Consider the following 56,976-nt stretch of genomic DNA (forward strand, 5'->3'; position numbering starts at 1 on the left):
CCCCCACGGACGCCGCCCTGGCCGCCGACCTCGCGCTGCCGATCGAGGAGCTGGAGCTCACGGTCCGCTCCTACAACTGCCTCAAGCGTGAGGGCGTCCACTCGGTGGGTGAGCTCATGGCGCGCTCCGAGGCGGACCTCCTCGACATCCGTAACTTCGGTGCGAAGTCGATCGACGAGGTCAAGGCGAAGCTGGCCGGCATGGGCCTGGGCCTCAAGGACAGCCCGCCCGGATTCGACCCGACCGCCGCCGCCTTCGACGCGGACGACAACGGGAACACGGGTTTCATGGAGACCGAGCAGTACTGAACGGGCACGGAACAGCCCCCTCGGAGATCACTCCGAGGGGGCTGTCCGCTACGGCCGTCCGGCCAGTGCCTCGATCAGGCGGCGCCGTACCCCCCGCCCGAGGGGTCGCTCAGTCCGGCGACGCCGTCGGGGGTGCCGATGCCGGTGGGGGCGTCGTATCCCGGGGTCGCGGAGAAGCTGCCGGCGCTGCCGGTGGTGATGTCGAAGAAGTCCTGCGGGTGGGCGTAGGGGTAGGTGTTGGGGAAGGTGCCGGGGGCGGGGTTGCCGGCCAGGGCGTACATCCCGGCGACCAGCGGGGAGGCCACGCTGGTGCCGCCCGCGACCACCCAGCCGATGGAACCGTCGGGGATGGGGGATGAGGTGTACACCGCCACGCCGGTGGCGATGTCCGCGACCGCGGAGACGTCGGCGATGGTGCGGTTGGTACAGATGGTGTCGTGCTGGAAGGCGGGCTTGGGTTCGAAGAGGGAGCAGCCGCATCCGGTGCCGTTCCAGGCTCTTTCCGTCCAGCCGCGACTGTTGTTCGCACGGAACAGTGAGGTACCGCCCACGGCGGTGACATAGGGGGAAGCGGGCGGATACTGCGTTACGCCTCCGTTGTCACCCGAGCTGAAGGTGAAGGCCACGCCGGGGTGGTTGAAGTGGAAGTCGAAGGCGCCCTCGAACGGGGCCTCCGGCAGGTCCCAGCTGTTGGAGATGAACTTCGCGCCCTGAGCGACGGCCTGGTCGACTCCGGCGAACAGATCGCCGGGGGCGGCGCTGACGTCTTCGACGACCAGGATGTGGCAGTTCGGGCAGGAGGCGCTCACCATCTCCACGTCGATGGCCTCCTCCAACGTCCATTCCGGGACGACGGTGGTCGGCAGGGTGCTGCCGCCGTTCTGGTTGATCACACGGAAGCAGCCGCTGGCCGTGTGCACGTCGGGAGGTGGAACTGGCGGCGGTAGACGGCCAGGTCGCTCTCCATGTTGGGGTGGTGGTAGGCGACGTTGATGGCCACGGTCCGGTGCTGGCCGTTGGTGCCGGCCAGCTTGTAGGCACTGCGGATGTCGGATGGGCTGAGGCCTGCCGGCTGCGCACCCGGCGGGAGGGACGCGACGGGTCTGAAGTGGGGATTGAGCATGGCCAGACAGGCCGCACGCTGCCAATTGGACGTCGGCTGGCAAACCCGCATGGGAGGCAGCGGTTGGGGCTGGCCGGCAGCCGAACCGTGGGTCTGGACGGCTGCTGGACGGTGGCCGGCGGGCGAGCCCTGGGGCTGGGCGGTCGCCGAAGCCGCCGCCAAGCCCACCAGCACGAAGACCGCGGCCAGCAGCGACCGGATCGGACGGGCGCGGAACATGACACTCCTCCGGCGCCGGAGGGGCGGCACCGTGCTCGGGCGGGCTGTCGCCGCCTGACCTTCGGGTTCGCGTCCTTGACCCGTCCCTCCCGGCATTTTCCGCCGGTCCGCGCAACCCGTGGCGGCGTCTGCCGCGGCGCCCACTGTCGGCCCCCGACTACGGCACCGAACCCGAGCAGCGCCTGATCACCCGTCGGACGGCGTACGGAAACCACCCGTACAGCAGTACGCCCGCGTTCCGGAGAAGCCGCTTGGGGCGGCCACCTCCGTGACGCTCGCCACACCGCTGGGAGCAGCGCGCGACTGAGGCGGAAACCGGGGCGGACAACGTCGAAGGGCCCCACTGCGAACAGTGGGGCCCTTCGACATCGTGCCCGGTGAGGCACTGGCGGAGGATACGAGATTCGAACTCGTGAGGGGTTGCCCCCAACACGCTTTCCAAGCGTGCGCCCTAGGCCTCTAGGCGAATCCTCCGCCGGAAACATTACATGACCGAGGGGAGTGCTCGCGAACCCGTTCCCGCAGGCCCGGATCGGGTGGGGCCGCGGTCGGTGATCGGGTACTGAGCGCGGGCCGGGATCGGGTAGTGTGGGGCGCAGCCCCTCACGTGGCGCTATCTGACTGAACTCCCCCAGGGCCGGAAGGCAGCAAGGGTAGGTCGGCTCTGGCGGGTGCGTGGGGGGCCCTTGTTTTTCCCGGGTTGTCAGTGGGCGCCTATAACCTCGTATGCGTGTCGTCTCTCGCGCTGTACCGCCGCTATCGCCCGGAGACCTTTGCCGAGGTCATCGGGCAGGAGCATGTCACCGACCCGCTGCAGCAGGCGCTGCGGAACAACCGGGTCAATCACGCGTACCTGTTCAGCGGTCCGCGCGGCTGTGGCAAGACGACCAGCGCGCGCATCCTCGCCCGCTGTCTGAACTGTGAGCAGGGTCCCACGCCGACCCCGTGCGGCGAGTGCCAGTCCTGCCGGGACCTCGCCCGCAACGGGCCGGGCTCGATCGACGTCATCGAGATCGACGCGGCCTCTCACGGTGGTGTGGACGACGCCCGTGAGCTGCGCGAGAAGGCGTTCTTCGGCCCCGCCGGCAGCCGCTACAAGATCTACATCATCGACGAGGCCCACATGGTCACGTCGGCCGGTTTCAACGCGCTGCTGAAGGTCGTCGAGGAGCCGCCGGAGCACCTCAAGTTCATCTTCGCCACCACCGAGCCCGAGAAGGTCATCGGCACCATCCGGTCGCGGACCCACCACTACCCCTTCCGGCTCGTGCCGCCGGGCACCCTGCGCGACTACCTCGCCGAGGTGTGCGGGCGGGAGGACATCCCCGTCGAGGAGGGCGTACTGCCGCTCGTCGTCCGCGCGGGCGCCGGTTCCGTGCGTGACTCCATGTCCGTCATGGACCAGCTCCTCGCCGGTGCCGGCGCGGAGGGTGTGACGTATGCCATGGCCACCTCCCTCCTCGGCTACACCGACGGCTCGCTGCTCGACTCCGTCGTCGAGGCCTTCGCCACCGGTGACGGCGCCGCCGCCTTCGAGGTCGTGGACCGCGTCATCGAGGGCGGCAACGACCCGCGTCGCTTCGTCGCCGACCTGCTGGAGCGGCTGCGCGACCTGGTGATCCTCGCCGCCGTTCCGGACGCGGCGGAGAAGGGGCTTTTCGACGCCCCGGCCGACGTCCTGGAGCGCATGCAGGCCCAGGCGTCCACGTTCGGCGCCGCCGAGCTGAGCCGCGCCGCCGACATGGTCAACCAGGGCCTGACGGAGATGCGCGGCGCCACCTCGCCCCGCCTCCAGCTGGAACTGATCTGCGCACGCGTGCTGCTCCCCGCCGCCTACGGCGACGAGCGCTCCGTGATGGCCCGCCTCGACCGCCTCGAGCGCGGCGTCAACTTCGCCGGCGGGGCCGGCGCGCCCGCCATGGGGTACGTCCCCGGCCCCGAGGCCCACGGCGCACCGGTTCCCCCCGGCGGCGGCCCCGCCGCGGCCCGGGCAGCCGTCCGCGTGACGGGCGCTCCGGCGCACACCCCTGCTCCGTCCGGCTCCGGTGCGCCGTACGGCGGTTCCGGTGCTCCGGCGGGCGGGGGCGACGGTGCTCCGGCCCACGGAGGTGGCGGCGCTCCGGTAGCGCCGGTTCACGGTGGAGATGGCGCTCCGGTCGCTCCGCAACCCGCCCCGGCTCCCGCGCCCACCCCCGCGCCCACCCCTGCTCCCGCCCCGGCCCCCGCTGCCCCGGCCCCGGCCGCTCCTGCCGTGCCCGGCACCCCCGCCGCTCCCGGAGCCTGGCCCACCGCCGCGCCCGCAGGCGGCGGCCGACGCCCCGGTGGCTGGCCCACGGCAGCCGCTCCGGCGGGCGGCCAGCAGGGTCAGGCCCCGGCCCGCGGCCCCGCTCAGCCGCAGCACCAAGCGGGCCCGGCACCCGCACCGACGGCCCCGGTCGCCACCGCCGCCCCCACCGCCGCCCCCACCGCTCCCACCGGCGGCCTCGACCCCCGCGTGCTCTGGCCGAACATCCTGGAGGCGGTCAAGAACCGCCGCCGCTTCACCTGGATCCTGCTCAGCCAGAACGCCCAGGTGACCGGCTTCGACGGCACGACGCTCCAGCTCGGCTTCGTCAACGCCGGCGCCCGTGACAACTTCGCCGGCAGCGGCAGTGAGGACGTGCTGCGGGCGGCGCTGGCCGAGCAGTTCAACGTGCAGTGGAAGATCGAGGCGGTCGTCGACCCGTCCGGCGGCTCCCAGGGCTTCGGCGGCGCTTCCGCCGGAGGCGGCGGTGGCTACGGCGCCCCGGCCGCACCCCGCCCCGCGGCACCCCAGTCCGCCGCCCCGCAGGCACCCACGCCGACCCCGGCCGCCCCTGCCACGTCGGCGGCACCCACCCCGGCCCCCCGGCCCACGCCCGCCCCCGAGCCGCCCCCCGTCGCCCCCGAGGACGACATCCCCGAGGACGACGACCCCGACCTGGACGAATCGGCCCTCTCCGGACACGAACTGATCGTGCGGGAGCTGGGTGCGACGGTGGTGGAGGAGTTCTCGAACGAGTAGCCGGCCGAGGGGTCCGGGAGCGGAGCACCGGCACCCTTGGAGGAAAGCCCAACAAGCCCGCCCCCCAACCTTCGGCAACCTTGCCATTAGGCTGACCCCCGTGAAGGTCCTCGTCATCGGCAGCGGCGCCCGCGAACACGCCCTGTGCCGCTCCCTGTCCCTCGACCCCGACGTCACGGCGCTGCACTGCGCCCCCGGCAACGCCGGCATCGCCGAGGTCGCCGAGCTGCACCCGGTCGACGCGCTCGACGGCAAGGCGGTGGCCGAGCTGGCCGCAGGCCTCGGCGCCGAGCTGGTCGTCGTCGGCCCGGAGGCCCCGCTGGTCGCCGGGGTCGCCGACGCCGTCCGCGACGCGGGCATCCCCGTCTTCGGCCCGTCCCGGGAGGCCGCGCAGCTGGAGGGGTCCAAGGCCTTCGCCAAGGACGTCATGGCGGCGGCCGGGGTGCCGACCGCCCGCTCCTACGTCTGCACGACCGCGGAGGAGGCCGCCGAGGCCCTCGACGCCTTCGGCGCGCCGTACGTCGTCAAGGACGACGGTCTCGCCGCCGGCAAGGGCGTCGTCGTCACGGAAGACCTCGACCGGGCCACGGCGCACGCGGCCGGCTGCGAGCAGGTGGTGATCGAGGAGTTCCTCGACGGCCCCGAGGTGTCCCTCTTCGCCATCACCGACGGCGAGACGGTCGTCCCGCTTCAGCCCGCCCAGGACTTCAAGCGCGCCCTGGACGGCGACGAGGGTCCGAACACCGGCGGCATGGGCGCGTACTCGCCGCTGCCGTGGGCCGACCCGAAGCTGGTCGACGAGGTGTTCGAGACGGTCCTCCAGCCGACGGTGGACGAACTGCACCGCCGGGGCACGCCGTTCTCCGGCCTGCTCTACGCGGGCCTCGCGATCACCAGCCGCGGGGTCCGGGTCATCGAGTTCAACGCCCGCTTCGGCGACCCCGAGACCCAGGTCGTGCTGGCCCGGCTGCGGACCCCGCTGGCCGGGCTCCTGATGGCCGCCGCCACCGGAAACCTCGCCGATCTGCCGCCCCTGCGCTGGAGCGAGGACGCGGCCGTCACGGTCGTCGTCGCCTCGCACAACTACCCCGACACCCCCCGCACCGGCGACCCGATCACCGGTCTGGACGAGGTGGCCGCCGAGGACGCCCCGCACGCGTACGTGCTGCACGCCGGGACCAGGCGGGACGGCGACGCCGTCGTCAGCGCGGGCGGGCGGGTGCTGTCCGTCACGGCCACCGGCACGGATCTGACCGAGGCGCGCGAGCGGGCGTACCGGGCGGTGGACCGGATCCGGCTGGACGGCTCCCAGCACCGCACGGACATCGCCGCGAAGGCGGCCCAGGAGGCCCAGGACGCCCCGGCGGCGGGCGCCTGACCTGCCCTCCTGCCACCCGAACCGCTCCCAGGCCCCGGACCCGCAATCCGGGGCCTGATCTTTGCTGTCTGTCACCCACCTCTGACCAGAGCCATTCCATCGAGTGAGCAATCGTCCATACGGCTGACGGGGGCCGGGGCCCCAACTAGGGTGCCGCGCAAGCCTTCCGGACGTTCCGGCACTTGGCCCACCGGCATTGCGATGTCAGTGGCGGGTGCCACAGTGGGGGAGTGAGCACCACCAGGCAAGCACGGCAACGGCAGCGAGGGGGTGAGGTCGGCACGTGAGCGGAATCGGTGTGGAGGTGGGCGCGCAGGCCGCGCGCTCCCGGGCCCTCGCCGTCCTGCGGGTCCGGGGCCGGGCGCTGGGTGTGGCCCTGCTGCCCGCGGGCGCCGCGGTGATCCTGCTGGTCGGCGGCTCCACCGGCCACCTCGTCGGCCCGGGCTGGGACACCGCCCGGGTGGCGGTGAGCGCGCTCGCCCTGCTGGTGCTGGCGGCCGCCGCCGGCATCGCCCTGGTCGTGGCCCGGGCCCGCCCCGCCACGACGCCCACGGTCCCGATCGCGGAGGCGTCCGCCCCGGATCTGTACCGGATGGTGCGCGACCTCGCCGACCGGCTCGACGTGCCGGCCCCGTCGGCCATAGCGCTCACCCCGGACTGCGACAGCTGGCTGGAGGACCGTACGCACGCGGCCCACGGCCCCCCGGCCCGCTCGGCGCCCGACGAGATAGCCGGACCCCATGGCGCCCCAGCCCACCGTCGTACGCCGGTCGCGCCGGTCCTGGTGATCGGCTCCCCGTTCCTGTGGTGGATGCGGGTCGGCGAGCTGCGTGCGGTCCTCGCCCCGGTCGTCGCCGGTACGGGCCCTTCGGCGCACCCCGACATAGCGGCCGCCCGCCGCTTCGTGCGCGGTCTGGACGCGGCGCTCGCGGTCGCCTCGGCGCCCGGCCGCGGCCCGCTGGCCCGGGTGGCGTGCGCGGCGCTCGGCTGGGTGGCCCGACTGCTGCTGCACGGCTGCCGGGAGCACGCGACACAGATGGAGCGCGGGGTCGCGGCGGCCGCGGCCGAGCGCGCCCAGGCGGTCGACTACGGCCTCAGGATCGTCGCCCAGGAGCAGGTCGGCCTCGCCTACGCCGGCTGGGACCGGCTGCTGACCCGGGTCGCGCTGCCCGCCTGGCGCATGGGCCGATGGCCGTCCCGGCTGGACGCGGGCGTGGTCGCGGCGCTCACCGAGCTGTCCCGGCGCGACCGGCTGGCCGAGGGCTTCGCCTCCCGGCTCGGCGAGCGTCCCGCCTGCGATCTGCTGGAGGAGCCCGGCGCGATGGACGAGGCCGCCTCGCTGCTGGCCGCGCGCCTCTTCCACGGCGGCCCCGCCGAGCCCGGCCCCGACTGGGCGCCGGTGGACTGGCAGGCGTATCCGGAGGAGGTCGTGGACCGCACCTGGCGCGCGGAGGCGGCCCGGCTGCACCGCGTCCTGGACGCCCTGGGCGTGCGCCCCGCCGTCGACCCCGCGGCCCCCGACCCCGGCGGCCCCACCCTGGCCCGGGTCCTGGACCACCTCACCGAGCCGGCCGCCGTCATGCCGCACCAGGCCCCGTACGCGGCCGAAGAACTCCCTGAGGACCCCGACGAGGACATCGAGGCCGGTACGGAGCGCAGCGCGGCCCTCGCCGCCGGTCTGAGCGCCGAGCTGGTCCGGGAGGAGGCCTGCGCCCCGAGAGGCGCGAGCACCGCGGGCCACGGCCCCGAGAGCGTCCTGTGGGACGACGGCTCCCTGCCCCTCTTCCCGCTGCAGCCCCCGCGCACCGGCCGCGATCTGCTCGCCGACCACGTCACGGCGATGGTGTGCTGCGCGGCCGTCGACACCGCCGACGCGGTCCCCGCCCTGGACTGGCTGGACGGCCCCTCCCTGCTGCTGGACGGCGAGCGTGCCGCCGACCTCACCCCCAGAGTGCTCAGCCTGATCGAGGAGGGGGACCCGGGCCCGCTGCGCGACTGGCTGGCCGCGACCGGGATACGCCCCGAGAAGCCCGTACGACTGGTCTGACGGAAGTCGTCCAACGGAACCCCTGACTTCCACTTCAGGTCAATTCGCAACGACTAGTGACCGGGCGCGTGCGTTATGTGATGTGCTGGGTGCGACCACGCACCTGGCAAAGGCGTGCGACATACGACAGCACGGCCGAGCAGAGCGAGCACCACCGAGCACGGCGAGTACGGCGAGCACCACCGAGACAGGGACGACACGGGGGACCTGAGGGAGGGGAGCGATCATGGCCTCGGACCACATCCGCCGCTGGGAATCCGGAGCACTCGCGCACGCCGTCACGGACCCCTTCGGCCAGGGCCCGGTGCCCTGGCTGCGCGGCAGTGAGACCTACTTCGACGACACCGGCCACGTCGTGCCCTGGTACGTCGACCCGAGCCCGCAGCAGCCCACCGCCGTCGGCCCCACCCCGGGCCCCGCCCCGCGCGTGCCCGGCCCCCGCTCGGCCGACGACGTGCGCCGCCAGATCAAGGGCTTCACCTCCACCGGCGCGGTCGCCCCCGGCGAGGCGATCGACTTCCGCATCACGGTCGACCCGCCCCAGGAGTTCAGCGTCGACATCTACCGGATCGGCCACTACGGCGGTGACGGCGCCGCCAAGATCACCACCAGCCCCCGGCTGTCCGGCATCGTCCAGCCCGGCCCGCTGGCCGCCGACCGCACGGTCTCCTGCCACCACTGGTGGCTCTCCTGGCGCCTCCAGGTGCCCGTCCACTGGCACATCGGCGCCTATGTGGCCGTCCTCACCACCGTCGACGGCTACCGCTCCCACGTGCCGTTCACCGTCCGCGACGACCACCCCGCCGACCTGCTCCTGCTGCTGCCGGACGTCACCTGGCAGGCGTACAACCTCTACCCGGAGGACGGCCACACCGGCGCCAGCCTCTACCACGCCTGGGACGAGCGGGGCCGGCTGCTCGGCGAGGCCGACGCGGCGACCACGGTCTCCTTCGACCGGCCGTACGCGGGCGCGGGCCTCCCCCTGCACGTCGGCCACGCCTACGACTTCATCCGCTGGGCCGAGCGCTACGGCTACGACCTCGCCTACGCCGACGCCCGCGATCTGCACGCCGGCCGCGTCGATCCCACCCGCTACCGGGGCCTGGTCTTCCCCGGCCACGACGAGTACTGGTCGGTGCCGATGCGCCGGGCCGTCGAGGACGCCCGCGACCGGGGCACCTCGCTGGTGTTCCTGTCCGCCAACACCATGTACTGGCAGGTCGAGTTGGGTCCCTCCCCGTCCGGCGACCCGGACCGGCTGCTGACCTGCCGCAAGCGCAAGGGCCCCGGGAAGCCGGTGCTGTGGCGGGAGATCGACCGGCCCGAGCAGCAGCTCGTCGGCATCCAGTACGCGGGCCGGGTGCCCGAGCCGGCCCCGCTGATCGTCCGCAACGCCGGCCACTGGCTGTGGGAGGCGACCGGCGCGCACGAGGGCGACGCGATCGACGGCCTGGTCGCCGGCGAGGCCGACCGCTACTTCCCGCGCACCCCGCTGCCCGAGCACGACGAGCGCATCCTGCTCGCCCACTCCCCCTACACCGACAACGACGGCGTTCTGCGCCACCAGGAGACCTCCCTGTACCGGGCCCCCTCCGGCGCCTGGGTCTTCGCCTCCGGCACCTTCGCCTGGTCCCCGGCCCTGGACCGCCCCGAGCATGTGGACCCCCGCATCCAGCGCGCCACGGCCAACCTCCTGGACCGCATCTGCAAACGCGACTGACCCCCGGCGATCCACCCACCCGACACCCGCCACCGCCCCCTGGCCGAAACCGATCGTCCCCATAAGGGAGAATCGAGGTCATTGGACAGAACCACGGGGAGGAACCGTGTCCGGATTCGTAGAAAAGCCCGAGCCGATTCAGGTTCCGGGCCTGGTGCACCTGCACACCGGAAAGGTGCGCGAGCTGTACCAGAACGAGGCGGGCGACCTCGTGATGGTCGCCAGCGACCGCATGTCCGCCTATGACTGGGTGCTGCCCACGGAGATCCCCGACAAGGGCCGCGTCCTCACCCAGCTCTCCCTGTGGTGGTTCGACCAGCTGCGCGACCTCGCCCCGAACCACGTGATCAGCACCGAGCTGCCCGAGGGCGCCCCGGCCGACTGGGCGGGCCGCACGCTGGTCTGCAAGTCCCTGAAGATGGTCCCGGTCGAGTGCGTGGCCCGCGGCTATCTCACCGGCTCCGGCCTGCTGGAGTACGACGAGTCCCGTACGGTCTGCGGCCTCGCCCTTCCCGAAGGCCTCGTCGACGGATCCGAGCTGCCCGCCCCGATCTTCACCCCGGCCACCAAGGCCGAGGTCGGCGAGCACGACGAGAACGTCTCCTACGAGGAGGTCGCCCGCCAGGTCGGCGCCGAGACCGCCGCCCAGCTGCGCCAGGCCACCCTCGCCGTGTACGCGCGGGCCCGGGACATCGCCCGGGACCGGGGGATCATCCTGGCGGACACCAAGTTCGAGTTCGGCTTCGACGGCGAGACCCTCGTCCTCGCCGACGAGGTCCTCACCCCGGACTCCTCCCGCTTCTGGCCGGCCGACCAGTGGCAGCCGGGCCGCGCCCAGCCGTCGTACGACAAGCAGTTCGTCCGGGACTGGCTGACCTCGGCCGCCTCCGGCTGGGACAGGAAGAGCGAGCAGCCCCCGCCGCCGCTGCCGGACGCGGTCGTCCAGCAGACCCGGCAGAAGTACGTGGAGGCGTACGAGCGGCTGACGGGCCTGAGCTGGGCGTAACGCGAAAGGCCCCCGGAGGACCGGGGGCCTTTTCTGGAGCGGACGACGAGGCTCGAACTCGCGACCTCAACCTTGGCAAGGTTGCGCTCTACCAACTGAGCTACGTCCGCACTGCGCTACTGCGCGAGAGCAACTATACCCAACCTCGCTCGCGTGCGAGACGCACCGCCGCATGACGGTTCTCGGCGCCGAGCTTCGTGACGGCCGAGGAGAGGTAGTTCCGCACGGTCCCCGGCGACAGCGCGGCCCGCTCGGCGATCTCCGCGACCGGCGCTCCGTCGGCGGCCAGCTCCAGCACCTCGGCCTCCCGCGCGGTCAGCGGCGAGTCCCCGGCGGAGATCGCGTCGGCCGCCAACTCCGGGTCCACATAGCGGCTTCCGGCGTGCACGGTACGGATGATCTCGGCGAGCCGCTGGGCGCTGACGGTCTTCGGGACGAACCCGCGCACACCGGCCGCGAGCGCCCGTTTCAGGTGGCCGGGCCGCCCGTGCCCGGTGACGATCAGCACCTGGCAGCCGGGCAGTTCGGCGCGCAGGGATGTGGCGACCTTCACACCGTCGGCGCCCGGCATCTGAAGATCGAGCACGGCCACGTCGGGCGCGTGGGCCCGCGCCATCGCCAGCGCCTCGGGCCCGTCGGCCGCCTCCGCGACGACGAGGAGATCGTCCTCCAGCGACAGCAGCGCGGCCAGGGCGCCCCGGATCAGATGCTCGTCGTCGGCGAGCAACAGCCGTACCGGCCCGCTCATGATGTGACTCCTCTCACAGTCTCCAGGGGTACTTCGGCCACCACCCGGAACCGGTCCCGGTCGCCGACGAGCCCCGCCTGAAGCGTCCCGCCCACGGCGGCGAGCCGTTCCTTCAGACCCGCGAGCCCCGAGCCGCCGCTGTCGCGCGGGCCGGCCGCACCGTCGTTCTCCACCGTCAGCACCACCCGCCCCTCCCGCACCCGCAGCCCCACCTCACACCGTCCGGCGTCACCGTGCCGCAGCACGTTGGTGGTCGCCTCACGCACCACCCAGCCGAGCGCGGACTGCACCTCGGTGGGCAGCCCGGCCGTCTCCGCACGGACCTCACAGTCGATCCCGGCGGCCGCCAACACGCCCTGCGCGCCCGCGAGTTCGACCCCGAGGTCGGCCTCCCGGTAGCCGCGTACGACGGCCCGCACCTCGCGCTGGGACTCCTGCGCGATGCGCTGCACCTCGATCATCTGCTCCACCGCCTCCGGCCGCCCGCGCCGGGCCAGTTGGACGGCCAGCTCGCTCTTCAGCGAGATCACGGACAGGTTCCGCCCCAGCACGTCGTGCAGATCCCGGCCGAACCGCAGCCGCTCCTCGGCGACGGCGAGCCGGGCCTCGACCTCGCGGGCGCGTTCCGCCTCCCACAGCACGGACAGGGTCCAGGCGCCGCAGCGGCCGGTGATCAGGGAGAAGCCCGCGGCGAAGGCGGTCACCAGCCCGGTGGCGAATACCCCGGGACCGGTGGGGCGCGGAACCACGACGGCGGCCGTGACCAGCACCGACAGCCCTCCGAACCGGACCAGGAAGCGCCGGATCGGCACGGTCAGCGCGTACAGCATCCCGAACGTGATGAGCACGGCTCCGAGAGCGAGCGGGGTGGTGCCCGGGTCGGCCCCGCCGACCGCGCGCAGCGCCGCCGTCACCGCGACCCCGGACCCCAGCAGGACGGCGGCGCCCCGCTGGGCGCGCGGCGCCAGGGCGGCGCGCCCGAGGTAGTGGTCGAGCGCGGGCCGTAGCAGCCGGGCGGCGGCCGCGCACTGCAACAGGTTCACGGCGACGAGCAGCCCGGCGAGGACCATCGGCACGGGCCGCCGGTGCAGCCCGCCGACGAGCGGGAACAGCAGCCAGGTGAGCGAGAACACCCAGATGCTGGCATGCCAGGTGATCAGGCTCTGCAGCTCGACGCGCTCGGCCTTGCTCCGGTCCCGCCAGTGCCGCTGCTGCCACCGCCGTATCCGACCCACCATGGACGTTCCCCCGTACGTCAGCGCCGTGGTTCCCAGCGGAACCACCGTCGTACAGCAAACACCGCCACGATGATCCAGGCCAGCGCGGTCGCCACCGTGCCGAGCGCCTCGTACGCACTCAACTGGCCTGTCCAGCCCGCGCCGACCAGCCGGACGGCGGGGGACAGCGGGAGGAGTTCGCAGACGGAGGCGAGCTTCTCCGGCATGACCTGGGTGGGGAACATGATCCCCGAGCCGCTCATCGAGACGAACACCAGCGGCACCGCGGTGACTTGGCCGCTCTCGACGCTCCGGGTGAAGGACGAGGTGAGCGCGGCCAGCGCGGCGCTCAGCACGAGCCCCGCCACCAGCCCCAGCAGGGTCAGGTACGGCGCCTTGGGCGCGCCGGTGTGCAGCAGCACCGCGCAGCCCGTGCACAGCAGCAGGGCCTGGGCGAGGCCGAGGGCGACGGCCGGCAGGGCCGTGCCGGTGAGGATCTCGGCGTCGGAGAGTTCGCCGGTGCGCAGCCGCTTGAGGACGAGTTCCTCGCGGCGGGCGACGTAGACGTTGACCAGGGAGGTGTAGACGGCGAAGAGGAAGGAGAAGCCGATCGCGGCCGTCATCATCACCGCGCCGATGCTCAGCCCGTGCTTCTCCAGGTCCAGCTGCGCGACGGCCGGCCGCACGCTGAACGGCAGCAGCAGCGGCACGGCCAGCGCGGTGAACACGACACTGCGGTTGCGCCCCAGGAGGGCGAGTTCGGCGCGGGCCAGCGCCCGGAGCCGCCGGCCCGCCGGCGCCCATGCGATCCCGCTCATGCCGCCACCCCCTCCCGCGCGATCCCCAGAAAGGCCTCTTCCAGCGAGGCCGACCGCACATCGAGCCCACGCAGCTCCACCCCGGCCCGCTCGGCCCAGATCAGCACGCCGGTCGCGGTCCGCTGGAGTTCCGTCGTCCGCAGCCGTACGACCCTCCCCTCGGTCTCGTGCCCGCAGACGCCGAGGGCGGCCAGCGGCGGCAGATCGCCGAGGAAGTAGCCGTCGGGCAGTTCGAAGGACATCCGGGAGGGCCGGCCGGCGGTCACCTCGGCCGGGGTGCCGGAGACGGCGATACGGCCCTCGTGCAGGATGGCGAGCCGGTCGGCGAGGCCCTCGGCCTCCTCCAGGTAGTGCGTGGTGAGCAGCACGGTCGTCCCCGCGTCGCGCAGTGCCCGCACCAACTCCCAGGTGTCCCGGCGGCCTTCGGCGTCGAGCCCGGTCGTCGGCTCGTCGAGGAAGAGCACCTCGGGGTCGCCGAGCAGGGCGAGCGCGAGGTCCAGCCGCCTGCGCTCACCACCGGAGAGCTGCTTGACCCGCACCCCGGTCCTGCCGCTCAGCCCCACCAGCGTGAGCACGTCGGCCTCCGGCCGCGCCCCGCTCGTGCACCCGGCCCACATCCGGGCGGTCTCGGCGACGGTCAGCTCGGCCGGGAAGCCGCCCTCCTGGAGCATCACCCCGGTGCGCGGCCGTACGGCGGCCCGCTCGCGGTAGGGATCGTGACCGAGGACCCGGACCCGGCCCCCGGCGGGGGCGGCCAGCCCCTCCAGCAGTTCGACCGTCGAGGTCTTGCCCGCGCCATTGGTACCCAGCAGGGCGAAGATCTCTCCGCGCACGACGGAGAAGGAGATTCCGCGTACAGCCTCGAACCCGCCCCCGTAGACGCGTTTGAGATCAGTGACCTCAATCACGTGATCGTGTTCGTCGTAGTCCATGACGCCAGCGTCCCGGCGGCCGGAGCGGTTCGGCAGTGCGCGATGTCATCACCCGGCATGACAAATGTCAGAGGAACATCGGGCGGCAACGAAAAGACCCCGGTCCAGAAGGACCGGGGTCTCATTCCCGAGCGGACGACGAGGCTCGAACTCGCGACCTCAACCTTGGCAAGGTTGCGCTCTACCAACTGAGCTACGTCCGCACTGCTCCCGACCGGCTCCCACCGATCGGTGCGAGCACCAGCCTACCTGATCCACAAGGGTGGTTGTGACCGGTGCCAGAGCGGGTGACAGGAATCGCACACTGCGCCTTCCCCCTGGAAGGGGGATGTTCTGCTACTGAACTACACCCGCACGATCCTCGGGGTTCCGGCCTTTCGGCCTCGCCCCTCGGCGTGTCCCAGACATTAGCTGATCAGCAGGGGGGTTGCGCAAGTCGGCTCCCCAGAAGCCCCCCTTCAGGCCCCTCCGGGCCCCGGCCGGCGGCCAAGTGCACGGTCCCCAGGGCCCGCTGACGGGCCCTGGGGACTGCCCCTTCGCGGGCTCGGACCGGCGCGGCGAGCGGACTCGGCGCCGGGGCTCACTGCGCTGCGCTGAAGGCTTCGTAGACCTTCTTGGGGATGCGCCCACGGGCCGGTACGTCCATCTTGTTGGCCTGGGCCCAGGCGCGGACGGCCGCCGGGTCGGGGGCGACCTCCGTCTGCTTGTACGCCCTGCCGGACCGCGACCGCTTGCGGCCGGCCTCGACGTAGGGCGCGAGCGCCTTGCGCAGTTTCTTGGCGTTGGATGTGTTGAGGTCGATCTCGTACGACTTGCCGTCGAGTCCGAAGGCGATCGTTTCCGCCGCTTCCGAGCCGTCGATGTCGTCAAAGAGAGTGACCACGACCTTTTGCGCCACGAATATCGGTCCCTTCGTGCGGCACGTCGATACAGCTCAACGCGATGACGTGCCGAGTATCGGCTATTGCCAATTCATTTGTACAGTGCCCGGCAATGCAAAGTGAAGCCCGACTAAATCCGTCTGCGTGTCCCAGTGCAATAGGCGGACCGGGCGGACTGTGGAACTTTCCCAGAACTTTTCGTGAGGACGCGGCTTCGACACCCGATCGTGATGCGGCTCACGTAGTTTCCTCCAACTCTACTCGCGTAGAAATTTTGTGCGGGTAGTCTGAAGGAACCTGCTCAGCACCACACACCGGGAGTGCCAGTGGCACGCGTCGTAGTCGACGTCATGCTCAAGCCGGAGATCCTCGACCCCCAGGGCCAGGCGGTCCAGCGTGCGCTGCCGCGCCTGGGTTTCGACGGGATCTCGGACGTCCGTCAGGGAAAGCGTTTCGAACTGGAAGTTGACGGGCCGGTCGACGAGGCCGCGCTCGCCCGCATCCACGATCTTGCGGAATCCTTCCTCGCCAACACCGTGATCGAGGACTTCACCGTCAAGGTGGAAGAGGCCGCGGAAGTCGCGGAGGCGGCGAAGTGACCGCTCGTATTGGCGTCGTCACTTTCCCCGGAAGCCTCGACGACCGGGACACCCAGCGCGCGATCCGTCTCGCGGGCGCCGAGCCGGTCGCCCTGTGGCACAAGGACAAGGACCTCAAGCAGGTCGACGCGGTCGTCCTCCCCGGCGGTTTCTCCTACGGCGACTATCTGCGGGCCGGTGCCATCTCCCGGTTCTCGCCGGTGATGGAGTCCGTGATCGAGCAGGCGAAGGCCGGCCTGCCGGTCCTCGGCATCTGCAACGGCTTCCAGGTCCTCACCGAGGCCCACCTCCTCCCGGGCGGGATGCTCGGCAACGACCACCTCCACTTCATCTGCCGCGACCAGAAGCTGCGGGTGGAGAACGCGGAGACCGCCTGGACCGGTGACTACCGCGCCGGCCAGGAGATCCACATCCCGCTGAAGAACATGGACGGCCGGTACGTCGCCGACGAGTACACCCTCGACAAGCTCGAGGCGGAGGGCCGGGTCGTCTTCCGCTACCTGGACTTCAACCCGAACGGCTCGCTGCGGGACATCGCCGGCATCACCAACGAGGCGGGCAACGTCGTGGGCCTGATGCCGCACCCCGAGCACGCCGTCGAGCCGCTCATCGGCACGGGCCGCACCGACGGCCTCCCCTTCTTCACCTCGATCCTCAAGAAGCTGGTCAACGCATGAGCCGGACGCCTCTGGACACGGTCGAGCACGCGGCCGCGACCCCCGACGTCGAGCTGCCCTGGGCCGAACTCGGCCTGAAGAAGGACGAGTACGAGCGGGTGGTGGAGATCCTCGGCCGCCGCCCGACCGGCGCCGAACTCGCCATGTACTCGGTCATGTGGTCCGAGCACTGCTCGTACAAGTCCTCCAAGGTCCACCTGCGTCAGTTCGGCGAGAAGGCCCCGCAGAGCGACGCGCTGCTGGTGGGCATCGGCGAGAACGCGGGTGTCGTCGACGTCGGCCAGGGTTACGCCGTGACCTTCAAGGTCGAGTCGCACAACCACCCCTCCTACGTCGAGCCCTACCAGGGCGCGGCCACGGGTGTCGGCGGCATCGTCCGCGACATCATCGCGATGGGCGCCCGCCCGGTCGCCGTCGTGGACCCCCTGCGCTTCGGCGCGGCGGACCACCCCGACACCAAGCGCGTCCTGCCGGGCGTGGTCGCGGGCATCGGCGGCTACGGCAACTGCCTCGGCCTGCCCAACATCGGCGGCGAGGTCGTCTTCGACGCCTGCTACCAGGGCAATCCGCTGGTCAACGCCGGTGCCATCGGCGTGATGCGGCACGAGGACATCCACCTCGCCAAGGCCTCCGGCGCGGGCAACAAGGTCATCCTGTACGGCGCCCGGACCGGCGGCGACGGCATCGGCGGCGCCTCGATCCTGGCCTCGGAGACCTTCGACGACGCCAAGCCGTCGAAGCGTCCCGCCGTCCAGGTCGGCGACCCCTTCCAGGAGAAGCTCCTCATCGAGTGCACCCTGGAGGCCTTCCAGGAGAAGCTGGTCGTCGGCATCCAGGACCTGGGCGCGGCGGGCCTGTCCTGCGCCACGTCCGAGCTGGCCTCCAACGGCTCCGGCGGCATGCGCGTGACCCTGGACGACGTACCCCTGCGCGACTCGACGCTCTCGCCCGAGGAGATCCTCATGAGCGAGTCGCAGGAGCGCATGTGCGCCGTGGTCGAGCCGGAGAAGGTCGACCGCTTCCTGGAGATCTGCGAGAAGTGGGACGTCATCGCCACCGTCATCGGTGAGGTGACCGACGGCGACCGCCTGGAGATCTTCTGGCACGGCGAGAAGATCGTGGAAGTCGACCCGCGCACGGTGGCCCACGAGGGCCCGACGTACGAGCGCCCGTACGCCCGCCCGGACTGGCAGGACACCCTGCAGGCCGACGACGCGAACAAGCTGCCGCGCCCGGAGTCGTCGGAGGAGCTTCGGGCCCAGGTCCTGAAGCTGGTCGGGTCTCCCAACCAGGCCTCCAAGAAGTGGATCACGCAGCAGTACGACCACTTCGTGCAGGGCAACACGGTGCTGGCCCAGCCCGAGGACTCGGGCATGATCCGCATCGACGAGGCGAGTGGCCTCGGTGTCGCCATCGCGACCGACGGCAACGGCCGCTACGCCAAGCTCGACCCGTACACGGGCGCGCAGCTGGCGCTGGCGGAGGCGTACCGGAACGTGGCGACGACGGGTGCGAAGCCCCTCGCGGTCTCCGACTGCCTGAACTTCGGCTCGCCCGAGGACCCGGCGGTGATGTGGCAGTTCGCGGAGGCCGTGCGCGGTCTGGCGGACGCCTGCCAGCAGCTCGGCACCCCGGTGACGGGCGGCAATGTCTCGCTCTACAACCAGACGGGTGAGGCGGCCATCCACCCGACGCCGGTCGTGGCGGTCCTGGGCGTCATCGACGACGTGGCCCGTCGCACCCCGGTCGCCTTCCAGGAGGAGGGCCAGCTGATCTACCTCCTCGGCGACACCCGCGAGGAGTTCGGCGGCTCGGCCTGGTCCCAGGTGGTCCACGACCACCTCGGCGGCCTGCCCCCGAAGGTCGACCTGGAGCGTGAGCGCCTGCTGGGCGAGATCCTGATCTCCGCCTCCCGCGACGGCATGATCGACTCCGCGCACGACCTGTCCGACGGCGGTCTGATCCAGGCCGTGGTCGAGTCGGCCCTGCTCGGCGGCAAGGGCGCCCGTCTGGTCGTGCCCGACGGCCTGGACGCCTTCACCTTCCTGTTCTCCGAGTCGGCCGGCCGCGCCATCGTCGCCGTACCGCGCTCGGAGGAGGTCCGCTTCAACGACATGTGCGGCGCGAGGGGCCTTCCGGCCACCCGTGTCGGCGTCGTGGACGGCGAGTCGGTGGAGATCCAGGGCGAGTTCGAGGTGCCCCTGGCCGAGCTGCGTACGGCGCACGAGGGGACGATCCCGGCGCTGCTGGCGTAGCCCGTACGGCGATGAAGCCCCCACCCGGATTCGCGTTTCCGGGCGGGGGCTTCTCGGCTCAGCGGACGTAGTTCTTGAGGATCTCCGTGTCCAGCTCGATGTTCATCGGGCCGGGGACGCCCACCTTCTCGCCGAACTTCGCGGTGTGGATGTCGCGGTAGCCGCCGACCTGCCGGTCCGGGTTGCTGTGCACCGTGACCGTGCAGGAGTCCCGGTCGATCAAGAGGTACAGGGGGATTCCGGCCTGGCCGTACGCGGTCGGCTTCTCGTGCCGGTCCCGTCGGTCCGTGTCCGAGTCGTACGAGGTGACTTCGACGACCATGAGCGCCCCGTCCGGGTCGGCCCACTCCCCGTGTCCCGCGAAGTGGGCCTCGGGCGCGAGCACCGCATCCGGTTTCACCCTGCCTTCCCTGTACGCGTCGACTCGAAGCCCTCGACCGTGGTACAGGTCCAGGTCAGGCCTGACCTGCATACAGCGCCGAGCCAGCCAGGACACGATGGTGCTGCGGTCCCCGTCCGCCCCCTTTTTTTGACTTCGATCCGTCCGTTGATGAACTCCAGCGTGACGGTCTCGGGAGCGGCGGAGGCGATCGTTTCGAACTCATCCACCGTCATCTGGTCAGTGTTGCCCGGTCCCGGCGGTGCGGGGCGGGTTTCGCCGTTGATCACTCAGACGGGTGATCGCCGGGCCTGCCGCAGATGATGTACGGGGCCCAACGGGCCCTTCTCCAGCGGCAGCCGCAGCGCCAGCGCCAGGGACAGTGCCATGACCCCCGCCCCGCACAGGAACACCGTGTCCAGCGCGGAGACGTACGCCGTCATGCCCGCCGTACGGTCCGTTCCGCGCAGGGCGGCGAGGGAGCCGACGTCGCCGGGGCCGTCGTAGAGGCGGTTCAGGAGGGTGCCGAAGAGGGCGGCGCCGAGGGCTCCGCCGAGCGTCTGGAAGAAGCGGATCGAGGTCGTGGCGACGCCCAACTGATCACGCGGGGCCGACCGCTGCACCAACTGGATCAGCTGGCCCAGGAGCTGGCCGAAGCCCAGGCCCACCAGCAGCAGAGCCGCTCGCAGCTGCCACAGGGAGGTGTGGGTTCCCGTCGTTGCCAGCAGCAGGAAGGCGGCCGTGCTCAGCACCGAACCGCTGATCACGAACGTCCGCTCCGACCAGCCGCGTTCGGTGAGCCGCCCGGTGACGAGGCCGATCGTCATGATGCCCGCCGCCATCGCGATCAGATACAGGCCTGCCGAGGAGCTGGTGATGCCCCGGACCAGCTGGAGGTAGACCAGCACGTAGTAGATCGCGCCCGTCATCGCCGCGCCCATCAGGCCCTGGACGGCGAAGCCCAGGCGCAGCTCGGGGATGCGGAAGAGGGAGGGCGGGAGGATCGGTTCGGCGGCCTTGAACTGGCGGCGCAGAAACAGGCCGAGCGCCGTGACCGAGGCCAGGGCTACGGCTATGACCTGCGGGGACGTCCAGGCGTACTGCTTACCGCCCCATTCCGTGACCAGGAGCAGCGCGGTGGAGAACACGGCAGCGAGCCCTGCGCCGGCGTAGTCGATGGAGCGGGTGGTGGCAGCAGGGCGGGGGAGCCTCAGTACCACCACCGCCGTAGCGAGTGCCGCGATGCCCAGCGGCAGGTTGACGTAGAACGCCCAGCGCCAGCTCGCGTGGTCGGCGAGGAAGCCGCCGAGCCAGGGGCCGACCGCGATACCGCCGCCCGCGACGATCCCGCCGGTGCCGACGCCCTTGTTCTGCTTCTCGCCGGGGCCCACGAGCTGGGCGATGACGACCATCGTCACGCTCATCAGTCCGCCCGCGCCGAGGCCCTGTACGGCCCGGGAGGTGATCAGCCAGGTCATCGAGGGGGCCGTGCCGCACAGCGCCGAGCCGGTCAGGAAGGCACCGAGGGAGCCGAGGAAGACGTGCTTGGCGCCGTGGACGTCGGCGAGCTTGCCGTACAGCGGGAGCATCGCGGCCGAGGCCAGCGAGAAGGCGCTGACCAGCCAGGGGATCTTCTCGACGCCGTGATCGGGGTCGAGATCTCTGACGATCGGGACGGTGACGGCGGACACGATCTGGGTGTCCAGGACGGCCAGGACGATCGTGACGAGGCAGACGACGAGGCCGATCTTGCGCTGGGTTTCGGTCATGGGCAGCACCATGCCCACGTTCTGTGTACTGAGTCAATCTTTTATCCAAGACGATATTTCATCTGAGCCTAAATTTCGCCTTGGTAAGGTGCCGGCATGGCTGAGCCGATGGGACTGCGCGAGCGCAAGAAGCGGCAGACCGCGATGCGGATCTACCGGACCGCCATCGCCCTGTTCGCGGACAAGGGCTTCGACGCGGTCTCGGTGCAGGAGATCGCCGACGCCTCCGAGGTCTCGAAGATGACCGTCTTCAACTACTTCGGCACGAAGGAGGACCTGGTCTTCAAGCCCATGGAGGAGCACTTCTCCGACCCCACCCGCGCCGTGCGTGACCGCGTTCCGGGCGAGTCCGCGGTGGGCGCCGTACGCAGGCAGTTCCTGGAGATGATCGAGACGCGCGACCCCTCGACCGGCCTGAACCCCGAGCCGTTCGCCCGGCGGATCCGCGAGGTCGTCATGGCCACGCCGGTCCTGAGGGAGCGTGCGTACGTCGCCAACGAACGCGGCGCACGGGAACTGGCCGACGTGCTCGCCGAGGAGACCGGCGACCGCACCCTGGCCCTGATCGCCGCCGCCACGCTCAACGTCACCCGCACGGCGCTCGTGGAGGAGCACCACCGCCGCCTCGACGCCGGCGAGACCCCCGACCAGGTCGCCGCCGACGCCGCCGAACGCGCCCGCCACGCCTTCGACTTGGTGGAAAAGGGCCTGAAGGGCTACGCGGTGAAGGCATAGGCTCACCGCCATGCCTCCCGCCAAGAAGCGCGCCCGGACCTACGACCCCGTCAAGACCCGAGCCGCGGTCCTAGCCCAGTTCGGCAACGTCCGGGAAGCCGTCCGCGGTCTCACGCCGGAACAGCTCGCCCTGCCCACCCGGCTCGGCGAGTGGACCGTACGCGACCTGGTCGCGCACATTGGCATGGCGCTCACCGCGATCCACCGGGCGCTCGCCCTGCCCGAGCCGCCGAAGCCGGACGCCGTCCTGCTCGACTGGCCCTTCGCCACCGCGGCCAACGCCGCCGCCATCGACGAGTTCACCCGGAATCTCGCCGCCGAGCACCCCGACCCCGACACCTATCTCGCGGACGTCGAGCAGTCCCTGCGCGCCCTGCTCGCGGAGCACTCCGGCACCCGGATTCTCCAGACGAGCGCCGGCGCGATGTCCCTGGACGACTACCTGGTCACCCGAACCGCCGAACTCGTCGTCCACACCGACGACCTCGCGGCCGCCGTACCGGGTCTGGAGGTGCCGTACGACCGCCAGGCGCTGGCCGCCGCCACCCGGCTGCTCGCCGACGCCCTCGCCGTGAAGGCGCCCGGCGGTTCCACCGAGGTACGGGTGCCGCCGTACGCCGTCGTGCAGTGCGTCGAGGGCCCCCGGCACACCCGCGGCACCCCGCCGAACGTCGTGGAGACCGACCCGCTGACCTGGATCCGGCTCGCCACAGGGCGTGTGAGCTGGAAGGACGCTCTCGAGGAGGCCAAGGTGTCCGCCAGCGGCGAGCGGGCCGACATCGGCTCACTGCTGCCGCTGATGTCGTAGTCCACCAGGGGTCCGCATCGGTGCGGAACCGGCCCGGCCCGTCTCCCGTCGAATCACCATGAACCGGTACAAGCAGCGCATGATCCCGACGGTGGCCGCAGTCCTCGCGGCGCTCACGGTGGCCTGCGGCACCGGAAAGGCGGACAGTGGTCCGGTGACCTCCCCGCAGCCGGTCACCGGCACCGACTGGCGCGTCGACGGCCTCACCGTCGGCGGTACGACCCGGCACGCGCCCGCCACCGCCCGCCTGCGCATCGACACGGACGGCAAGGCGGCCGGCAACCTCGGCTGCAACCAGTTCAGCGCCCGGGCCACCGTCAACGGCGACCGGATCACCCTCGGCGACCTGCGCACGACCCGGATGGCCTGCGCCCCGGACCGCATGGACTTCGAGCGGGCCCTGGCCAGTGCGCTGACCACCGGCACGCTCGTCGCGAAGACCGACGACGGGAAGCTGACGCTCACCGACGGCAACGGTGACACCGTCCACCTCAGCCGTAACGCCTCCGGATGATGTGCGACACCTCACTCGTGCATACGGCAAAGGAGCCCGCGACCGGCGCCCGGTGACCGCCGATCGACCGCCCTGAAGCCCATCCCACCTCGCTGACCTGCGTAAATGGAGAAAGCAACAAGGTGATCCATACGGCCTGCTGCGTTACAGGCGCGTATCCCCAATTCGGACCAGTGGTCGACCTCGCCTACACTCGGTGGCGTGCCACGTGGTGACGGTCGACTCAATCACGATCTGCTTCCCGGCGAGAAGGGCCCCCAGGACGCTTGCGGCGTCTTCGGTGTCTGGGCTCCAGGCGAAGAGGTCGCAAAGCTCACGTACTTCGGGCTCTACGCCCTCCAGCACCGGGGTCAGGAATCCGCGGGAATCGCGGTCAGCAACGGCTCCCAGATCCTCGTCTTCAAGGACATGGGCCTGGTTTCCCAGGTCTTCGACGAGACCTCGCTCGGTTCGCTCCAGGGTCATATCGCGGTCGGACACGCCCGCTACTCGACCACCGGCGCCTCCGTGTGGGAGAACGCCCAGCCGACGTTCCGTGCCACCGCGCACGGCTCCATCGCGCTCGGCCACAACGGCAACCTGGTCAACACGGCGCAGCTCGCCGAGATGGTCGCCGAGCTGCCCAACGACAACAACAGCCGCTCCACCCGGGTCGCGGCCACCAACGACACCGACCTGCTGACGGCGCTGCTCGCCGCCCAGGTCGATGACGACGGCAAGCCGCTGACCATCGAGGAGGCCGCGCACGCGGTGCTCCCGAAGGTGCGGGGCGCCTTCTCCCTCGTCTTCATGGACGAGCACACCCTCTACGCCGCCCGCGACCCGCAGGGCATCCGTCCGCTGGTACTCGGCCGCCTGGAGCGCGGCTGGGTCGTCGCCTCGGAGTCCGCCGCCCTCGACATCTGCGGCGCCAGCTTCGTGCGCGAGATCGAGCCGGGCGAGTTCGTCGCCGTCGACGAGAACGGCCTGCGCAGCTCACGATTCGCGGAAGCGAAGCCCAAGGGCTGTGTCTTCGAGTACGTGTACCTGGCCCGCCCGGACACCGACATCGCCGGCCGGAACGTGTACCTCTCCCGCGTGGAGATGGGCCGCCGGCTCGCCAAGGAAGCCCCTGTCGAGGCCGACCTGGTCATAGCGACCCCGGAGTCCGGCACCCCGGCCGCCATCGGCTACGCGGAGGCCTCCGGCATCCCCTTCGGCGCGGGTCTGGTGAAGAACGCCTACGTCGGCCGTACGTTCATCCAGCCCTCGCAGACCATCCGCCAGCTGGGCATCCGCCTGAAGCTGAACCCGCTGAAGGAAGTCATCAAGGGCAAGCGCCTGGTCGTTGTCGACGACTCGATCGTGCGCGGCAACACCCAGCGCGCCCTGGTCCGCATGCTTCGCGAGGCCGGCGCCGCCGAGGTCCACATCCGGATCTCCTCGCCGCCCGTGAAGTGGCCCTGCTTCTTCGGCATCGACTTCGCCACGCGCGCGGAGCTGATCGCCAACGGCATGACCATCGAGGAGATCGGCACCAGCCTCGGCGCCGACTCGCTCGCGTACATCTCCATCGACGGCATGATCGAGGCGACCACCATCGCCAAGCCGAACCTGTGCCGTGCCTGCTTCGACGGCGAGTACCCGATGGAGCTGCCGGACCCCGAGCTGCTCGGCAAGCAGCTTCTGGAGACCGAGCTGGCGGCCGGCCCCGCCGCCACGGCCGCGGCCGACGCGATCCGTCGCCCGTAACACCCTGCAGTACGACACGAAAGCTCTCACAGCCATGTCTGAGACAACTGGTGCCAGCTACGCAGCGGCGGGCGTCGACATCGAGGCGGGCGACCGCGCGGTCGAGCTGATGAAGGAGTGGGTGAAGAAGACCCAGCGCCCCGAGGTCCTCGGCGGCCTCGGCGGCTTCGCCGGCCTCTTCGACGCCTCCGCCCTCAAGCGCTACGAGCGCCCGCTGCTCGCCTCCGCCACGGACGGCGTCGGCACGAAGGTCGACATCGCGCGCCGCATGGGCGTCTACGACACCATCGGCCACGACCTGGTCGCCATGGTCATGGACGACATCGTGGTGTGTGGTGCCGAGCCGCTGTTCATGACGGACTACATCTGCGTCGGCAAGGTGCACCCCGAGCGTGTCGCGGCCATCGTGAAGGGCATCGCGGAGGGCTGTGTGCTCGCCGGGTGCGCCCTGGTGGGCGGCGAGACGGCTGAACACCCGGGTCTGCTGGGCGCGGACGACTTCGACGTCGCCGGCGCCGGTACGGGCGTCGTGGAGGCCGACCGGCTGCTCGGCGCCGATCGCATCCGTAAGGGCGACGCGGTGATCGCCATGGCGTCCTCCGGGCTTCACTCGAACGGGTACTCCCTGGTCCGCCACGTCCTGCTGGACCGCGCCGGCCTGGCCCTGGAGGCGGAGATCGCCGAGCTCGGCCGCAGCCTCGGCGAGGAGCTGCTGGAGCCCACCAAGATCTACTCGCTGGACTGCCTGGCGCTGACCCGCACCGCCGAGGTGCACGCGTTCAGCCACATCACCGGCGGCGGTCTCGCGGCCAACCTGGCCCGCGTGATCCCGGACGGGCTCCACGCGCGCGTGGACCGCTCCACCTGGACCCCGGGCGCGATCTTCGACCTGGTCGGCAGGACCGGGAACGTGGAGCGCCTGGAGCTGGAGAAGACCCTCAACATGGGCGTCGGCATGATGGCGATCGTGCCCGCCGAGTCCACTGAAGTGGCCCTCGCGACCCTGGCCGACCGCGGGGTCGACGCCTGGGTGGCCGGCGAGATCACGGACCGGGGTACGAAGGAGACCGGCGCCGAGCTGGTCGGGACGTATTCACACTAAAAGCGTCGCCGTCTGATCCTGCGGACAACACAGAAGCCGGTCGGTGGCTGTGCCACCGACCGGACTGGTCACTGCAAGGTCAAGCGCCGCGACGGTGCTGATGGTGAGGATCGTTGTCGTCCTCTTCCTCGTCGTCGTCCTCATAGAGGTCGGCGTAACGGGAGTAGAGATCGTCCTCGTCGTTCTCATCGTCCTCGAACGGCCCGCCGTTCGGCGGCTGGCTCGAAGACGATGCGCCCAGTTCACTGGCCAGACGTGACAGGTCAGTCCCACCGCTGTTGTACTTCAGCTGGCGGGCGACCTTTGTCTGCTTGGCCTTGGCCCGGCCGCGCCCCATGGCTCGACCCCCTCGGTGACAGGGGCTCGATGGCCCCAGAGTCTGACACGCGTTCATGATCCGGAACGGACCCTCCGCGGAGAGGCCGGTCCGTAGGGCTTCCACGGTACCTGAGCCCGCGCCCATACGGTACGTCGCCCGCACCACGCGCGTGTGCACAGGACCTTCGAGGCGCCCTGTCCTCGCTGGTCAATGGCGATTTTAACCACTTCTCGGGGAACGACCCGCCGGTGGAAGTGAGAGTTCTCTCTAAGTTCCCGCCGACGGGCACCGCTCATGTGTGCGACCGGGTCAGAGCGCGGCGTGGCTGCCGCGCGCCTCGGCCATCCGCTGCTCGGCGATCCGGTCGGCCGCGGCGGCCGGCGGAATCCCGTCTTCCTTCGCACGTGCGAATATGGCCAGCGTGGTGTCGAAGATCTTCGCCGCCTTCGCCTTGCACCGGTCGAAGTCGAACCCGTGCAGCTCGTCGGCGACCTGGATGACCCCGCCGGCGTTCACCACGTAGTCCGGCGCGTAGAGGATCCCGCGGTCGGCGAGGTCCTTCTCCACACCCGGGTGCGCGAGCTGGTTGTTGGCCGCGCCGCACACCACCTTGGCGGTGAGCACCGGGACGGAACCGTCGTTCAGGGCGCCGCCGAGCGCGCAGGGGGCGTAGATGTCGAGGCCCTCGACCCGGATCAGCGCCTCGGTGTCGGCGACGGCCGTCACGCCCGCCGGGTACTGCTCGAGGATCCGCTGGACGGCGTCGGTGCGCACGTCCGTGACGACGACCTCGGCGCCCTCCTCGCGCAGGTGCTTCACCAGGTGGTGGCCCACCTTGCCGACACCGGCGATGCCGACCTTGCGGCCGCGCAGCGAGGGGTCGCCCCACAGGTGCTGGGCGGAGGCGCGCATGCCCTGGTAGACGCCGAAGGCGGTGAGCACGGAGGAGTCGCCGGCGCCGCCGTTCTCGGGGGAGCGGCCGGTGGTCCAGCGGCACTCGCGGGCCACGACGTCCATGTCGGCGACGTACGTGCCGACGTCGCAGGCGGTGACGTAGCGCCCGCCGAGCGAGGCGACCATACGGCCGTAGGCGAGGAGCAGCTCCTCGGTCTTGTCGCGCTCCGGGTCGCCGATGATCACGGCCTTGCCGCCGCCGTGGTCGAGCCCGGCCATGGCGTTCTTGTACGACATCCCGCGCGCGAGGTTGAGGGCGTCGGCGACGGCCGCGGCCTCGGTGGCGTACGGGTAGAAGCGCGTGCCGCCGAGGGCCGGGCCCAGGGCGGTGGAGTGGATGGCGATCACGGCCTTGAGGCCGCTGGCGCGGTCCTGGCAGAGCACGACCTGCTCATGGCCGCCCTGGTCCGAGTGGAACAGGGTGTGCAGGACATCAGCAGACGCGCCGGTTACGTCGGTCACTGTGGTGACTCCTGTGCAAGTAGCGGCGAGTGGGGTGGACCCCGTACGGGTGGCGGGGTGCCGTGCCCTGAGCGTAGAGCCTCGGTACAACCACCGTCCGTGCAGTGTTCAGGATCACTCTCGCGGGCCGCTCGCGCACGCATGTCCGTGGGACGATTTGCAGTGGTTTTGCAGCGGTTTTCGAGCCGGGCCCGGTGGGGAGGGAGCAGGCGTGCCGAAGGTGTCCTCCGTGGTCGTCCCCTATGCCGCGTACCTGCGCGTGTACGAGCCGCTGGGCGCCTTCCCGGAGCCGGAGCGCAGCCACTGGGCGCGCTACGCCCGTCGCCCCGAGCGCCCCTCCTACCAGGACGAACTGCGCCGCTCCCTCGCCGACTTGCTGCCCACCCCGCCGGTCGCGGTGCCGGTGCACGAGAGCGGCGACGCCTTCGTGCTGGAGGTCGACGGCGTGGTCTGCGTGTGTCCCTGGCGGACCCGGCTGCGCGGCTGGCAGGCGCTCGACGAGCTGGTGGAGGAGCTGCCCGCGCCGGTGCTGGACGCGGCACTGCCGCCGGTCGTACGCCACCAGGCCGCCCAGGACTACGAGCGCTGGCTCGCCCGCAATCCCGACGCCCGCCCGTGGATCCGCACGGCGACCTGGCAGGTGCCGCTGAACTGGTTCGTGCTGGTCTCCGACGAGGAGCGGCGCTACGAGAAGGGCACCGCCGAGGTGTCCCCGCTGCTGCGCTACCGCACGCCGATGGTGCAGGCCCGGCGCCGGGTGGCGCGGGCGCTGCGCACGCTGAGGGACACCGTCGAGGAGGGCCCGCTGATCGACGGTCTGGTGGACGTCGGCCGCTGGCTGGAGGAGTTCCATCCGCGCTCGCTGGTGGAGTTGGACTACGGCGGCCTCGTGCACGTCCTGCCGGCCGGCGAACTGGAGGGCGACCACTCGGCGGCGGACGTGGCCGACGGCATCGAGGCGCTGCGCCGGGGCGACGGGGCGGCGGCCGGGGAGGCGTACGGGCGCCTGGTGGAACGCTGGCGGGCGGTACGGGACCGGCGCTCGGCCAACTGATTCCGTAAGCGGAGTGACGTACGTCACGGCTCGAACGGCCTCGAACGACGTACGGTCTACGACACTTGCCCAGGTGAAGGGCGTTGGTCCCGATCTGGACTTTTGCCTCAAGGGTGATGGACAGCACTTACACGGCCCTTGCGTCCCTTGCCGCTCCTCGTGCCAAAATAGGACAAGGAGTCCGGGGAGGGCTCCTTCCGCCCAACTATGCTCCGTTCTGGGCGGGATCTCAGCATTGCACGCTTTGGGGGGTCTGGTGACTCCTGATCGTCCTGTGACTGATCGTCACAGTGGCGTGACTGTCCGCTATGGCATGGTCCATCGGCTTCCGTCGCTGATGAACACCTGGGAGGGCAATTCCATCGGTTTGGCCGACGCGGCTGGACAGATGGTGTAGTTGTAGTGCCGAGGACAAGCCGTTCGTCCTATAACCGACTCGACTCGCGTCCGCCATTTCGGGCAACGCGGGTCAAGGTGCAGAATTTAGAGGAAAGAACCGAGAAGGTTCGGTTCTCCCGAGGAGGCCGCTCATGACCGCTCGCACCCCTGATGCCGAGCCGCTGCTGACCCCGGCTGAGGTCGCCACCATGTTCCGTGTCGACCCCAAGACGGTCACGCGGTGGGCGAAGGCCGGCAAGCTCACTTCGATCCGCACGCTCGGCGGGCACCGCCGCTACCGCGAGGCCGAGGTCCGCGCTCTGCTCGCGGGCATCCCGCAGCAGCGCAGCGAGGCCTGAACAACTGAATAACCGGGCAAAACCGACTGGTCCCCCAACTGGCCGAGGTGCCCGGAACCCCTAGCTCCAAGCGACGCGGGACCTGCCCCAACAGGGCCCACGCCCAGGCCGAACAGACAGACCGTTGTCGGGTGTTGTCGGCAGCGACAGAGGGTGCGTCGTAGATCGCGCTGGACTCCGCCGGGTCCAGCGCGATCTTTTTATGCGCTGGTCGGGGTGGACCGACCCCGCGACCGACCCCGTGGTCGGCCCTGTGGGCGGCCTTGTCGGACTCTGTGCCGGAGTCCGTGTCGGAGTCTGGGGAGGGCTGTCGGAACGGCTGCCGGCGACCTCGGAGACTGGTGCAATTGCACATATTAAATTGACCAGTTGTAGGTGGGGGGTAAGTTCCGCACTTTCAAAAACTCATGCGGTGACTCCCGTCACATGCCCGGGCGGTTGTTGTCCACGGCATGTGTGCGCTAGAGGAGTGCAACGCTCCAGCGTCCCCCGCGTAGTGCGGAGTTGGGCCCGGTGTCGCTCACGCGGACCGAGGACTCTCGTCCTCGACACCGTCGCGCCCCTCGACGTCCCCCTCACCACCCTCCCGCCCCCGCGCCCCGCCGTCCATCGCCAGCCGCAGAAGGTGATGACAGACGGGACAGTGGCGGGTGAGGTGCCGGTACGACGAGGCGGCCGCCAGATGCGCCCTCAACAGCGCCCGCGTCTCATGCCTGGCCGATGCCCCCATACCCCACCTCCAGAGGGCCCGGCGAAAGCAGACCCTGCCTTCTGCGTACCGACCGAATGTGACGCCGTCAAGGGAGGCCGAGGGGTGGGGTGGTCGGTGGGGCGAGGGGGCGAGGGTGTGAGGGACGGGAGGGGGCGGCGTCGAGAGGAGAGGGGCCGAGGGGGTGCGAGGGCGGGATCGAGGGGGAGGGGAGCCGGGGGAGCGCGAGGGGGGCGGGCCCAGCGAGGAGGGGCTCGGCTTCACCGCCGGCGCTTCACCGCCGGCGGGGGAGGGATGCTGAGAGGGCCACGGGGGACGGACGTTCGCGGGGACCGCCGAAAGCCTCACCGGCCGCGCCGGATACGTGCCCGGTGGGACTCCCTGTGCCTGATCGCGGGCGCGGTCACCGGATTGCCGGGGTGGCGAGCGATTGCTGGCGTGGTGCGAGCGCCTGCATGCCTGATCGCGGCTCCACCGCGGGCGCGGTCTCGGCTTGCTGGGGAGGGCAAGCGGTCGGTGGTGTGGTGGCCGGAGGTTGGACCTGCTCGCGGTGTCGGGCGCGGAGCCGTTGGCGGGGACGCGACCTCCGCCACGAGGAAAGCCGAAGGGCCTGCTTCCGGTGCTGGGGTGCGGGCCGTGCTGTTCTGCGGTCCTGACGGGATTTGCTGTGTTTGATTGCGGCTTCGCCGCGGGCGCGGTCTCCGCCTCGACACGGTGGCGAGCGGTTCTCGGTGTGGGGGAAACGCGAAGGGCCCGCTTCCGTTGCCGGATGCGGGCCCTTCTTTGCTGCGGTCCTGACGGGATTTGAACCCGCGGCCTCCACCTTGACAGGGTGGCGAGCACTCCAAACTGCTCCACAGGACCAGGTTTCGCGGCGCTTGGCTTGGTGCGTTGCGCTGCGAGATGAGACTGTACAGGAGGTGGGGCCGCCTGGTCGAACTCACCCCCTGTACGCGCGTGATTACGGCACTGCCGCGTCGATCGCCTTCACGATCCGCTTGTCGGAGACGGGGTACGCGGTGCCCAGCGCGTGGGCGAAGTAGCTGACTCTCAGCTCCTCGAGCATCCAGCGGATGTCCAGGACCGCCTGGGGGATCGGGCGGCCCTGGGGGAGCTGTTCCAGGAGCCAGGCGTACTCGTCCTGCATCTCGTGGACCTTCTCCATGCGCGTGGTGTCCCGCTGGACGCCCGTCGGCATCTGCTGCAGGCGCCGGTCCACGGCCACCAGGTAGCGCATCAGATCGGGCAGGCGGCGTATGCCGGCCCAGGTCACGAAGCCGGGCTTCACAAGGGCGTCCAGCTGCTTGCGGACGTCTGTCAGGTTCGCGAGGAGCGCCGGGCTGCTCGTGGCCTTCAGACGGCGTTCAGCGGCCTGCCAGGCCGCGAGGACCTGCTGTACCTGGGCGACCGTACGGACCGTCGTGTCCACGATCTCCGCACGGACCTTGTCGAACAGCTTCCGGTACGACTCCTCGTCCCACACCGGCCCGCCGAAGTCCGCGATCAGCTTGTCCGCCGCGGCCATCGCGCAGTCGTCGAAGAGGGCCTGGATGGAGCCGTGCGGGTTCGCGGACAGGGCGAGCTTCTGGGCGTTCGTCAGCTTCTCGGACGCGAACTTCGCCGGGTTCACCGGGATGTTGCGCAGGATCAGCCGCCGGGTGCCCTTCCACATGGCCTCCGCCTGTTCCGCCTCCGTGTCGAAAAGGCGGACGGACACCGTGTCGCCGTCGTCCACGAGCGCCGGGTACGCCTTCACCGGCTGGCCGGCCCGCCGGGTCTCGAAGACGCGGGTGAGGGACCCGATCGTCCAGTCGGTCAGACCCTTGCGCTCCAGCGACTCCCCGCCCTCGCGGGACGCGGTCGCGGCCGCCGCCTGGGAGAGGGCCTGGCGGGCCTTCGGCTTCAGGCGCAGCTTCAGCGCCTCCAGGTCCTTGTCCTCGGCCAGCGTCCGCCGCCGTTCGTCCACGATCCGGAACGTGATCTTCAGGTGGTCGGGGACCTTCGTCCAGTCGAAGTCCTCCGCCTCGAACGGCACCCCGACCGTCCGCTTCAGCTCCCGGGCCATCGTCACCGTCAGCGGCTCCTGCAGGGGCACCGCCTTCGCCAGGAACGCCTTGGCGTAGTTCGGCGCGGGCACGTAGTGACGGCGGACCGGCTTCGGGAGGGAACGGATCAGCTCCGTCACGACCTCCTCGCGCAGGCCAGGGATCTGCCAGTCGAAGCCCTCGTCCGTGACCTGGTTGAGCACCTGGAGCGGGATGTGGACGGTCACACCGTCCGCGTCCGCCCCCGGCTCGAACTGGTACGTCACCCGGAACTTCAGCTGCCCCTGCCGCCAGCTGTCGGGATAGTCGGCCTTGGTGACCGCCTCCGCCGACTCCCGGATGAGCATCTCCCGCTCGAAGTCCAGGAAGTCCGGCTGCTCGTGCCGCTTGTGCTTCCACCAGGAGTCGAAGTGGGCGCCCGACACCACGTGGTCGGGGACCCGCTGGTCGTAGAAGTCGAAGAGCGTGTCGTCGTCGACCACGATGTCCCGGCGCCGCGCCCGGTGCTCCAACTCCTCGACCTCGCTGAGGAGTCTGCGGTTGTCGGCGAAGAACTTGTGGTGCGTGCGCCAGTCGCCCTCCACGAGCGCGTTGCGGATGAACAGCTCGCGACTCGTCTCCGGGTCGACCCGGCCGTAGTTCACCTTCCGCTGGGCGACGATCGGGACGCCGTACAGCGTGACCTTCTCGTACGCCATCACGGCCGCCTGGTCCTTCTCCCAGTGCGGTTCGCTGTACGTCCGTTTCAGCAGGTGCCCGGCGATCGGCTCGACCCACTCCGGCTCGATCTTGGCGTTGACCCGCGCCCAGAGCCGGCTCGTCTCCACCAGCTCGGCCGACATCACGAACTTCGGCTGCTTCCGGAACAGCGACGAGCCCGGGAAGATCGCGAACTTGGCGTTGCGGGCGCCCAGGTACTCGTTCTTGTTGCCGTCCTTCACGTCCTTCATCCCGATGTGGGAGAGGAGGCCGGCGAGGAGGGAGACGTGGACACGGTCGCCGGGGGCGTCCTCCTCGGCGAGGTGGATGCCCATCTGCTTGGCCACCGTACGCAGCTGGCTGTAGATGTCCTGCCATTCGCGGATGCGCAGGAAGTTCAGGTACTCCTGCTTGCACATCCGGCGGAAGGACGACGACCCCCGCTCCCTCTGCTGCTCACGGACGTACCGCCACAGGTTCAGATAGGCCAGGAAGTCGCTGGTCTCGTCCTTGAAGCGGGCGTGCTGCTGGTCGGCCTGGGTCTGCTTCTCGGCCGGGCGCTCGCGCGGGTCCTGGATGGACAGCGCGGCGGCGATGACCATGACCTCGCGGACACAGCCGTTCTTGTCGGCCTCCAGCACCATGCGGGCCAGCCGTGGGTCGACGGGCAGCTGGGCCAGCTTGCGGCCGGTGTCGGTGAGCCGCTTGCGCGGGTCCTTCTGGGCCGGGTCCAGCGCGCCCAGCTCCTGGAGCAGCTGCACGCCGTCGCGGATGTTGCGGTGGTCCGGCGGGTCGATGAAGGGGAACTTCTCGATGTCGCCGAGGCCGGCCGCGGTCATCTGGAGGATGACGGAGGCCAGGTTGGTCCGCAGGATCTCGGCGTCCGTGAACTCCGGGCGGGCGACGAAGTCGTCCTCGGAGTACAGCCGGATGCAGATGCCGTCGGACGTACGGCCGCAGCGGCCCTTGCGCTGGTTGGCGCTGGCCTGCGAGACCGGCTCGATGGGCAGCCGCTGGACCTTGGTGCGGTGGCTGTAGCGGCTGATCCGGGCGAAGCCGGGGTCGATGACGTACTTGATGCCGGGGACCGTGAGGGAGGTCTCGGCGACGTTGGTCGCGAGTACGATCCTGCGCCCGGTGTGCGGCTGGAACACCCGGTGCTGCTCGGCGTGCGAGAGGCGCGCGTACAGCGGCAGGATCTCGGTGAATCTGTACTTCTTCTTCTCCAGCGCGTCCGCCGTGTCGCGGATCTCCCGCTCACCGGAGAGAAAGACCAGGATGTCGCCCCGGCCCTCGGCCTGGAGTTCCTCGACCGCGTCGCAGATCGCGGTGATCTGGTCCCGGTCGGCGTCGTCGCTCTCCTCCTCCAGGAGGGGCCGGTAACGCACCTCGACCGGGTACGTCCGCCCGCTGACCTCGATGATCGGGGCGTTCCCGAAGTGCCGGGAGAAGCGCTCGGGATCGATGGTGGCGGAGGTGACGACGACCTTCAGATCCGGCCGCTTCGGCAGCAGCTGCGCCAGATACCCGAGCAGGAAGTCGATGTTGAGGGACCGCTCGTGGGCCTCGTCGATGATGATCGTGTCGTAGGCGCGCAGCTCGCGGTCGGTCTGGATCTCGGCGAGCAGGATGCCGTCCGTCATCAGCTTGATGAAGGTGGCGTCCGGGTTCACCTGGTCGGTGAAGCGCACCTTCCAGCCGACGGCCTCACCGAGGGGCGTCCTCAGCTCCTCCGCGACCCGCTCGGCGACGGTCCGGGCTGCGATACGGCGGGGCTGGGTGTGCCCGATCATGCCGCGCACCCCCCGGCCCAGCTCCATACAGATCTTCGGGATCTGCGTGGTCTTGCCGGACCCGGTCTCACCGGCGACGATGACGACCTGGTGATCGCGGATGGCTTCGGCGATCACGTCCTTCTTCTGGCTGACGGGCAGCTGCTCGGGGTACGAGACGGCGGGCACGCGGACGCGCCGCTCGGCCATGCGGGCCTCGGCCTTGCCGACCTCCGCCTCGATCTCGGCGAGGACGGCGGCGCGGGCCTCCGGCTTACGGATCTTGCGCGCGCCCTCGAGCCGCCGCCCGAGCCGGTGCGCGTCACGCAGCGACAGCTCGGTCAGACGGGGGGCGAGGGTGCCGAGGGCGGGGGCGGGATGCGTAGACATACGCGGTCCAGGATCTCACCTCGGGGAAATGAGTGGCGAACGCTTTTGCGCGCGCGGCTCGTGGGTGCCCGCCGCGGGGGCGGCCGCCCTCCTGCCTGGCGGCCGCCCCCGCGGTTCCGGGTGGTGCGGGTCGTTACTCGGCGTGCCAGTCGGTGAGCAGCACCGGGCGGTCGGTGAGCTGCCGGAGACCGCTGCCGTCCGCCGCGTTCATCACGTAGGTGGCGTTGCCGCCGGTGAGGTCGTCATGGCCCTCGAAGGCGATCTTCGTGCCGTCGGGGGAGTAGACGGGGTTCTGGAGGGAGGACAGCGGGCCCGTCCAGCCGCTGTTCAGGTCGGTGACGGCGCCGTCGGCCACGTCGACGGAGTGCACGCCGTACTGGGTCGTGTAGGCGAGCCGGGTGCCGTCCGGGGACCAGTCGGCGGGGGTGGCCCACACGTCGTGGCTCGTGGTGATCTGGCGCACCTCCAGGGAGGTGGTGTCCATGACGTAGACGTCGGTGCCGTACTGCCAGGTGCCGTCCGGGGCCTGGTACTCGGTGGTCTTCAGGAAGGCGAGGGAGCGGCCGTCGGGCGAGAAGGTGCCGCGCATCCCGACGGTGAGCGTCTGCTCGCCGGTGCCGTCGGTGTTCACCCACTCCAGGCCGCGCGGGCTGTCGAAGACGATCCGCTGCCCGTCGGGCGACCAGTGCGGGTGAGCGACGTACGGGGCGTTGTTCGTCTCGGGCTGGATGCCCGCGACCAGGACATGCGGGTTGCTGCCGTCGGCTCCGGCGACCACCAGGTCCTGGGCGTAGTCGCAGCCGCCCTCTGGCTGCGGGATGCAGGTGCTCTCGGGGTGGATGTACGCCACCTGGGAGCCGTCGGGAGACAGGACGCCGTCCGTGGCGCCCTGGGCGAAGACGGCGGTGACGGATCCGCTGACGGGGTTGAGGGCGACCATGTCCGCAGTGCCCGTGGTGTAGTCGGTGGCGGTGAGCAGACCCGGCCCGCGGCTGCCGTCCGCCATGGCGGTGCCGGCCAGCGGCACTGCGGTCGCGATCGCCAGCGTGACGGTCAACACCCCGTATCTGAAACGCACGTGAGCTCCTCACTGGAAACCGGGGACCGGCGTTCCCGGCCCCCGGTGCAGGAGCGCGTGAGGGGCGCGAAACGTCACGCTCCGGGGCGCGGATCCGTCCCTCCCGAGGGGGCCGCGGAACCGGCGGCACGGCGTGCGCTGTCGCTCAGCGCGAACGACTTCGCGGTGTTGGAGATGGCCTTGATCCCCAGGTAAGCGGTGGTCATGCTGCTCACGGCGGTGAACGCGGCGGTCAGGACGCCGACGATCACCGACTTGTCCCCGTCCAGCCGCCACACGCCGATGATCGCGACCACGACGATCGCGAGATTGCTGGCGACGACCGCGAGCAGCCCGTACCGCGCCCGGGTCTTCTCCAGCTGGGTGTCCGTTATCGCCGCGGCCTGGTCCTGGCTCATCTCCCCGTCCCCCCGTTCAGCAGCTGCGCGACCCGTGCGTCTACCTGCGCGCGGTCGTACCCGCGCCGGACGATGTCGAAGACGGGCGGCGCCTCCGGTGCCGTACCCGTGGCCAGCCGGGCCAGATAGGCGTCCACCTGCGCCCGGTCGTACCCCCGCCGGGCGATCTCGAACCCCTGGAAGTCGTCCGCCACGCATGCCCCCCTACGACGAAGGCCCCGTTCGTTGAACGGGGCCTTCTGACTGTGGCTGGGGCCGGGGTCGAACCGGCGACCTATCGCTTTTCAGGCGATCGCTCGTACCAACTGAGCTACCCAGCCACGGTGTTTCACGTGAAACACCAGCGGTCCTGACGGGATTTGAACCCGCGGCCTCCACCTTGACAGGGTGGCGAGCACTCCAAACTGCTCCACAGGACCAAGCTTGTGCGTGCAACAGTGTCGCACACGATCTTGCGTGCCCCCAACGGGATTCGAACCCGTGCTACCGCCTTGAAAGGGCGGCGTCCTAGGCCGCTAGACGATGAGGGCTATCGGCCCGCCTGGGCGCTTATCAGCGCGTCGGGGACGTGAGAAGCATATGGGATGCCGAGGGGTATCGCCAAAACGGTTTACGGCGAGGGGGCGGAAGCCGGTGCGGAGGCGGAACCGGTGGGGGTGGCGCCGGGCTTGATCGGGGTGGCCAGATGGCGGCTGACCTCGGCCGTTGTCTCGCCCAGCCCGCCCAGCTCGATCGCGTCCCAGGCCTGAAGGCGGCGACTGTCCCGGTCGAAGTAGAGGATCGAGGCCTCGATCGGGGCGGGGTACTTGCCCTCCACCGCCCGCAGCCCGCTCCCGCCCGTGGAGCCCTCCATGCGCAGCCGGGTGCCGTAGGGCAGCGTCTCGTCCCCCTCGTGGTGCAGATGGCCGCAGAGCACCAGCGGCACCTCGCCGTCCGTCTCGCGGGCGGCGGCCGGTTCATGGGCGACGGCGACGTCGACCGGGGTGTGCCGGGCCTTCTGGTCGCGCAGGGCGCTGGCCAGCCGGTCGCCGGCCAGCTGCTCGGCCGCGTTGCCACCCGGCACCGCCGAGCGGTCGGGGGTGAACTGCGGATCGCCCATGCCCGCGAAACGCAGGCCCGCGACCGTCTGTGCACGGCCGTCGTCCAGGACGTGCACGTTCCTCATCCGCTCCAGATAGCGCTGGGTGATCATCGAGTCGTGGTTGCCGCGCACCCACACATACGGCACGCCCAGGTCCCGGATCGGGTCCAGGAAGCCGTTCTCGGCCGCTATGCCGTGGTCCATGGTGTCGCCGGAGTCGACGATCACGTTCACCTTGTACTGCTCCACCAGCGAGGCGATGATCTTCCAGCTCACCGGGTTGAGATGGATGTCGGAGACGTGCAGGACCCGGATGGTGGAGGGGTCCGGCTGGTAGGCGGGGAGTGTGGAGGTGACGTCGTAGAGCTTCGCCACGTTCGTCACCAGGCGGGCCAGTTCCTTCTGGTAGACGTCGAACTCGGTGACGATGCTGCGCGCGTTGCCGACCACGGACGGTGCCGAGGACAGCAGCCCCGAGTACCTCGGCTCCAGCACCGACTTCGGGTTCCAGGTGGCGTACGCCGACGCGCCCGAGGCGGCGAGCAGCGCCAGGGCCAGCCCGCCGGCCGCGAGGGCCCGGCGCGGGCGGCGGTAGACGGCGAGACCGAGGGCGGTGGCGCCCACGGCGACGGCGACACAGGAGCGCACGGCCAGGTCCAGCGTGCCGTGCTCGACGTCCCTGGCGACCTCCTCCTGCAGGCCGGAGAGCCGCTCGGGGTGGTCGACCAGGGCCTGGGAACGCACCGGGTCGAGCTGGTCGACGTTGACGTCCAGGCGGACCGGGGCCACATGGCTGTCCAGCGTGAGCGCGCCCAGCGGAGAGATGTTGATCTTCGTGCCGCCGGTGAGGGAGGGGCGCAGCGCCATCGTCGTGTTCATCGGGCCGACCGGGGTCCGTACGTTCCCGACGATCAGTAGACCCAGCCAGGCGCCGACGAGCACGACGACCGCGAGCCCGAGAGCGCTCAGCCAGGGGCGTCCGGCCACTGCGGGAGAGGCGAGTGCGCGAGGGGCCATTGGTCCCGTATGCCCATGTCCGGGCACGGATATGCGACCCCGCACGAGCCTTGCCGTCCACCAGGGGCCGACGCGGGCTCACCAGCCCATGTCTCGGGCGACCGCCTCCTGGGCGGCGTCGATCTCCTCCTGGGTCACCTCGGTCACGCCAGGGGAGGCGCGCTATTCGAAGGAGCTGAGGAGGTCCGCCAGAGCCTGCTTCTGCGCCGGGTGAGTGATCGGCACGTCGTTCAGATCCACGCTCATGAGCCAGTCGAAGAGAACCACGGCATCGGCCCGCCACAGTTTCACCGACACGGTCTCCAGGCCGAACTCGCGGCTGCTCAGCGTCAGCCCCAGCCCAGTTCGTGGAGCCGTACGTCCTCGATGCCGAAGTGGTGCGCCACCTCGTGGACGACGGTCACGGCGACTTCGTGGACCACGTCCTCCGGCGTCGCGCAGGAGCGCACGGTCGGGCCCATGTAGATCGTGATGCGGTCGGGGAGGACTCCGGCGTACCACTCGCCGCGTTCCGTGAGGGGGGTCCCCTCGTACAGGCCCAGTAGCTCCGGGTCGTCGGCGGGCGGCTCGTCCTCCACGAAGACAGCCACGTTGTCCATGACCCGCGTCAGTTCCGGCGGGATCTGGTCCAGGGCCTCACTCACCAGTTCTTCGAACCGGTCGCGTGTCATCTCCAGCACAGGGCCATTGTCGGGGACGATCGCGCGGAGCGGGGGATGTGCGGAGCCCCGCCGTCCCCGTGCGCCCGGCTACGGCCGGGGGCCGATGCGTGTGGGGCGCGTGTCCTCTTGCGGGCGGGGGGAGTTGGGGAGGTTGACTCTCTTCCTTGTCCCCGGAGGTGGCCGCCGTGCGCCCCTTGTACGTACCCGTCCGGCTCGCCGTCACCATGCTGGCCGTCGCCACGGCCGCCGCCGGCTGTGTGAACGTGGGTGACGACGCCGGCCGGGCCCGGCCCTCGCACTCGGCGGGCCGGCACGGCGGCGCGGCGCCCGACGGCGGCCCGGTGGCCGGTGTCGGCGGCCAGGAGCGCGGCGCCCGGGCGGGCGACGGCAAGCACGGCAACGGTGGCAAGACGAAGCCCGGGGAGTCGCCCAGCGCGTCGGCCACCCCGTCCGGCGCGGCCAGCGCGTCCCCGACCCCCGCGCAGCCCGGCAAGCCCGGCAGGCCGGGGAGTACCGCGGGACCCGGCGACCCGGCGCCGACCCAGGCCCCGCCGACCCCGCCGGCCACCTCCCAGCCGCCCGCGCCCCCGGCCTCCACCCCGCCGCCGCCCCCCTCCGAGTCCCCGACGCCCGAGCCGTCCTCCTCGGCGCACGAGGGGACGGGGCCGCAACTGGTCCAGCGCGAGCCGGCGCCCGAGGCGGGCGCACCGGCGTGAGCCCCGCATATGGCGTGTGACCTGCGGGTACGAGGCTCGGTTTGCGTTCAGGGGTGGTGGGTGCGTATGGTGGCAGATCGTTTGATCCCATTTGCCCGGCGCCACTGCAGAGCGCGCCGTGTGGCGCGTACTCTCCTTTGCCGTGGCGGACCGCATTGAGGCGGTCGTGAGCGAATCACGGAGTTGACGGGCGCGTGCCGAAGAGACTCCGGAAGGTTTCGCATTCGCATGTCCGTGTCCAGTACTGATCAGATCGTCATGCCCGAGAACGACAACGAACTCGTGGACGTGGCGACCGAGGTCACCGAGGCCGTCGAGGCCGCTGACACCACCCCCCAGATCACCTTCGCCGACCTCGGCCTGCCCGAGGGAATCGTGCGCAAGCTCGCACAGAACGGCGTGACCACCCCCTTCCCGATCCAGGCCGCGACCATCCCGGACGCCCTGGCCGGCAAGGACATCCTCGGCCGTGGCCGCACCGGCTCCGGCAAGACCCTCTCCTTCGGTCTGCCGACCCTGGCCACGCTGGCCGGCGGCCGCACCCAGAAGCACAAGCCCCGCGCGGTCATCCTCACCCCGACCCGCGAGCTGGCCATGCAGGTCGCCGACGCCCTCCAGCCGTACGGCGACGTCCTCGGCCTGAAGATGAAGGTCGTCTGCGGCGGCACGTCCATGGGCAACCAGATCTACGCCCTGGAGCGTGGCGTCGACATCCTCGTCGCCACCCCGGGCCGGCTGCGCGACATCATCAACCGCGGCGCCTGCTCCCTGGAGGACGTGCAGATCGCCGTCCTGGACGAGGCCGACCAGATGTCCGACCTGGGCTTCCTGCCCGAGGTCACCGAGCTGCTCGACCAGGTCCCGGCCGGCGGCCAGCGCATGCTCTTCTCCGCCACGATGGAGAACGAGATCCAGACCCTCGTCGACCGCTACCTGAACAGCCCCGTCTCGCACGAGGTGGACGCGGCCCAGGGCGCGGTGACGACCATGTCCCACCACATCCTCATCGTGAAGCCCAAGGACAAGGCGCCGGTCACCGCCGCGATCGCCTCCCGCAAGGGCCGCACGATCATCTTCGTCCGCACCCAGCTGGGCGCCGACCGCGTCGCCGAGCAGCTGCGCGAGGCGGGCGCGAAGGCCGACGCGCTGCACGGCGGCATGACCCAGGGCGCGCGCACCCGCACCCTGGCCGACTTCAAGGACGGCTACGTCAACGTCCTGGTCGCCACCGACGTCGCCGCCCGCGGTATCCACGTCGACGGCATCGACCTGGTCCTGAACGTGGACCCGGCCGGCGACCACAAGGACTACCTGCACCGCGCCGGCCGTACCGCGCGAGCGGGCCGTACCGGCACGGTCGTGTCGCTCTCCCTCCCGCACCAGCGGCGCCAGATCTTCCGCCTGATGGAGGACGCCGGCGTCGACGCCGCGCGCCACATCATCCAGGGCGCCGGCGCCTTCGACCCGGAGGTCGCCGAGATCACCGGCGCCCGCTCCATGACCGAGGTCCAGGCCGAGTCCGCGAACAACTCCGCCCAGCAGGCCGAGCGCGAGGTCGCCCAGCTCACCAAGCAGCTGGAGCGTGCCCAGCGCCGCGCGGCCGAGCTGCGCGAGGAGTCGGACCGGCTGGTCGCCCGGGTCGCCCGCGAGCGCGGCGAGGACCCGGAGGCCGCGGTGGCCGAGGCCCAGGCGACGGCGGCGGAGGAACTGGCGGTCGCCGAGGCGGCCGTTGCCACCGCCGAGCAGCAGACCGAGCGCGAGGAGCGCCCGGCGGCGTCGGCGCCGTACGAGCGCCGGGAGCGGCGGAACTTCGACCGCGACCGTGAGGACCGTGGCGGCCGCGGCTTCGAGCGCCGCGAGGACCGCCGTCCGTTCGACCGGGACCGGGACCGCGACCGGGGCGGTGACCGTGGTGGCCGTACCTTCGAGCGCCGTGACGACCGCCGTGACGACCGTGGTGGCCGTGGCTTCGAGCGCCGTGACGACCGTCGCCCCTTCGACCGGGACCGCGACCGGGGCAACGACCGTCCGTTCAACCGCGACCGGCGTGACGACCGTGGTGGCCGTGGCTTCGAGCGCCGCGACGACCGCCGCGACGACCGCCGCCCCTTCGACCGCGACCGCGACCGTGACCGGGGCTTCGACCGTGACCGCCGCGACGACCGTGGTGGCCGTACCTTCGAGCGCCGTGACGACCGTGGTGGGTTCGAGCGCCGTGACGACCGTGGCGGCTTCCGCCGGGACGAGCGCGGTGGGCACGGTCACCGGGGCAGCGACCGCCCCTTCAACCGCGACCGCCGCGACGACCGCCCGGGCTTCCGCTCCGGCGGCCACGACCGCCCCTTCGGCCGTCGTGACGACCACCGCGGCACCGGCTCCTTCGGCCGCCGCGAGGACAAGCCGCGCTGGAAGCGCAACGGCTGACCCCGCGTGACCGCTGACGCGGAGTGACCCGAAAAGGGCCCGTACGACACCGTCGTACGGGCCCTTTTTAGCCAAAGCGTGACGCATGTCACGACCCCAGTGAGGGAATTGCTGGGGGCATGACAGATGAAGCGAGAGCGAGCGGAGAACACGGCGCGCACGGCCCGTCGGACGAGGAACGGCTGGCCCAGCTCGGCTACACCCAGGTCCTCGCCCGCCGGATGTCGGCGTTCTCGAACTACGCCGTCTCCTTCACGATCATCTCGGTACTGTCGGGCTGTCTGACCCTGTACCTCTTCGGCATGACCACCGGCGGCCCGGCGGTGATCACCTGGGGCTGGGTCGCGGTCGGCCTGATGACGCTGTTCGTCGGCCTGTCGATGGCCGAGATCTGCTCGGCGTACCCGACCTCGGCGGGCCTGTACTTCTGGGCCCACCGCCTCGCACCACCGCGCTCGGCGGCGGCCTGGGCGTGGTTCACGGGCTGGTTCAACGTGCTCGGCCAGGTCGCGGTGACGGCGGGTGTCGACTTCGGCGCGGCCTCCTTCCTGGGCGCGTACCTGGACCTGCAGTTCGGCTTCACGGTGACCCCGGGCCGCACGGTGCTGTTGTTCGCGGCGATCCTCGTGCTCCACGGCCTGCTGAACACCTTCGGTGTGCGGATCGTCGCGTTCCTGAACGACGTGAGCGTGTGGTGGCACGTGCTCGGCGTCGCGGTGATCGTCGGCGCGCTCGCCTTCGTCCCCGACCACCACCAGTCGGCGACGTTCGTGTTCACGAAGTTCGTGAACGAGACGGGCTGGGGCAGCGGCCCGTACGTCGTCCTGCTGGGCCTCCTGATGGCCCAGTACACCTTCACGGGTTACGACGCCTCGGCCCACATGACGGAGGAGACCCACGACGCGGCGACGGCCGGCCCGAAGGGCATCGTCCGCTCGATCTGGACCTCGTGGATCGCGGGCTTCGTCCTGCTGCTGGGCTTCACGTTCGCGATCCAGTCGTACGACAAGGAACTGACGTCCCCGACGGGCGCGCCCCCCGCCCAGATCCTCCTGGACGCACTGGGAGCGACAACGGGCAAGCTGCTGCTCCTGGTGGTGATCGGCGCCCAGCTCTTCTGCGGGATGGCCTCGGTGACCGCCAACAGCCGCATGATCTACGCCTTCTCGCGCGACGGAGCCCTGCCCTTCTCCCGCGTCTGGCACACGGTCAGCCCACGCACCCGCACCCCCGTGGCGGCGGTCTGGCTGGCCGCACTCGCGGCCTTGGCCCTGGGCCTGCCCTACCTGATCAACACGACGGCGTACGCGGCGGTGACGTCCATCGCGGTGATCGGCCTGTACATCGCGTACGTCATCCCGACCTTCCTCCGCGTCCGCAAGGGCGCCGCCTTCGAGTCGGGGCCGTGGCACCTGGGCCGCTGGTCAGGCCCGATCGGGGTCGTGTCGGTGCTGTGGGTACTGGCGATCACGATCCTCTTCATGCTCCCGCAGGTCTCCCCGGTCACCTGGAAGACCTTCAACTACGCCCCCGTCGCCGTCCTGGTCGTCCTCGGCTTCGCCGCGACCTGGTGGCTCGCCTCGGCCCGCCACTGGTTCCTCACCGCGGACCGGACCGCCACTCCGAACCTGATCAAAAAGTGACACACCTCCCCGTGACGCGGCCGGTCCGTCGATACCCGATCGGAGACCCGGCCGCGTCCGGCTATGCTCGGACAGGCAACATCGCCTGGGCCCTTAGCTCAATTGGCAGAGCAGTGGACTTTTAATCCATTGGTTGTGGGTTCGAGTCCCACAGGGCCTACGGCTGGTAGGTGGGGGATATGGCCCCTGACCTGCTATGCAGCGCCTGAGTCGGCTTCGGTCGGCTCGGGCGCTGCTTCGTTTTCAGGCCCGTGCGTGAGCGATGCGTGAGCGGATGTGCCCGTGGCCTGCGGAACGTGCTTGGGCCCGGCGGCGGTGGATACCCCGTAGGTATGGGGTCAAGCAGAGTGCCCCACGAGTGGGCCGTCTGCCGCGGATGTCTCCATGGACCCGTTCGGCAGGCGGTGTGCTCGGCTCGGATGAGTCTGTCCGGCGCCAGATTTCCGGTTGCCGGCGACGTACGGTGAAAGTACCGAGGGCGTCACGCACTCCGACTCTCCTGTCGGGTCGTCCTCGGCGAGAGACGAAAACCCGGGCCGCCCGAGCGGACGGTGCGGAGACGGGTCGGCATCATGGCCACCGCGATCACAGCAACTCCGCGACCCTCCCTGGTTATCGCGTTTCCCTGCCGAGGGGCGGCGTGACGGTCGTGCAGCGGCTGGACATCCACCGGCGTGACCGGGGAGAGCGGGCCCTCGTCACGCTCGTCGGCGCGATCGGACCCGCCACGGCTCCCCTGTTGCGGGCCGCGCTGGAGCAGTGCCTGCGCGACGGCGTGACCGGCATCGACGTCGATCTCGCCACCGTCGGCTTCTGTGACTCCCAGGGCCTGGACGTCTTCCTGACGGCGTCGCAACACGCGGACCGGGCGCATGCTTTCGTGCGGCTGCACCATCCGTGCGCCCAGATCACCCGACTTCTCGCCGTCACCGGCTCCGCCTCCCTGCTCAGTGAGGTGCCGGGTGCGTCTCCGTCGGCCGACGAGCAGCAGGGCGGCGGCGGCCTGGTCGGTGCACCTGTAGTGAAGGACGGGATCCGTCTCCGCCGCCTGACCCGCTGGCAGGCGGAGGACCTGAGCGAGGACATCGCCGACCTGGCCGTGGAACCCGTCGCGGGCTTGTCAGCGAGCACGGACCGGGAGCGGGGCGACTTCTTGGGGCGGCTTGTCATCAGCGCCCGACGGCCCGGCTTTGCGTTGCTGGTCGCCGAAACGACGGTGCTGGTGGGGTGTGCCTTCGGATTCCCGGTGGGTCCCGGTGCCCGCTCGGAGCGGGGGTTGCAGGAGAGCGTCCAGCGGCTCACCGGCTGTGCCCGGTTCCTGCTCCTCACCCAGGTCGTTGCGCATCATCACGCCCAGCGCCGAGACATCGGTCGCCGTCTGCAACAGCGTCTGCTGGCCGACCGGCGCACCGCGCTCGGAGTCGCCCTGATCCGTCCGGCAGACCAGGCCGGCCAGGCCGCCTTCGAGTCCTGGGGCTGGCGAAATTGCGGAGAGATGGTGGGGTTGCCCGGTCTGGGCGCACCCTGCGTGCTGGTCCTCTTCCCGGAGAACGCGCCTGTACCGGCGCCTCCGGCCTTGGGCCCGGGCCGGGCGTAGCCTGGGAGACACCGAGAGCATGTCGGGCGCACGATCTGGCGGCGCCGTTCCCGGCGAGTGACGAACGAGGGCAGCGCCTTCACTGCCCGGGACGGGATCGCACGATGGACTCCCTCACACCGCCCGCCGAAGGTATGCCAACGGATGACGAGCACACGTACCGGATGCCGCTGGCGCGGTTGAGCCTCACCCCGGAGTCCAGCCACGGCCCGCTCGACGGAGCATGGTGGCCGCGCTGTGACGTCCTGGAGCTGGAGTTGCCCGCCCTCGTGGGCTCGTTGGACCCCGGCCACGGTACGGTCACCCGCGTCACGGTGGGGACTGCCGCGTGGCCCGACGCCCCGGGAACGGTGCCGGCGCCCGACCACGTGATCGAGGTCCTCCTGAGCGAGGCCGCCGACGAAGCGCATGCCATCACCCTGGAGTGCGGCACCGTGGGGCGCTGGGAGCTGCTGGTCATCCCGCCCGACGAGCCGACGGGAACGGCCGGTCGGCTGCTGACGGCCGCCGCCGATCCCTGGAACACGCAGTCGGCTCAGCGCATCCTGGCCCGCGTCGAGGACGGCCACGGCCAGGAGAGCGCCAGGCAGCGGAACGGCCCATGATGGACTGATGGGACAGGCAGCTCTTTCGTCGGCCACCGCCGCCGCCCGTGTCCGCGTGGATCACGTTGGGTGAGCGGATGACGGCCGAACCGCGCGCGGACCGCTCCGAGAGCTTCGGGGAAGCGCTCCTGGGGACGGTTCTCGATCGCGCGCATGAGCTTCCGCCCCACCTCGTCGGCCCACTGGTCGCCGACATGATGGAGCGGCTGGGGGGCCGCCGTCCGCAGATCCTGCTGCAGGACTACGGCCAGCTGCTGCTCGTCCCCTTGCCCGGCGAGGGCCTCACGGACGGGGGCCCGCAGGTGATTGACGATTCCGCCGCGGGCCGCTGCTTTCTCGGTGCGCTGCCCGTCGAGCTGCCCGAGGGTGACGGCGTACGCGTCCACCTGCCGCTGCTCGACGGCGGCGACCAGGTGGGCGTCATGGCCGTGACGCTGGACCGGGTCGACGACGACGACCGCCGCATGCTGCGCCGGCTCTCCGCTCTGGTGGCCGACCTGCTGGTGACCAAGCACGGATATTCCGACCTGTTCTTCCGTACCCGACGCCGTGAACCGATGAGCGTGGCCGCCGAGATCCAGTGGGCGCTGCTGCCGCCCCTGGCCATGATCATGCCGCGCGTCGCCCTGGCCGGAGTCCTGGAGCCCGCGTACGACGTGGCGGGGGACAGCTTCGACTACGCGCTCAACGGCGACGTCCTCCACCTGGCCATGATCGACGCGATGGGGCACGGCCTCGGCGCGGCCACGATGGCCACCGTGGCCATCGGCGCGTACCGCTACGCCCGCCGCCTGAGCACCGGCCTGACGGAGATCTACGCCTTCATGGACGACGCCGTGGCGAAGCAGTTCGGCGCCGACCACTTCGTCACCGCGCAGATGATGCGGCTGGACACGACGACGGGCCACCTGCAGTGGGTCAACGCCGGACACCCCGCACCGATACTCGTCCGCGACCACCGTGTCACGCGCCGACTGGTCGGCCCGACGACTCTCCCCGTGGGCCTTGGCGGTGCGGAGCCGGAGGTAAGTGCGCTGGGGTTGGAACGGGGAGACCGCGTCCTGTGCTTCACCGACGGGCTGATCGAGGAGCACGCGGCGGGCGAGGAGCAGTTCGGGGAGGAGCAGTTGATCGATTGGGTGAACGGGCTGGAGAGAACCGGCCGCGGGGTCCGGGCGGTGGCGCGTGCCCTGTCGCACACACTCAAGCGGGCGCGGGGCGGCCAGACCACGGACGATGCGACGCTGCTCCTGGTGGAGTGGCGCGGCTGACCGGACCGCAGGGTCTGTCCCGGTGCGGGGCGACTCATCAGCCCGACGCTGTCTGTCCGCCTCCCGTATCGATGAGGATCTGCTCCGCAGAGCTGACATTGCCGGCCAGGACGGCCTGGGCCATCGCCGCGTGAGCGGCCTCGGGTGTCGCCTCCGGTGGGATGACCAGCAGTGAGAAGTGATCCCTGTCGCCCCGGGTGATCAAGACGGTGTCATCACCCACCGGGAAGGAGTCCACGTGCACCACCCGGTCATCGATGACGATCCGCGTCGGGAGCCCCTCCCAGGCCGTGGCGTCCAGCCCGACCCGGCTCAGGGGGCCGAGGTGCTCCGTGAGCGCGTCCAGCAGTGCCGGCAACTCCGCACCGATGTCATGGGACCTCGGCCACCACGCCCCGTCGAGAACCCCTTCGCGCGATGCCGTCGTCTCCAGCCGGAGCAGTGCGCACCCCGGTCGTACGGTCTGACGGATGCCGCTCGGCAGATGCTGGGGACCTGGGGATACGTCGGAGTCGGTCATGAGGACCACCCGTTCGGGATCCGGCAGCGAACACGGGACGTGCCTCGCCTCTGATGCCTCTGACCACGCTACTCCCCATCACCCTGAGCACCGGCGTCGCCGGGCTCCTGTACAGCGAGGAGAAGCCGCATGAGGAACTGCACAGCGGGGCACCCGGACGGCCTAGGCTGTGAACGAGGCCGCAGGGTCGGCTGCCGGTCGGCATCGGCAGCTTCGGAGACCAGCCTGAGAGCGCCAGCCATGACGACACTCCGTGAACGCAAGACCTACCGCAAGGCAATCCTTCGGCATCTCTACGGAGCCATGGAGCGCAACCGACCTGAGGTGAGCGGGGCGGCACTGCGTGAAGAGCTCCGGCTGCCCGACGACGATCTGTCCGCAGCCTGCGCCTACCTGGCCGACGAGGGCCTGATCACCGTTGAATGGACGTCGCACAAGACGCCCGCCGCTGTCTCACTGTCCCATGACGGCATCCGGTTCATGGAGGAGGAAGAGGAGTGGAGTGGCCCCAGGCAGAGCGAGTGACACGGACTCAACGCCCGGCCGCCGCTTTTCGGGCCGGGACTTCAATCCCCGAGTGACGCGTGCGCGGATGGGCTGGCGGCCTGCGGATCGGACGCTGCAGGGGCGGACGGTTCGGCGGCGGCCGGACGTGACCGAGGGATCAGCTTCGCTGCCTTCTCGGCGATTTCGCGGTCCAGCTCCGGAAGCAGGCTCGTGTACGTGTCCGAGGTCAGCGTGATGGTGGAGTGCCGGAGCGTCTCCTTCACGGTGTGGATGTCACCGCCGCCTCCGTGCGTGAGCGTCGCGGCCACGTGGCGCAGGTCCCGCAGGGTGATGGGCGGCAGGTCGGTCGTGGCGAGGATGCGGCGGAAGGTCTCCGAGACCGTCTCCGGGTGAAGCCAGGAGCCGTCCTCCTTCGTGAAGACCTTGCCCGTGTCCCGCCAGGCATCGCCCCAGTCCGCACGCTCTTTGTCCTGGCCGGCCTTGTGGTCGCGCAGCACGGCGATGTTCATGCTGTCGAGCGCGATCGTGTTCGCGCTGCCGTCCGTCTTCGGCTCGGACTCGTAGAGGTCCCAGCCGTCCACCACGATCTCCTTGGCCGGAGTGATGAGGCCGGCGTCGAGGTCGATCTCGTGCCAGTCCTGGCCGACCGCCTCGCCGCGCCGGAGACCGCGGGTGCCCATCAGGTGGAAGGCCGCGTACAGCCGGTCGCCCTCGGCGGCGTCGAGGAAGGCGCCGAACTGCTGGGGAGTCCAGACCATGACCGGGCCGGGGACCTCGCCCGTCTCGCGCCAGCGCCGGACACGCTCCTCGGTCCAGAGAAGCGGCTTCGGGCGCTTGCCGGACTCCAACTCGACGTGGGAGGCCGGGTTGAAGGTGATGAGCTGCTGGGCGATGGCGGAGTTCAGCGCCGCGCGCAGGGTGCGGCGGATCGCCTGCCGGGTGGCCGGGCCGGTGATCTTCCGGAACGGCTTCATCTCCTCCAGCTTGGCCCGCTCGACCGCGAGCAGGGCCCGCACCGGTAGCTCCCTGGTCGGTACGGAGGACGTGGACGTCGTACGCCAGATCGCCGCAGCTTTCAGTGCCGCCGACGAGCGTCTCGGTGGCGGCCATGGGCTCACCACCGTCACCGCGTATCTCGCCGACACCGCAGCCCCCATGCTCCGAGGGCGGTTCCCGAACGAAGCCTTACGCCGGGCAGCCTTCGGAGCCGTCGCAGAACTCGCCTACCTCGCAGGGTGGAAGCACCACGACCTGGGCCAGGAAGGTGCCGCCCAGCGCTACTACCAGGTCGGCTACCAACTCGCCTGCGAAGCCGACCCGCACGGCCACGCCGCCTGGATGATGCGCGCCCTCGCCCACCAGGCCCTCAGTCTCAAGCAGCCCCACCACTGCGTCGACCTCGTCGAGGGCGCACTGACCCGCGGCCTGGGCCGCGTCGACGGCCAGACCGAGGCGCTGCTCCACATCACCCATGCCCGCGCGTACGCCGCTGTGGGCGAGAAGCCCGCAGCGGCCCGCGCCCTGCTCGCCGCCGAAGACGCCCTCCTACGCGACGACGGCCCACAGCCGAGCTACTCCCGCGTCAGCGGCCCGGCCGCCGGCACCGTGGCCAGCCACACCGCCCGCACCTTGACCGATCTCGCCGACCACGTCGGCACCGAGCAGCAGCACCGCGACGCCCTGGTCCGCTGGGACCCGCAGAAGTGCAGGCGCGTCCATGCCCTCACCTATGCCGACCTCGGCGACAGCCTTGCCGCCCAGGCTCGAGCCGATGAGGCCGTCGCCGCCTGGTCCCAGGCCCTCGCCCTCATGGAGGGAATGACCTCCGACCGCACCCGCAAGGCGATCAGTTCGCTTCGCTCCACTCTCGCCGTCTACCAGCGCCGCAGGGTGCCCGGGGCGGCCGAACTGGCCCGCCGCGCACGCGAAGCGCTGGCCTAAGCTGCCCTCCAACCGGCCGACGAAGGGACACCGACCGTGGCTCAGCCGAACACCGACGACCAGCCCAAAGCCCTCCCACCCGCCCTCGAATCCATGACCCTCCTCGTCGCCGCCGTCATCGTCCACGACAAGGCCACCAACCGCGTCGTCCTCCTCCAGCGCAGCCAGAACGCCAAGTTCGCCCAGGGCATGTGGGACCTGCCCGTCGGCAAGAGCGAGCCCGGTGAGCCGATTACCGAGACCGCGGTGCGCGAGCTGTACGAGGAAACCGGCCTGACAGTGAAGCCGGAGGCCCTGAAGGTGGCCCACATCATCCACGGTGCCTGGGGCGTCGAAGCTCCCAACGGTTTCCTCACCGTCGTCTTCGCTGTCCACGAATGGACGGGCGAGCCCGAAAACCGCGAGCCGCGCAAGCATGCCCAGGTCCGCTGGGTCGACGCCGACGCAATCCCTGAGGAGTTCGTCGACACCACTGCCAGCGCCCTTCACCGCTACCTCAGTGACGGTCCTCAGGTCTCACTTGACGGATGGAAGTAGCAGGCAGGTGCTCAGCCGCTACTGGGCCCGGCCCCTCCAACTGGGAAGAGGCCGGGGCCTCAGGGTTTGTGCCTCAGCTGGTGCAGCCGCACCCCGATGCGGCCTTGGCCTCGGTGGCGGTCTGGACTGGGTCGACCGCTGCCTCGGCCGGAGTGCAGCAGGCGTTGACGCCGCAGCAGGCGTCGGGCGACTCCTCAGCCTCGGAGGACGTGTCGGTCGTTACCGGCTTGGTGGCCCGGACGATCGCCGAGTGCATTCCGTCCGCGACCGTATGGGTCGGGGTGATCTCGATGTCCGTGAACCCGGCGGCTTCCAGCCCTGCGCGGTATTCGGCGAAGGACAGCGCGCCGGCGATGCAACCGACGTAGTCACCGCGCTCGGCACGCTGGTCGGGGCTGAGTGAGTCGTCGGCAACGACGTCCGAGACGCCGATACGCCCACCCGGCTTCAGAACACGGAAGGTCTCCGCGAACACGGCGGGCTTGTCGACGGACAGGGTGATCACGCAGTTGGAGATCACCACGTCGATGGTGTTCGCGGGCAGCGGGATGGACTCGATGGTGCCCTTCAGGAACTCGACGTTCGTCGCGCCGGCCTTCTCGGCGTTGGCAAGTGCCAGTGCCAGCATCTCGTCGGTCATGTCCACCCCGTACGCCTTGCCGGTGGGGCCGACGCGTCGGGCCGAGAGCAGGACGTCGATGCCGCCGCCGGAGCCGAGGTCGAGGACGCGCTCACCCTCCCGCAGCTCTGCGACGGCGGTCGGGTTGCCACAGCCGAGGGAGGCGGCGACGGCCTCAGCGGGCAGGGCGTCGCGCTCGTCGGCGGCGTACAGGGTCGAACCGAAGTTCTCATCGACCTCGACCGGCTGCGGCCCGCAACATGCGGCACCGCCCTCGGTCACCTTCACGGCCGCCGCGGCATAGCGCTGGCGGACGGTTTCACGCAGGTCACTGGACTGCTCGCGCATGACTCACTCCCAGGTGACGGGGCATGGCGGTGCCCCGGGAATGGCCTGTATTGACGTTCATTGATGCAACCTTGCGCCTTGAATCGAAAAACGTCAACATAGAGGCATGTCGAAACAAGAGCTTGAGGTGATCGTGCAGGACGCCGCCTGCTGCCCGGGGCTGTCCTCACCACTGGATGAGGACCAGGCGGCCGAGCTGGCCAAGGTGTTCAAGGCCCTGGGCGACCCCGTCCGGCTCCGGCTGATGTCGATGATCGCCTCCCGTGGCGAGGGCGGCGAGGTCTGCGTGTGCGAGCTGACGCCGGCCTTCGAGCTGTCCCAGCCGACGATCTCCCACCACCTCAAGCTGCTCCGGCAGGCCGGGCTCATCGACTGCGAGCGGCGCGGGACCTGGGTGTACTACTGGGTGCTGCCCGGTGTCCTGGACCGGCTCGCCGCATTCCTGACCGCGCCGCAGACCGCCGGAGCCACCGCGTGACCGCGTCCCTGGGCCGCCGTGTCGCCGCAGAAGCCATCGGGACCGGGCTGCTGGTCGCGGTCGTCGTCGGCTCCGGGATCCAGGCCACCGAGTTGTCGCGAGACGTGGGCGTGCAGCTGCTCGCCAACTCCCTCGCCACCGTCTTCGGCCTGGGCGTGCTGATCGCCCTGCTCGGGCCGGTCTCCGGCGCGCACTTCAACCCGGCCGTCACACTCGCCGCCTGGTTCACCGGCCGCCGCAAGCCCGACGGCCTCGCCCTGCGAGACGTGGCCGCGTACGTGCCCGCACAGATCGCCGGGGCCGTTGGCGGGGCGATCCTGGCCGACGCGATGTTCGCCAAGCCGCTGGTCCATTGGTCCACGCACGACCGGTCCGCCTCTCACCTGTGGCTGGGTGAGGTGGTCGCCACGGCCGGGCTGATCCTGCTGATCTTCGGGCTCGAACGCATCGGGAATGCCTCCCTCGCGCCGGTGGCCGTGGCCTCGTACATCGGGGCCGCCTACTGGTTCACCTCCTCGACCTCTTTCGCGAACCCAGCAGTCACCATCGGCCGGGCCTTCACCGACACCTTCGCCGGAATCGCCCCCGCCTCCGTCGCCCCGTTCATCGCTGCCCAAATGGTCGGAGCCGAGCTCGGGCTGGGCGTCGTCATCGCTGTGTACGGCCGTCCCGCCCCCGCCGGGGACAAGGTCGTCGTCCCACACTGCGAACCCGAACTCGCCTCCTCCTGACCCACTCCGCTCTCCCGGAAAGACGCCTGCCATGAACACCCCCGCCCCGCGCCCCTCGGTCCTGTTCGTCTGCGTCCACAACGCCGGCCGCTCCCAGATGGGCGCCGCGTTCCTGACCCACCTGGGCGGTGACCAGGTCGAGGTCCGGTCGGCCGGCTCCGCCCCCGCCGACGCGGTCAACCCCGCCGTGGTCAAGGCAATGGCGGAGGTCGGCATCGACATCTCCGCCGAGACACCCAAGGTCCTCACCACCGAGGCGGTGCAGTCCTCGGACGTGGTGATCACGATGGGCTGCGGGGACGCCTGCCCCGTCTTCCCCGGCAAGCGGTACCTGGACTGGCAGCCGGACGATCCCGCCGGACAGGGTGTCGACGCCGTCCGGCCGATCAGGGACGCCATCGAACAGCGGGTACGCAACCTGTTGGCCGAGCTCGGCATCGCCGCGGCGATATGACCACTACGAGCCGGCTCGGCGGGATCGCTACCGCGCCGGTGACTCGTCGCGCTGCTCGCAAGACGCAAACCTGCTGCTCAGCGGCGCCTTATGCGTGAGCGATGCGTGAGCGGACGGTGCGGCACGAGCCGTCACGAGCCGCACCGCGCATCACAACGCACATGCTCTGACCAGGCAGTTCCGGACACCGGAGCAGTGTCCGGAACCACCCGGCAAGCTTTGGCCAGGACTTTTAATCCATTGGTTGTGGGTTCGAGTCCCACAGGGCCTACGGCACGTAGGCGAGGGTTACCCCCTCTGACCTGCTACGCAGCGCTCGGGTCGGCTTCGGTCGGCTCGGGCGCTGACTCGTTTTCGGGGTCGTGCGTGAGCGGATGTGCCAGTGGCCAGCGGATCGGCTGCGGCTCGAGGCTTTCCAGCCGGGGTAGGTGTTTGCCTACCTCAGAAGTAGGTTTCGGCCCATGGCGCCTGTTGGACCCCTCGCAGCAGCATGATCCCCAGGCCACAGCGCGTGGCCGGGAAGACGAGGCGAGGGGCGGATATGTGGCCGTTTCCGGTGGGCGGGTCGCCCTGGCCGGCGGGCGTGCTCGTGGCGTTGACCGCGATCTGCGCTGTGCTGGCCGTCAGGGCGGAGCAGGCGCGGGACCGGTCGGGGCGCTCCGGGCGACCGGCCGGGCGGATCGGCTGGCCGGTCGTGGCGGGACTGGTGGGTACGGCCGCGTACGGCAGTGTGCCGGCTCTGGTGCTCGCCCTGCACAACACCGCCGGAACGGGCGGCTACGTCGTCACCGTGCCGGATCTGCAACCCGACGGGCTGCTCGCGACGGCGCTGCTGATGGCCGGTCTGCTGGCCACCACGCTGCTCCCCTCGGCGCGCGTGCCCAGGCGGTGGGTGCTGCCCGTGGTCGCAGGGGTGACCGGCGAACTGCTGGAATGGACGTACTGGCTCACGCATGCGCTTACGCGTTCCTCTGTTTCCTACGGCCTGACACCCCTGAATGTCCTGGTGGGCTGTGTGAGCATCCCGGTGCTCGCCGCCTTCGCCGGTGTGGCTCTGCGCCGGCCGGCGAACGGCCGGCCCGCACGTCTGGCCGGAGCCGGTGCGCCCAGGTCGGCGCGCTGGGCCCTGCTGCTGCCCGCCGTCGTGGTGATGACCGGCGATCTGCTCGGCCTCGATCTGTGGCAGTCCGCGTCGCCGGGCACCGGGATCGGGCCGGCGGTGATGGCTTACCTGGTCGGGCTGGCGCTGCTGGCGGCCGTCGTGGCCGGGCTGGTGCGGTGGCCCAGGGCGGCGGCGAACCTGGCTGTCCTGGGGCTGGTGGGGATCGGGGCGTACGACATTGCCCAGAGCGGGTTCGGGCAACACCTGGTGGAGGTGCGGAAGTTCGGCTCCCCGGGCGTGCCGGCGCCGTCCCTCGACTTCGAGATGGTGGCTCACCACGCGTCGGTCCTCGGCGGTATCCAGGGGGCGGTGCTGCTGGCCCTCGGGCTCTGGCTGCTGCCGAGGACCGTGCTGGCGGATGCCGGACGGCTGCTCGGGAGGGGGCCGGACCCGGCGCTGGCCCGGCGGGTGCGGGAGCTGACCGAGACGCGGGCCGATGCGGTCAGTTCCGCGGCCGCGGAACTGCGCAGGATCGAGCGGGACCTGCACGACGGCGCACAGGGACGGCTGGTCACCATCGGGATGAACCTCCGGGTCGCCGAGGAGATGATCCACAGCGATCCGCACGAGGCCGCCGCACTGGTCGTGGAGGCCCGCGTCGCCTCGGCGGCGGCGCTGGAGGAACTGCGCGGCCTGATCAGGGGGATGCACCCGCCGATGCTGGCCGACCGGGGTCTGGGGGAGGCGGTCCGGGCGCTGGCACTGGACCTGCCCCTGCCGTGTGAGACCGAGATCGAGCTGTCCGAACGGCTCGCCGCCCCGCTGGAGTCGGCGTGCTACTTCGCCGTCGCCGAGGTGGTCACCAACGCCGTCCGGCACGCCTCGGCACACGGCCTGCAGATCCGGATGGCCCGGACGGACGGGCTGCTGCGCATCGAGGTGGTCGACGACGGGGTGGGCGGCGCGGATCCGACCAGGGGTACCGGGCTGGCCGGGGTGGAGCGACGGCTGGCGGCCTTCGACGGCATCCTGGCGGTCAGCAGCCCGCCCGGGGGGCCGACGATCGTGGTCATGGAGGTGCCGTGCGCGTAGTCGTCGCGGAGGATCTCTTCCTGCTCCGGGAGGGGCTGGTCCGGCTCCTCAAGGCGCGCGGGTTCGAGATCGTGGCGGCCACCGACAGCGCGCCGGGCCTGCTCGGCGCCCTGCTGGAGTTCCGGCCGGACCTCGCGATCGTGGACATCAGGCTGCCGCCCACCCACACCGACGACGGACTCCGTGCGGCGCTGACCGCCCGGGAACGGATACCCGGGCTGCCGATCCTGCTGCTCTCGCAGTACGTCGAGCAGATCTACGCCCAGGAGTTGCTCGCCGACCAGGCCGGAGGGGTCGGCTACCTGCTCAAGGACCGGGTGTTCAGCGACGACCAGTTCGTCGACGTGATCCGTACGGTCGCCGCGGGCGGCACGGTCATGGACCCCGAAGTGGTCACCAAGCTGCTCGGCCGCCGCAGCCGCGGCGAACGCGAACCCCTCTCCAGGCTTACCGAGCGGGAACGCCAGGTGCTGGAGCTCATGGCCGAGGGACGCTCCAACAGCGCCATCGCGAACCGGCTCTTCATCAGCGAGAAGGCCGTGTCCAAGCACAGCACCAGCATCTTCACCAAGCTGGAGCTCGCCCCCTCCGACGACGACAACCGCCGCGTGCTCGCCGTGCTCGCCCACCTCATGTCCGTACCGCGTGAAGGCCGTATCCAGCCCGGGGAGGGTCCGTGACAACCACGCCGTTCATGAACCAAGAGGGAATGACGCGCCGTCGCATGCTCGGAGCCGCGCTGGCAGTCGGGGTCGCCGTGCCGATCGGCGTCGCAGGTCAGGCGTGGGCGGCTTCGACCGCTGCCCCGGGTCCGGTGCAGCTCACCCTTCCCGTGCCCACCGGACCGTACCCGGTGGGCACGGTGCCCCTGCACCTCGTCGACACTTCACGTCCCGATCCCGTGGCCGGACCCGGGCACCACCGCGAGTTGATGGCCAGCCTCTGGTACCCCGCCCGGAGCGTCGAGCGGTATCCGCCGGCCCGTTGGACGTCCCCCGCCGTGGC

The 56,976-nt window shown here is 70.8% G+C and carries 49 protein-coding genes, 9 tRNA genes, 1 other RNA gene and 3 pseudogenes; 32 read left to right on the forward strand and 30 right to left on the reverse strand.

The window, feature by feature from the left end; translation table 11 throughout:
- Positions 1-308, forward strand: a 308-nt coding sequence (locus tag ACH47Z_RS40585) for a DNA-directed RNA polymerase subunit alpha C-terminal domain-containing protein (RefSeq protein ID WP_399083512.1), incomplete at its 5' end; no start/stop codon positions are given.
- Positions 309-382: 74 nt separating this feature from the next.
- On the opposite strand, the gene ACH47Z_RS40590 is transcribed toward ACH47Z_RS40585, so the two are convergent.
- The 3 genes from ACH47Z_RS40590 to ACH47Z_RS40600 form a co-directional block, all read right to left on the reverse strand.
- On the reverse strand, positions 383-1,228 hold the full coding sequence (locus ACH47Z_RS40590; RefSeq protein ID WP_399083515.1) for a S8 family serine peptidase: 846 nt from the start codon (positions 1,226-1,228) through the stop codon (positions 383-385).
- Positions 1,198-1,650, reverse strand: coding sequence for a hypothetical protein (locus tag ACH47Z_RS40595; RefSeq protein WP_399083518.1), 453 nt, complete (start codon positions 1,648-1,650; stop codon positions 1,198-1,200). Before ACH47Z_RS40595 ends, ACH47Z_RS40590 begins: the two co-directional genes overlap by 31 nt.
- Before the next feature lie 386 nt (positions 1,651-2,036).
- A tRNA-Ser gene (locus ACH47Z_RS40600) sits at positions 2,037-2,124 on the reverse strand.
- Between the two features lie 120 nt (positions 2,125-2,244).
- Here ACH47Z_RS40600 and ffs point away from each other — a divergent pair.
- From ffs to ACH47Z_RS40630, 6 genes are all read left to right on the forward strand, one after another.
- An RNA gene (gene ffs, locus ACH47Z_RS40605) (signal recognition particle sRNA small type) lies at positions 2,245-2,341 on the forward strand.
- Positions 2,342-2,380: 39 nt separating this feature from the next.
- The gene (locus ACH47Z_RS40610; protein WP_399083521.1) at positions 2,381-4,693 is read left to right on the forward strand and encodes a DNA polymerase III subunit gamma and tau; all 2,313 of its coding nucleotides are present in this window, start codon (positions 2,381-2,383) and stop codon (positions 4,691-4,693) included.
- A gap of 100 nt (positions 4,694-4,793) precedes the next feature.
- A complete protein-coding gene (gene purD, locus ACH47Z_RS40615) occupies positions 4,794-6,071 on the forward strand; it encodes a phosphoribosylamine--glycine ligase (RefSeq protein WP_399083524.1) in 1,278 nt (425 codons plus the stop codon).
- Positions 6,072-6,354: 283 nt separating this feature from the next.
- Positions 6,355-8,118 carry a hypothetical protein gene (locus tag ACH47Z_RS40620; RefSeq protein WP_399083527.1) on the forward strand — a complete coding sequence of 588 codons (1,764 nt, stop codon included), beginning with the start codon at positions 6,355-6,357 and terminating at the stop codon, positions 8,116-8,118.
- Positions 8,119-8,344: 226 nt separating this feature from the next.
- The gene (locus ACH47Z_RS40625; protein WP_399083530.1) at positions 8,345-9,838 is read left to right on the forward strand and encodes a N,N-dimethylformamidase beta subunit family domain-containing protein; all 1,494 of its coding nucleotides are present in this window, start codon (positions 8,345-8,347) and stop codon (positions 9,836-9,838) included.
- 106 nt (positions 9,839-9,944) lie between these two features.
- Positions 9,945-10,844: a phosphoribosylaminoimidazolesuccinocarboxamide synthase gene (locus tag ACH47Z_RS40630; protein WP_399083533.1), complete on the forward strand. Its 900-nt coding sequence runs from the start codon at positions 9,945-9,947 to the stop codon at positions 10,842-10,844.
- 34 nt (positions 10,845-10,878) lie between these two features.
- Here the strand turns inward: ACH47Z_RS40630 and ACH47Z_RS40635 are convergent.
- From ACH47Z_RS40635 to ACH47Z_RS40670, 8 genes are all read right to left on the reverse strand, one after another.
- A tRNA-Gly gene (locus tag ACH47Z_RS40635) sits at positions 10,879-10,954 on the reverse strand.
- Between the two features lie 23 nt (positions 10,955-10,977).
- Positions 10,978-11,592 carry a response regulator gene (locus ACH47Z_RS40640; RefSeq protein ID WP_399083536.1) on the reverse strand — a complete coding sequence of 205 codons (615 nt, stop codon included), beginning with the start codon at positions 11,590-11,592 and terminating at the stop codon, positions 10,978-10,980.
- Complete coding sequence (locus tag ACH47Z_RS40645; RefSeq protein ID WP_399083539.1) at positions 11,589-12,830, reverse strand: sensor histidine kinase; 1,242 nt, start codon at positions 12,828-12,830, stop codon at positions 11,589-11,591. The genes ACH47Z_RS40640 and ACH47Z_RS40645 overlap by 4 nt, the downstream gene beginning before the upstream one ends.
- A gap of 17 nt (positions 12,831-12,847) precedes the next feature.
- Positions 12,848-13,627, reverse strand: a complete 780-nt coding sequence (locus ACH47Z_RS40650; RefSeq protein WP_399083542.1) for an ABC transporter permease — start codon at positions 13,625-13,627, stop codon at positions 12,848-12,850.
- Positions 13,624-14,559, reverse strand: a complete 936-nt coding sequence (locus ACH47Z_RS40655; RefSeq protein ID WP_399083545.1) for an ABC transporter ATP-binding protein — start codon at positions 14,557-14,559, stop codon at positions 13,624-13,626. The genes ACH47Z_RS40650 and ACH47Z_RS40655 overlap by 4 nt, the downstream gene beginning before the upstream one ends.
- A gap of 130 nt (positions 14,560-14,689) precedes the next feature.
- Positions 14,690-14,762: transfer RNA gene (locus tag ACH47Z_RS40660), tRNA-Gly, on the reverse strand.
- Between the two features lie 79 nt (positions 14,763-14,841).
- Positions 14,842-14,913 (reverse strand) — tRNA-Gly (locus ACH47Z_RS40665).
- A 226-nt stretch (positions 14,914-15,139) separates the two neighbouring features.
- On the reverse strand, positions 15,140-15,457 hold the full coding sequence (locus ACH47Z_RS40670; RefSeq protein ID WP_399083548.1) for an Lsr2 family protein: 318 nt from the start codon (positions 15,455-15,457) through the stop codon (positions 15,140-15,142).
- A gap of 309 nt (positions 15,458-15,766) precedes the next feature.
- Here ACH47Z_RS40670 and purS point away from each other — a divergent pair, with 309 nt between their 5' ends.
- From purS to purL, 3 genes are read left to right on the forward strand one after another with little or no spacing between them, the layout of a single operon-like run.
- Entirely contained in the window at positions 15,767-16,039 is a 273-nt protein-coding gene (purS, locus tag ACH47Z_RS40675; protein ID WP_020940955.1) for a phosphoribosylformylglycinamidine synthase subunit PurS, read from the forward strand.
- Positions 16,036-16,716: a phosphoribosylformylglycinamidine synthase subunit PurQ gene (gene purQ, locus ACH47Z_RS40680; protein ID WP_399083551.1), complete on the forward strand. Its 681-nt coding sequence runs from the start codon at positions 16,036-16,038 to the stop codon at positions 16,714-16,716. Before purS ends, purQ begins: the two co-directional genes overlap by 4 nt.
- Entirely contained in the window at positions 16,713-18,971 is a 2,259-nt protein-coding gene (purL, locus tag ACH47Z_RS40685; protein ID WP_399083554.1) for a phosphoribosylformylglycinamidine synthase subunit PurL, read from the forward strand. The genes purQ and purL overlap by 4 nt, the downstream gene beginning before the upstream one ends.
- A gap of 58 nt (positions 18,972-19,029) precedes the next feature.
- On the opposite strand, the pseudogene ACH47Z_RS40690 reads toward purL, so the two are convergent.
- Positions 19,030-19,586, reverse strand: a pseudogene (locus tag ACH47Z_RS40690) (Uma2 family endonuclease).
- 54 nt (positions 19,587-19,640) lie between these two features.
- A complete protein-coding gene (locus ACH47Z_RS40695; protein ID WP_399083556.1) occupies positions 19,641-21,119 on the reverse strand; it encodes an MFS transporter in 1,479 nt (492 codons plus the stop codon).
- Between the two features lie 96 nt (positions 21,120-21,215).
- Here ACH47Z_RS40695 and ACH47Z_RS40700 point away from each other — a divergent pair, with 96 nt between their 5' ends.
- The 5 genes from ACH47Z_RS40700 to purM all read left to right on the forward strand — a co-directional run bounded on the left by ACH47Z_RS40700 (position 21,216) and on the right by purM (position 26,009).
- The gene (locus ACH47Z_RS40700) at positions 21,216-21,854 is read left to right on the forward strand and encodes a TetR/AcrR family transcriptional regulator (RefSeq protein ID WP_399083559.1); all 639 of its coding nucleotides are present in this window, start codon (positions 21,216-21,218) and stop codon (positions 21,852-21,854) included.
- Between the two features lie 10 nt (positions 21,855-21,864).
- The gene (locus ACH47Z_RS40705) at positions 21,865-22,662 is read left to right on the forward strand and encodes a sterol carrier family protein (protein WP_399083562.1); all 798 of its coding nucleotides are present in this window, start codon (positions 21,865-21,867) and stop codon (positions 22,660-22,662) included.
- A gap of 58 nt (positions 22,663-22,720) precedes the next feature.
- Positions 22,721-23,176 (forward strand): META domain-containing protein, encoded by a 456-nt coding sequence (locus ACH47Z_RS40710; protein WP_399083565.1) that lies wholly within the window; start codon positions 22,721-22,723, stop codon positions 23,174-23,176.
- 201 nt (positions 23,177-23,377) lie between these two features.
- Complete coding sequence (gene purF, locus ACH47Z_RS40715) at positions 23,378-24,907, forward strand: amidophosphoribosyltransferase (RefSeq protein ID WP_399083568.1); 1,530 nt, start codon at positions 23,378-23,380, stop codon at positions 24,905-24,907.
- Between the two features lie 34 nt (positions 24,908-24,941).
- Positions 24,942-26,009, forward strand: coding sequence for a phosphoribosylformylglycinamidine cyclo-ligase (purM, locus tag ACH47Z_RS40720; RefSeq protein WP_399083571.1), 1,068 nt, complete (start codon positions 24,942-24,944; stop codon positions 26,007-26,009).
- Positions 26,010-26,088: 79 nt separating this feature from the next.
- Here purM and ACH47Z_RS40725 read toward each other — a convergent pair whose 3' ends face one another.
- Together ACH47Z_RS40725 and ACH47Z_RS40730 are read right to left on the reverse strand one after the other, a co-directional pair.
- On the reverse strand, positions 26,089-26,346 hold the full coding sequence (locus ACH47Z_RS40725) for a DUF3073 domain-containing protein (protein WP_399083574.1): 258 nt from the start codon (positions 26,344-26,346) through the stop codon (positions 26,089-26,091).
- A 291-nt stretch (positions 26,347-26,637) separates the two neighbouring features.
- Positions 26,638-27,744 carry a Leu/Phe/Val dehydrogenase gene (locus tag ACH47Z_RS40730; RefSeq protein ID WP_399083578.1) on the reverse strand — a complete coding sequence of 369 codons (1,107 nt, stop codon included), beginning with the start codon at positions 27,742-27,744 and terminating at the stop codon, positions 26,638-26,640.
- Between the two features lie 211 nt (positions 27,745-27,955).
- Between ACH47Z_RS40730 and ACH47Z_RS40735 the strand changes: the two genes are divergently transcribed.
- Complete coding sequence (locus tag ACH47Z_RS40735) at positions 27,956-28,798, forward strand: hypothetical protein (RefSeq protein WP_399083581.1); 843 nt, start codon at positions 27,956-27,958, stop codon at positions 28,796-28,798.
- 530 nt (positions 28,799-29,328) lie between these two features.
- Positions 29,329-29,535, forward strand: a complete 207-nt coding sequence (bldC, locus tag ACH47Z_RS40740; protein WP_003949541.1) for a developmental transcriptional regulator BldC — start codon at positions 29,329-29,331, stop codon at positions 29,533-29,535.
- Between the two features lie 520 nt (positions 29,536-30,055).
- Here bldC and ACH47Z_RS40745 read toward each other — a convergent pair.
- From ACH47Z_RS40745 to ACH47Z_RS40800, 12 genes are all read right to left on the reverse strand, one after another.
- Positions 30,056-30,265: a DUF6274 family protein gene (locus tag ACH47Z_RS40745; protein WP_399083584.1), complete on the reverse strand. Its 210-nt coding sequence runs from the start codon at positions 30,263-30,265 to the stop codon at positions 30,056-30,058.
- A 768-nt stretch (positions 30,266-31,033) separates the two neighbouring features.
- Positions 31,034-31,108, reverse strand: a tRNA-Asp gene (locus ACH47Z_RS40750).
- Between the two features lie 97 nt (positions 31,109-31,205).
- Positions 31,206-35,150: an ATP-dependent RNA helicase HrpA gene (gene hrpA, locus ACH47Z_RS40755; protein ID WP_399083587.1), complete on the reverse strand. Its 3,945-nt coding sequence runs from the start codon at positions 35,148-35,150 to the stop codon at positions 31,206-31,208.
- 133 nt (positions 35,151-35,283) lie between these two features.
- The gene (locus tag ACH47Z_RS40760) at positions 35,284-36,228 is read right to left on the reverse strand and encodes a hypothetical protein (protein ID WP_399083590.1); all 945 of its coding nucleotides are present in this window, start codon (positions 36,226-36,228) and stop codon (positions 35,284-35,286) included.
- 74 nt (positions 36,229-36,302) lie between these two features.
- A complete protein-coding gene (locus ACH47Z_RS40765; RefSeq protein ID WP_399083593.1) occupies positions 36,303-36,626 on the reverse strand; it encodes a hypothetical protein in 324 nt (107 codons plus the stop codon).
- Positions 36,623-36,820: a DivIVA domain-containing protein gene (locus ACH47Z_RS40770; protein ID WP_399083596.1), complete on the reverse strand. Its 198-nt coding sequence runs from the start codon at positions 36,818-36,820 to the stop codon at positions 36,623-36,625. The genes ACH47Z_RS40765 and ACH47Z_RS40770 overlap by 4 nt, the downstream gene beginning before the upstream one ends.
- Before the next feature lie 52 nt (positions 36,821-36,872).
- Positions 36,873-36,946, reverse strand: a tRNA-Phe gene (locus tag ACH47Z_RS40775).
- Between the two features lie 24 nt (positions 36,947-36,970).
- Positions 36,971-37,045, reverse strand: a tRNA-Asp gene (locus ACH47Z_RS40780).
- 38 nt (positions 37,046-37,083) lie between these two features.
- A tRNA-Glu gene (locus ACH47Z_RS40785) sits at positions 37,084-37,156 on the reverse strand.
- A gap of 80 nt (positions 37,157-37,236) precedes the next feature.
- Positions 37,237-38,724, reverse strand: coding sequence for a metallophosphoesterase (locus ACH47Z_RS40790; protein ID WP_399083599.1), 1,488 nt, complete (start codon positions 38,722-38,724; stop codon positions 37,237-37,239).
- 162 nt (positions 38,725-38,886) lie between these two features.
- Positions 38,887-39,021: a hypothetical protein gene (locus tag ACH47Z_RS40795; protein WP_399083602.1), complete on the reverse strand. Its 135-nt coding sequence runs from the start codon at positions 39,019-39,021 to the stop codon at positions 38,887-38,889.
- Positions 39,022-39,053: 32 nt separating this feature from the next.
- The gene (locus ACH47Z_RS40800) at positions 39,054-39,404 is read right to left on the reverse strand and encodes a metallopeptidase family protein (RefSeq protein ID WP_399083605.1); all 351 of its coding nucleotides are present in this window, start codon (positions 39,402-39,404) and stop codon (positions 39,054-39,056) included.
- A 167-nt stretch (positions 39,405-39,571) separates the two neighbouring features.
- Here ACH47Z_RS40800 and ACH47Z_RS40805 point away from each other — a divergent pair, with 167 nt between their 5' ends.
- The 7 genes from ACH47Z_RS40805 to ACH47Z_RS40835 all read left to right on the forward strand — a co-directional run bounded on the left by ACH47Z_RS40805 (position 39,572) and on the right by ACH47Z_RS40835 (position 47,642).
- Entirely contained in the window at positions 39,572-40,102 is a 531-nt protein-coding gene (locus ACH47Z_RS40805; RefSeq protein WP_399083608.1) for a hypothetical protein, read from the forward strand.
- A 228-nt stretch (positions 40,103-40,330) separates the two neighbouring features.
- Complete coding sequence (locus ACH47Z_RS40810) at positions 40,331-42,526, forward strand: DEAD/DEAH box helicase (protein WP_399083610.1); 2,196 nt, start codon at positions 40,331-40,333, stop codon at positions 42,524-42,526.
- A gap of 119 nt (positions 42,527-42,645) precedes the next feature.
- Entirely contained in the window at positions 42,646-44,169 is a 1,524-nt protein-coding gene (locus ACH47Z_RS40815) for an amino acid permease (RefSeq protein WP_399083613.1), read from the forward strand.
- An 87-nt stretch (positions 44,170-44,256) separates the two neighbouring features.
- Positions 44,257-44,329: transfer RNA gene (locus ACH47Z_RS40820), tRNA-Lys, on the forward strand.
- Positions 44,330-44,809: 480 nt separating this feature from the next.
- Entirely contained in the window at positions 44,810-45,766 is a 957-nt protein-coding gene (locus ACH47Z_RS40825) for an STAS domain-containing protein (protein WP_399083616.1), read from the forward strand.
- A 134-nt stretch (positions 45,767-45,900) separates the two neighbouring features.
- Positions 45,901-46,371, forward strand: coding sequence for a DUF5994 family protein (locus ACH47Z_RS40830; protein ID WP_399083619.1), 471 nt, complete (start codon positions 45,901-45,903; stop codon positions 46,369-46,371).
- Positions 46,372-46,448: 77 nt separating this feature from the next.
- On the forward strand, positions 46,449-47,642 hold the full coding sequence (locus tag ACH47Z_RS40835) for a PP2C family protein-serine/threonine phosphatase (RefSeq protein WP_399083622.1): 1,194 nt from the start codon (positions 46,449-46,451) through the stop codon (positions 47,640-47,642).
- A 37-nt stretch (positions 47,643-47,679) separates the two neighbouring features.
- Here ACH47Z_RS40835 and ACH47Z_RS40840 read toward each other — a convergent pair whose 3' ends face one another.
- The gene (locus ACH47Z_RS40840; protein ID WP_399083625.1) at positions 47,680-48,162 is read right to left on the reverse strand and encodes a DUF5994 family protein; all 483 of its coding nucleotides are present in this window, start codon (positions 48,160-48,162) and stop codon (positions 47,680-47,682) included.
- A gap of 240 nt (positions 48,163-48,402) precedes the next feature.
- On the opposite strand from ACH47Z_RS40840, the gene ACH47Z_RS40845 reads away from it, so the two are divergent.
- On the forward strand, positions 48,403-48,687 hold the full coding sequence (locus ACH47Z_RS40845; protein WP_399083627.1) for a hypothetical protein: 285 nt from the start codon (positions 48,403-48,405) through the stop codon (positions 48,685-48,687).
- A gap of 41 nt (positions 48,688-48,728) precedes the next feature.
- Here the strand turns inward: ACH47Z_RS40845 and xerC are convergent.
- Positions 48,729-49,682, reverse strand: a pseudogene (gene xerC / locus ACH47Z_RS40850) (tyrosine recombinase XerC); the annotation flags it as partial.
- Here xerC and ACH47Z_RS40855 point away from each other — a divergent pair.
- Both ACH47Z_RS40855 and ACH47Z_RS40860 read left to right on the forward strand, forming a co-directional pair.
- A pseudogene (locus ACH47Z_RS40855) lies at positions 49,675-50,610 on the forward strand (tetratricopeptide repeat protein); the annotation flags it as partial. The pseudogenes xerC and ACH47Z_RS40855 overlap by 8 nt on opposite strands.
- A 36-nt stretch (positions 50,611-50,646) precedes the next feature.
- Positions 50,647-51,147, forward strand: a complete 501-nt coding sequence (locus ACH47Z_RS40860; protein WP_399083630.1) for an NUDIX domain-containing protein — start codon at positions 50,647-50,649, stop codon at positions 51,145-51,147.
- A gap of 73 nt (positions 51,148-51,220) precedes the next feature.
- Here the strand turns inward: ACH47Z_RS40860 and arsM are convergent, their stop codons facing one another.
- On the reverse strand, positions 51,221-52,114 hold the full coding sequence (gene arsM, locus ACH47Z_RS40865; RefSeq protein ID WP_399083633.1) for an arsenite methyltransferase: 894 nt from the start codon (positions 52,112-52,114) through the stop codon (positions 51,221-51,223).
- 106 nt (positions 52,115-52,220) lie between these two features.
- On the opposite strand from arsM, the gene ACH47Z_RS40870 reads away from it, so the two are divergent.
- From ACH47Z_RS40870 to ACH47Z_RS40890, 5 genes are all read left to right on the forward strand, one after another.
- On the forward strand, positions 52,221-52,592 hold the full coding sequence (locus ACH47Z_RS40870; protein ID WP_399083636.1) for an ArsR/SmtB family transcription factor: 372 nt from the start codon (positions 52,221-52,223) through the stop codon (positions 52,590-52,592).
- Entirely contained in the window at positions 52,589-53,323 is a 735-nt protein-coding gene (locus ACH47Z_RS40875; protein ID WP_399083639.1) for an aquaporin, read from the forward strand. The genes ACH47Z_RS40870 and ACH47Z_RS40875 overlap by 4 nt, the downstream gene beginning before the upstream one ends.
- A gap of 31 nt (positions 53,324-53,354) precedes the next feature.
- Complete coding sequence (locus ACH47Z_RS40880) at positions 53,355-53,777, forward strand: arsenate reductase ArsC (protein WP_399083642.1); 423 nt, start codon at positions 53,355-53,357, stop codon at positions 53,775-53,777.
- A gap of 541 nt (positions 53,778-54,318) precedes the next feature.
- Positions 54,319-55,971, forward strand: coding sequence for a sensor histidine kinase (locus ACH47Z_RS40885; RefSeq protein ID WP_399083645.1), 1,653 nt, complete (start codon positions 54,319-54,321; stop codon positions 55,969-55,971).
- Positions 55,962-56,651: a LuxR C-terminal-related transcriptional regulator gene (locus ACH47Z_RS40890; RefSeq protein ID WP_399083648.1), complete on the forward strand. Its 690-nt coding sequence runs from the start codon at positions 55,962-55,964 to the stop codon at positions 56,649-56,651. Before ACH47Z_RS40885 ends, ACH47Z_RS40890 begins: the two co-directional genes overlap by 10 nt.
- Positions 56,652-56,976 lie beyond the last annotated feature (325 nt).

The organism is Streptomyces sp. NPDC020192 (genome assembly GCF_044388685.1).
Lineage (GTDB): Bacteria > Actinomycetota > Actinomycetes > Streptomycetales > Streptomycetaceae > Streptomyces.

Coding starts and splice junctions, on each gene's coding strand:
- ACH47Z_RS40705 (WP_399083562.1), top strand. CDS start 21,865: ATGCCTCCCGCCAAGAAGCGCGCCCGGACCTACGACCCCGTCAAGACC.
- ACH47Z_RS40700 (WP_399083559.1), top strand. CDS start 21,216: ATGGCTGAGCCGATGGGACTGCGCGAGCGCAAGAAGCGGCAGACCGCG.
- purM (WP_399083571.1), top strand. CDS start 24,942: ATGTCTGAGACAACTGGTGCCAGCTACGCAGCGGCGGGCGTCGACATC.
- ACH47Z_RS40745 (WP_399083584.1), bottom strand. CDS start 30,265: ATGGGGGCATCGGCCAGGCATGAGACGCGGGCGCTGTTGAGGGCGCAT.
- ACH47Z_RS40695 (WP_399083556.1), bottom strand. CDS start 21,119: ATGACCGAAACCCAGCGCAAGATCGGCCTCGTCGTCTGCCTCGTCACG.
- ACH47Z_RS40640 (WP_399083536.1), bottom strand. CDS start 11,592: ATGAGCGGGCCGGTACGGCTGTTGCTCGCCGACGACGAGCATCTGATC.
- ACH47Z_RS40845 (WP_399083627.1), top strand. CDS start 48,403: ATGACGACACTCCGTGAACGCAAGACCTACCGCAAGGCAATCCTTCGG.
- ACH47Z_RS40830 (WP_399083619.1), top strand. CDS start 45,901: ATGCCAACGGATGACGAGCACACGTACCGGATGCCGCTGGCGCGGTTG.
- ACH47Z_RS40625 (WP_399083530.1), top strand. CDS start 8,345: ATGGCCTCGGACCACATCCGCCGCTGGGAATCCGGAGCACTCGCGCAC.
- ACH47Z_RS40650 (WP_399083542.1), bottom strand. CDS start 13,627: ATGAGCGGGATCGCATGGGCGCCGGCGGGCCGGCGGCTCCGGGCGCTG.
- ACH47Z_RS40725 (WP_399083574.1), bottom strand. CDS start 26,346: ATGGGGCGCGGCCGGGCCAAGGCCAAGCAGACAAAGGTCGCCCGCCAG.
- ACH47Z_RS40655 (WP_399083545.1), bottom strand. CDS start 14,559: ATGGACTACGACGAACACGATCACGTGATTGAGGTCACTGATCTCAAA.
- ACH47Z_RS40790 (WP_399083599.1), bottom strand. CDS start 38,724: ATGGCCCCTCGCGCACTCGCCTCTCCCGCAGTGGCCGGACGCCCCTGG.
- ACH47Z_RS40880 (WP_399083642.1), top strand. CDS start 53,355: ATGAACACCCCCGCCCCGCGCCCCTCGGTCCTGTTCGTCTGCGTCCAC.
- bldC (WP_003949541.1), top strand. CDS start 29,329: ATGACCGCTCGCACCCCTGATGCCGAGCCGCTGCTGACCCCGGCTGAG.
- ACH47Z_RS40870 (WP_399083636.1), top strand. CDS start 52,221: ATGTCGAAACAAGAGCTTGAGGTGATCGTGCAGGACGCCGCCTGCTGC.
- arsM (WP_399083633.1), bottom strand. CDS start 52,114: ATGCGCGAGCAGTCCAGTGACCTGCGTGAAACCGTCCGCCAGCGCTAT.
- ACH47Z_RS40835 (WP_399083622.1), top strand. CDS start 46,449: ATGACGGCCGAACCGCGCGCGGACCGCTCCGAGAGCTTCGGGGAAGCG.
- ACH47Z_RS40595 (WP_399083518.1), bottom strand. CDS start 1,650: ATGTTCCGCGCCCGTCCGATCCGGTCGCTGCTGGCCGCGGTCTTCGTG.
- purL (WP_399083554.1), top strand. CDS start 16,713: ATGAGCCGGACGCCTCTGGACACGGTCGAGCACGCGGCCGCGACCCCC.
- ACH47Z_RS40810 (WP_399083610.1), top strand. CDS start 40,331: ATGTCCGTGTCCAGTACTGATCAGATCGTCATGCCCGAGAACGACAAC.
- ACH47Z_RS40840 (WP_399083625.1), bottom strand. CDS start 48,162: ATGACCGACTCCGACGTATCCCCAGGTCCCCAGCATCTGCCGAGCGGC.
- ACH47Z_RS40710 (WP_399083565.1), top strand. CDS start 22,721: ATGAACCGGTACAAGCAGCGCATGATCCCGACGGTGGCCGCAGTCCTC.
- ACH47Z_RS40815 (WP_399083613.1), top strand. CDS start 42,646: ATGACAGATGAAGCGAGAGCGAGCGGAGAACACGGCGCGCACGGCCCG.
- ACH47Z_RS40645 (WP_399083539.1), bottom strand. CDS start 12,830: ATGGTGGGTCGGATACGGCGGTGGCAGCAGCGGCACTGGCGGGACCGG.
- hrpA (WP_399083587.1), bottom strand. CDS start 35,150: ATGTCTACGCATCCCGCCCCCGCCCTCGGCACCCTCGCCCCCCGTCTG.
- ACH47Z_RS40765 (WP_399083593.1), bottom strand. CDS start 36,626: ATGAGCCAGGACCAGGCCGCGGCGATAACGGACACCCAGCTGGAGAAG.
- ACH47Z_RS40885 (WP_399083645.1), top strand. CDS start 54,319: ATGTGGCCGTTTCCGGTGGGCGGGTCGCCCTGGCCGGCGGGCGTGCTC.